Source organism: Streptomyces mabaensis (genome assembly GCF_053763515.1).
In genome coordinates this window covers 112821-166982 of the sequence record NZ_JBSOPZ010000010.1, presented here as the reverse complement: position 1 = coordinate 166982, position 54162 = coordinate 112821, and the positions used below count along the sequence as shown (strand labels likewise).

Annotated in this window: 58 protein-coding genes, 3 pseudogenes and 1 riboswitch (2 of these 62 running past the window's edge); of the genes and pseudogenes, 37 read left to right on the top strand and 24 right to left on the bottom strand. The window is 71.4% G+C overall.

Features of this window, described 5'->3' with window-relative positions; translation table 11 throughout:
- From ACWV17_RS11605 to ACWV17_RS11595, 3 genes are all read left to right on the top strand, one after another.
- On the top strand, positions 1 to 585 hold the 3' portion of the coding sequence (locus ACWV17_RS11605) for a 6-phosphofructokinase (protein WP_455351732.1). The gene continues 441 nt to the left of window position 1, outside the view; the window shows 585 of its 1026 coding nt (coding positions 442-1026); its start codon lies off the left edge, out of view; it ends in the stop codon at positions 583 to 585.
- A 111-nt stretch (positions 586 to 696) separates the two neighbouring features.
- Positions 697 to 1653, top strand: coding sequence for a cytochrome c oxidase assembly protein (locus ACWV17_RS11600; RefSeq protein WP_455351733.1), 957 nt, complete (start codon positions 697 to 699; stop codon positions 1651 to 1653).
- 86 nt (positions 1654 to 1739) lie between these two features.
- On the top strand, positions 1740 to 1898 hold the full coding sequence (locus tag ACWV17_RS11595; RefSeq protein ID WP_455351734.1) for a hypothetical protein: 159 nt from the start codon (positions 1740 to 1742) through the stop codon (positions 1896 to 1898).
- A 26-nt stretch (positions 1899 to 1924) separates the two neighbouring features.
- On the opposite strand, the gene ACWV17_RS11590 is transcribed toward ACWV17_RS11595, so the two are convergent.
- Positions 1925 to 2281 carry a hypothetical protein gene (locus ACWV17_RS11590; protein ID WP_455351735.1) on the bottom strand — a complete coding sequence of 119 codons (357 nt, stop codon included), beginning with the start codon at positions 2279 to 2281 and terminating at the stop codon, positions 1925 to 1927.
- 167 nt (positions 2282 to 2448) lie between these two features.
- On the opposite strand from ACWV17_RS11590, the gene ACWV17_RS11585 reads away from it, so the two are divergent.
- Together ACWV17_RS11585 and ppk2 are read left to right on the top strand one after the other, a co-directional pair.
- Complete coding sequence (locus ACWV17_RS11585; protein WP_455351736.1) at positions 2449 to 2757, top strand: DUF4235 domain-containing protein; 309 nt, start codon at positions 2449 to 2451, stop codon at positions 2755 to 2757.
- 34 nt (positions 2758 to 2791) lie between these two features.
- The gene (gene ppk2 / locus ACWV17_RS11580; RefSeq protein ID WP_455351737.1) at positions 2792 to 3772 is read left to right on the top strand and encodes a polyphosphate kinase 2; all 981 of its coding nucleotides are present in this window, start codon (positions 2792 to 2794) and stop codon (positions 3770 to 3772) included.
- A gap of 22 nt (positions 3773 to 3794) precedes the next feature.
- Here the strand turns inward: ppk2 and ACWV17_RS11575 are convergent, their stop codons facing one another.
- Positions 3795 to 4250, bottom strand: coding sequence for an ATP-binding protein (locus tag ACWV17_RS11575; protein WP_455351738.1), 456 nt, complete (start codon positions 4248 to 4250; stop codon positions 3795 to 3797).
- A gap of 383 nt (positions 4251 to 4633) precedes the next feature.
- Between ACWV17_RS11575 and ACWV17_RS11570 the strand changes: the two genes are divergently transcribed.
- Entirely contained in the window at positions 4634 to 6709 is a 2076-nt protein-coding gene (locus ACWV17_RS11570; protein ID WP_455359576.1) for an FUSC family protein, read from the top strand.
- Positions 6710 to 6749: 40 nt separating this feature from the next.
- On the opposite strand, the gene ACWV17_RS11565 is transcribed toward ACWV17_RS11570, so the two are convergent.
- On the bottom strand, positions 6750 to 7274 hold the full coding sequence (locus ACWV17_RS11565; protein WP_455359575.1) for a hypothetical protein: 525 nt from the start codon (positions 7272 to 7274) through the stop codon (positions 6750 to 6752).
- 172 nt (positions 7275 to 7446) lie between these two features.
- On the opposite strand from ACWV17_RS11565, the gene ACWV17_RS11560 reads away from it, so the two are divergent.
- The 3 genes from ACWV17_RS11560 to ACWV17_RS11550 all read left to right on the top strand — a co-directional run bounded on the left by ACWV17_RS11560 (position 7447) and on the right by ACWV17_RS11550 (position 9820).
- Positions 7447 to 8151 carry a lysophospholipid acyltransferase family protein gene (locus ACWV17_RS11560; protein WP_455359574.1) on the top strand — a complete coding sequence of 235 codons (705 nt, stop codon included), beginning with the start codon at positions 7447 to 7449 and terminating at the stop codon, positions 8149 to 8151.
- A 65-nt stretch (positions 8152 to 8216) separates the two neighbouring features.
- Positions 8217 to 9293, top strand: coding sequence for an NAD-dependent epimerase/dehydratase family protein (locus ACWV17_RS11555; protein WP_455359573.1), 1077 nt, complete (start codon positions 8217 to 8219; stop codon positions 9291 to 9293).
- Between the two features lie 44 nt (positions 9294 to 9337).
- A complete protein-coding gene (locus ACWV17_RS11550) occupies positions 9338 to 9820 on the top strand; it encodes a YbaK/EbsC family protein (RefSeq protein ID WP_455359572.1) in 483 nt (160 codons plus the stop codon).
- Positions 9821 to 9880: 60 nt separating this feature from the next.
- On the opposite strand, the gene ACWV17_RS11545 is transcribed toward ACWV17_RS11550, so the two are convergent.
- The 7 genes from ACWV17_RS11545 to ACWV17_RS11515 form a co-directional block, all read right to left on the bottom strand.
- Positions 9881 to 10723, bottom strand: a complete 843-nt coding sequence (locus ACWV17_RS11545; protein WP_455359571.1) for an urease accessory protein UreD — start codon at positions 10721 to 10723, stop codon at positions 9881 to 9883.
- On the bottom strand, positions 10720 to 11412 hold the full coding sequence (gene ureG, locus ACWV17_RS11540; RefSeq protein ID WP_455359570.1) for an urease accessory protein UreG: 693 nt from the start codon (positions 11410 to 11412) through the stop codon (positions 10720 to 10722). Before ureG ends, ACWV17_RS11545 begins: the two co-directional genes overlap by 4 nt.
- Positions 11413 to 11444: 32 nt before the next feature.
- Positions 11445 to 12143, bottom strand: a complete 699-nt coding sequence (locus ACWV17_RS11535; RefSeq protein ID WP_455359569.1) for an urease accessory protein UreF — start codon at positions 12141 to 12143, stop codon at positions 11445 to 11447.
- A 15-nt stretch (positions 12144 to 12158) separates the two neighbouring features.
- Positions 12159 to 13886, bottom strand: a complete 1728-nt coding sequence (locus tag ACWV17_RS11530) for an urease subunit alpha (RefSeq protein WP_455359568.1) — start codon at positions 13884 to 13886, stop codon at positions 12159 to 12161.
- Positions 13879 to 14190: an urease subunit beta gene (locus tag ACWV17_RS11525; RefSeq protein ID WP_455351748.1), complete on the bottom strand. Its 312-nt coding sequence runs from the start codon at positions 14188 to 14190 to the stop codon at positions 13879 to 13881. The genes ACWV17_RS11530 and ACWV17_RS11525 overlap by 8 nt, the downstream gene beginning before the upstream one ends.
- Before the next feature lie 14 nt (positions 14191 to 14204).
- A complete protein-coding gene (locus tag ACWV17_RS11520) occupies positions 14205 to 14507 on the bottom strand; it encodes an urease subunit gamma (protein ID WP_455359567.1) in 303 nt (100 codons plus the stop codon).
- 116 nt (positions 14508 to 14623) lie between these two features.
- Complete coding sequence (locus ACWV17_RS11515; RefSeq protein ID WP_455359566.1) at positions 14624 to 14926, bottom strand: type II toxin-antitoxin system Phd/YefM family antitoxin; 303 nt, start codon at positions 14924 to 14926, stop codon at positions 14624 to 14626.
- A 70-nt stretch (positions 14927 to 14996) separates the two neighbouring features.
- Between ACWV17_RS11515 and ACWV17_RS11510 the strand changes: the two genes are divergently transcribed.
- The 4 genes from ACWV17_RS11510 (at position 14997) to ACWV17_RS11495 (ending at position 17390) form a co-directional block, all read left to right on the top strand.
- Positions 14997 to 15632 (top strand): ATP-dependent Clp protease proteolytic subunit, encoded by a 636-nt coding sequence (locus tag ACWV17_RS11510; protein WP_455359565.1) that lies wholly within the window; start codon positions 14997 to 14999, stop codon positions 15630 to 15632.
- A 7-nt stretch (positions 15633 to 15639) separates the two neighbouring features.
- Positions 15640 to 15945 carry a hypothetical protein gene (locus tag ACWV17_RS11505; protein ID WP_455351752.1) on the top strand — a complete coding sequence of 102 codons (306 nt, stop codon included), beginning with the start codon at positions 15640 to 15642 and terminating at the stop codon, positions 15943 to 15945.
- Between the two features lie 326 nt (positions 15946 to 16271).
- Positions 16272 to 16443: riboswitch (cyclic di-AMP (ydaO/yuaA leader) on the top strand.
- 3 nt (positions 16444 to 16446) lie between these two features.
- Positions 16447 to 16923, top strand: coding sequence for a C40 family peptidase (locus ACWV17_RS11500; protein ID WP_455351753.1), 477 nt, complete (start codon positions 16447 to 16449; stop codon positions 16921 to 16923).
- Positions 16924 to 17000: 77 nt separating this feature from the next.
- A complete protein-coding gene (locus ACWV17_RS11495; protein WP_455359564.1) occupies positions 17001 to 17390 on the top strand; it encodes a VOC family protein in 390 nt (129 codons plus the stop codon).
- Between the two features lie 50 nt (positions 17391 to 17440).
- Here the strand turns inward: ACWV17_RS11495 and ACWV17_RS11490 are convergent, their stop codons facing one another.
- Both ACWV17_RS11490 and ACWV17_RS11485 read right to left on the bottom strand, forming a co-directional pair.
- Positions 17441 to 17935 carry an ATP-binding protein gene (locus ACWV17_RS11490; RefSeq protein WP_455351755.1) on the bottom strand — a complete coding sequence of 165 codons (495 nt, stop codon included), beginning with the start codon at positions 17933 to 17935 and terminating at the stop codon, positions 17441 to 17443.
- A gap of 167 nt (positions 17936 to 18102) precedes the next feature.
- Positions 18103 to 19260, bottom strand: a complete 1158-nt coding sequence (locus tag ACWV17_RS11485; RefSeq protein WP_455359563.1) for an 8-amino-7-oxononanoate synthase — start codon at positions 19258 to 19260, stop codon at positions 18103 to 18105.
- Between the two features lie 147 nt (positions 19261 to 19407).
- Between ACWV17_RS11485 and bioB the strand changes: the two genes are divergently transcribed.
- From bioB to ACWV17_RS11460, 5 genes are all read left to right on the top strand, one after another.
- Positions 19408 to 20625 (top strand): biotin synthase BioB, encoded by a 1218-nt coding sequence (bioB, locus tag ACWV17_RS11480; RefSeq protein WP_455359562.1) that lies wholly within the window; start codon positions 19408 to 19410, stop codon positions 20623 to 20625.
- Positions 20618 to 21922: an adenosylmethionine--8-amino-7-oxononanoate transaminase gene (locus tag ACWV17_RS11475; protein ID WP_455359561.1), complete on the top strand. Its 1305-nt coding sequence runs from the start codon at positions 20618 to 20620 to the stop codon at positions 21920 to 21922. Before bioB ends, ACWV17_RS11475 begins: the two co-directional genes overlap by 8 nt.
- Positions 21923 to 21993: 71 nt before the next feature.
- A complete protein-coding gene (gene bioD, locus ACWV17_RS11470; protein ID WP_455359560.1) occupies positions 21994 to 22725 on the top strand; it encodes a dethiobiotin synthase in 732 nt (243 codons plus the stop codon).
- A gap of 21 nt (positions 22726 to 22746) precedes the next feature.
- Positions 22747 to 23091, top strand: coding sequence for a VOC family protein (locus ACWV17_RS11465; protein WP_455359559.1), 345 nt, complete (start codon positions 22747 to 22749; stop codon positions 23089 to 23091).
- 60 nt (positions 23092 to 23151) lie between these two features.
- A complete protein-coding gene (locus ACWV17_RS11460) occupies positions 23152 to 23829 on the top strand; it encodes a class I SAM-dependent methyltransferase (RefSeq protein ID WP_455351761.1) in 678 nt (225 codons plus the stop codon).
- Between the two features lie 22 nt (positions 23830 to 23851).
- Here ACWV17_RS11460 and ACWV17_RS11455 read toward each other — a convergent pair whose 3' ends face one another.
- A complete protein-coding gene (locus ACWV17_RS11455; RefSeq protein ID WP_455351762.1) occupies positions 23852 to 24223 on the bottom strand; it encodes a fic family toxin-antitoxin system, toxin component in 372 nt (123 codons plus the stop codon).
- Positions 24220 to 24447, bottom strand: a complete 228-nt coding sequence (locus ACWV17_RS11450; protein WP_455351763.1) for an antitoxin — start codon at positions 24445 to 24447, stop codon at positions 24220 to 24222. The genes ACWV17_RS11455 and ACWV17_RS11450 overlap by 4 nt, the downstream gene beginning before the upstream one ends.
- 179 nt (positions 24448 to 24626) lie before the next feature.
- On the opposite strand from ACWV17_RS11450, the gene ACWV17_RS11445 reads away from it, so the two are divergent.
- The 11 genes from ACWV17_RS11445 (at position 24627) to ACWV17_RS11395 (ending at position 38581) form a co-directional block, all read left to right on the top strand.
- The gene (locus ACWV17_RS11445) at positions 24627 to 25436 is read left to right on the top strand and encodes an ABC transporter ATP-binding protein (RefSeq protein WP_455359558.1); all 810 of its coding nucleotides are present in this window, start codon (positions 24627 to 24629) and stop codon (positions 25434 to 25436) included.
- Positions 25430 to 27994 (top strand): ABC transporter permease, encoded by a 2565-nt coding sequence (locus tag ACWV17_RS11440; protein ID WP_455359557.1) that lies wholly within the window; start codon positions 25430 to 25432, stop codon positions 27992 to 27994. Before ACWV17_RS11445 ends, ACWV17_RS11440 begins: the two co-directional genes overlap by 7 nt.
- Positions 27991 to 28905, top strand: coding sequence for an alpha-galactosidase (locus tag ACWV17_RS11435; RefSeq protein WP_455359556.1), 915 nt, complete (start codon positions 27991 to 27993; stop codon positions 28903 to 28905). Before ACWV17_RS11440 ends, ACWV17_RS11435 begins: the two co-directional genes overlap by 4 nt.
- A 129-nt stretch (positions 28906 to 29034) precedes the next feature.
- A complete protein-coding gene (locus ACWV17_RS11430) occupies positions 29035 to 30018 on the top strand; it encodes a LuxR family transcriptional regulator (protein ID WP_455351768.1) in 984 nt (327 codons plus the stop codon).
- A gap of 124 nt (positions 30019 to 30142) precedes the next feature.
- Positions 30143 to 31390, top strand: coding sequence for an NAD(P)/FAD-dependent oxidoreductase (locus ACWV17_RS11425; protein ID WP_455359555.1), 1248 nt, complete (start codon positions 30143 to 30145; stop codon positions 31388 to 31390).
- Complete coding sequence (locus ACWV17_RS11420) at positions 31387 to 31710, top strand: (2Fe-2S)-binding protein (protein ID WP_455359554.1); 324 nt, start codon at positions 31387 to 31389, stop codon at positions 31708 to 31710. Before ACWV17_RS11425 ends, ACWV17_RS11420 begins: the two co-directional genes overlap by 4 nt.
- Positions 31707 to 33200 carry an FAD-dependent oxidoreductase gene (locus ACWV17_RS11415; RefSeq protein WP_455359553.1) on the top strand — a complete coding sequence of 498 codons (1494 nt, stop codon included), beginning with the start codon at positions 31707 to 31709 and terminating at the stop codon, positions 33198 to 33200. The genes ACWV17_RS11420 and ACWV17_RS11415 overlap by 4 nt, the downstream gene beginning before the upstream one ends.
- A gap of 91 nt (positions 33201 to 33291) precedes the next feature.
- Positions 33292 to 34224, top strand: coding sequence for a dihydrodipicolinate synthase family protein (locus tag ACWV17_RS11410; protein WP_455359552.1), 933 nt, complete (start codon positions 33292 to 33294; stop codon positions 34222 to 34224).
- Positions 34224 to 35225, top strand: a complete 1002-nt coding sequence (locus ACWV17_RS11405) for a proline racemase family protein (protein WP_455359551.1) — start codon at positions 34224 to 34226, stop codon at positions 35223 to 35225. Before ACWV17_RS11410 ends, ACWV17_RS11405 begins: the two co-directional genes overlap by 1 nt.
- A gap of 173 nt (positions 35226 to 35398) precedes the next feature.
- Positions 35399 to 36808 (top strand): aldehyde dehydrogenase (NADP(+)), encoded by a 1410-nt coding sequence (locus ACWV17_RS11400; protein ID WP_455359550.1) that lies wholly within the window; start codon positions 35399 to 35401, stop codon positions 36806 to 36808.
- 390 nt (positions 36809 to 37198) lie between these two features.
- Positions 37199 to 38581, top strand: coding sequence for a hypothetical protein (locus tag ACWV17_RS11395; RefSeq protein WP_455359549.1), 1383 nt, complete (start codon positions 37199 to 37201; stop codon positions 38579 to 38581).
- Here ACWV17_RS11395 and ACWV17_RS11390 read toward each other — a convergent pair.
- The 5 genes and pseudogenes from ACWV17_RS11390 to ACWV17_RS11370 form a co-directional block, all read right to left on the bottom strand.
- Positions 38493 to 39905, bottom strand: coding sequence for an aminopeptidase P family protein (locus ACWV17_RS11390; protein WP_455359548.1), 1413 nt, complete (start codon positions 39903 to 39905; stop codon positions 38493 to 38495). The two genes, ACWV17_RS11395 and ACWV17_RS11390, sit on opposite strands and share 89 nt — an antisense overlap.
- A gap of 124 nt (positions 39906 to 40029) precedes the next feature.
- A complete protein-coding gene (gene phnE, locus ACWV17_RS11385) occupies positions 40030 to 40698 on the bottom strand; it encodes a phosphonate ABC transporter, permease protein PhnE (protein WP_455359547.1) in 669 nt (222 codons plus the stop codon).
- Between the two features lie 55 nt (positions 40699 to 40753).
- Positions 40754 to 41230 (bottom strand): annotated as a pseudogene (locus ACWV17_RS11380) (ATP-binding cassette domain-containing protein); the annotation flags it as partial.
- A pseudogene (locus ACWV17_RS11375) lies at positions 41230 to 42176 on the bottom strand (phosphate/phosphite/phosphonate ABC transporter substrate-binding protein). The pseudogenes ACWV17_RS11375 and ACWV17_RS11380, both read right to left, overlap by 1 nt.
- Positions 42177 to 42217: 41 nt before the next feature.
- Positions 42218 to 42880 carry an alkaline phosphatase D family protein gene (locus ACWV17_RS11370; RefSeq protein ID WP_455359546.1) on the bottom strand — a complete coding sequence of 221 codons (663 nt, stop codon included), beginning with the start codon at positions 42878 to 42880 and terminating at the stop codon, positions 42218 to 42220.
- Between the two features lie 95 nt (positions 42881 to 42975).
- Here ACWV17_RS11370 and ACWV17_RS11365 point away from each other — a divergent pair, with 95 nt between their 5' ends.
- Positions 42976 to 43704 carry a GntR family transcriptional regulator gene (locus tag ACWV17_RS11365; RefSeq protein ID WP_455351778.1) on the top strand — a complete coding sequence of 243 codons (729 nt, stop codon included), beginning with the start codon at positions 42976 to 42978 and terminating at the stop codon, positions 43702 to 43704.
- A 4-nt stretch (positions 43705 to 43708) separates the two neighbouring features.
- Here the strand turns inward: ACWV17_RS11365 and ACWV17_RS11360 are convergent, their stop codons facing one another.
- On the bottom strand, positions 43709 to 44026 hold the full coding sequence (locus ACWV17_RS11360; RefSeq protein WP_455359604.1) for a hypothetical protein: 318 nt from the start codon (positions 44024 to 44026) through the stop codon (positions 43709 to 43711).
- 169 nt (positions 44027 to 44195) lie between these two features.
- Positions 44196 to 44789, bottom strand: a pseudogene (locus ACWV17_RS11355) (alcohol dehydrogenase catalytic domain-containing protein); the annotation flags it as partial.
- Here ACWV17_RS11355 and ACWV17_RS11350 point away from each other — a divergent pair.
- The 6 genes from ACWV17_RS11350 to mug all read left to right on the top strand — a co-directional run bounded on the left by ACWV17_RS11350 (position 44788) and on the right by mug (position 50696).
- Positions 44788 to 45213 (top strand): GNAT family N-acetyltransferase, encoded by a 426-nt coding sequence (locus ACWV17_RS11350; RefSeq protein ID WP_455351780.1) that lies wholly within the window; start codon positions 44788 to 44790, stop codon positions 45211 to 45213. The pseudogene ACWV17_RS11355 and the gene ACWV17_RS11350 sit on opposite strands and share 2 nt — an antisense overlap.
- 151 nt (positions 45214 to 45364) lie before the next feature.
- Positions 45365 to 46702, top strand: a complete 1338-nt coding sequence (locus ACWV17_RS11345; protein WP_455359545.1) for a hemolysin family protein — start codon at positions 45365 to 45367, stop codon at positions 46700 to 46702.
- A complete protein-coding gene (locus ACWV17_RS11340) occupies positions 46699 to 47718 on the top strand; it encodes a hemolysin family protein (RefSeq protein WP_455359544.1) in 1020 nt (339 codons plus the stop codon). Before ACWV17_RS11345 ends, ACWV17_RS11340 begins: the two co-directional genes overlap by 4 nt.
- 106 nt (positions 47719 to 47824) lie before the next feature.
- Positions 47825 to 48604: an SGNH/GDSL hydrolase family protein gene (locus tag ACWV17_RS11335; protein WP_455359543.1), complete on the top strand. Its 780-nt coding sequence runs from the start codon at positions 47825 to 47827 to the stop codon at positions 48602 to 48604.
- A gap of 98 nt (positions 48605 to 48702) precedes the next feature.
- Entirely contained in the window at positions 48703 to 50145 is a 1443-nt protein-coding gene (gene purB / locus ACWV17_RS11330) for an adenylosuccinate lyase (protein ID WP_455351784.1), read from the top strand.
- Complete coding sequence (gene mug / locus ACWV17_RS11325; protein WP_455359601.1) at positions 50142 to 50696, top strand: G/U mismatch-specific DNA glycosylase; 555 nt, start codon at positions 50142 to 50144, stop codon at positions 50694 to 50696. Before purB ends, mug begins: the two co-directional genes overlap by 4 nt.
- Before the next feature lie 12 nt (positions 50697 to 50708).
- Here the strand turns inward: mug and ACWV17_RS11320 are convergent, their stop codons facing one another.
- From ACWV17_RS11320 to ACWV17_RS11310, 3 genes are read right to left on the bottom strand one after another with little or no spacing between them, the layout of a single operon-like run.
- A complete protein-coding gene (locus ACWV17_RS11320) occupies positions 50709 to 51146 on the bottom strand; it encodes a hypothetical protein (RefSeq protein ID WP_455359542.1) in 438 nt (145 codons plus the stop codon).
- A 40-nt stretch (positions 51147 to 51186) separates the two neighbouring features.
- Positions 51187 to 51924 (bottom strand): ABC transporter permease, encoded by a 738-nt coding sequence (locus ACWV17_RS11315; RefSeq protein WP_455351786.1) that lies wholly within the window; start codon positions 51922 to 51924, stop codon positions 51187 to 51189.
- A 5-nt stretch (positions 51925 to 51929) separates the two neighbouring features.
- Positions 51930 to 52862, bottom strand: coding sequence for an ABC transporter ATP-binding protein (locus tag ACWV17_RS11310; RefSeq protein ID WP_455359541.1), 933 nt, complete (start codon positions 52860 to 52862; stop codon positions 51930 to 51932).
- Positions 52863 to 52970: 108 nt separating this feature from the next.
- On the opposite strand from ACWV17_RS11310, the gene ACWV17_RS11305 reads away from it, so the two are divergent.
- On the top strand, positions 52971 to 54162 hold the 5' portion of the coding sequence (locus ACWV17_RS11305; protein ID WP_455359540.1) for a sensor histidine kinase. 23 nt of this gene lie beyond the right edge of the window; only the first 1192 of its 1215 coding nucleotides appear in the window; the start codon lies at positions 52971 to 52973; the stop codon falls past the right edge of the window.

The following is a 54162-nucleotide window of genomic DNA, read 5'->3' as shown; positions in this document are numbered from 1 at the left end:
GAGGCCCTCGACCGGCTCAAGACCACCGCCGAATCGCACCAGCGGGTACTCATCGTCGAGGTCATGGGCCGGCACACCGGCTGGATCGCCCTGCACTCCGGCATGGCCGCCGGCGCGCACGCCATCGTCGTACCGGAACGCCCCTTCGACATCGACGAGCTGACCGAGGTCGTCGGGCGGCGCTTCTCCGCGGGCAAGCGGTTCGCCATCGTGGTGGTCGCGGAGGGCGCGAAGCCCCGCGAGGGTTCCATGGCCTGGGACGAGGGCGGCAAGGACATCTACGGACACGAGCGCTTCGCCGGAGTCGCCCGCCAGCTGTCCGTCGAGCTGGAGGAGCGCCTCGGCAAGGAGGCCCGGCCGGTGATCCTCGGGCACGTACAGCGCGGCGGCACGCCCACCGCGTACGACCGCGTCCTCGCCACCCGCTTCGGCTGGCACGCGGTCGAGGCCGCCCACCGGGGCGAGTTCGGCATGCTGACGGCCCTGCGCGGCACGGACATCGTGATGGTGCCCCTGGCGCAGGCCGTGGAGACGCTGAAGACGGTGCCGGACGACCGGTACGAAGAGGCGGAGTGCGTGCTCTGAGCCGTCTCGTACGCACCTGACCGCCCCCGGCCGCAGCAGTGGCCGGGGGCGGTTCTACGCTGGGGCGGACAACCGACGCGAATCAGGGGCATCCCCCTCGGGAGAGAACAGATGGATCACAGCGGGCACGGCGACGGCATGACCATGGACCTGCCGCCGTTCACGCTGGGGCGCGGGCTGGAGTTCTCCCCCGACCCCTTCTTTCTGGCCGGCAGCCTGATCGCCCTGGTGCTCTACGGCTGGGCCGTGCTGCGGCTGCGCCGGCGCGGCGACAGCTGGCCGGTCGCGCGGCCCGTCCTGTTCACCCTCGGTGTGCTGAGCGTGGCGTTCGTGACCTGCACCAAGCTGAACGACTACGGCATGGTCATGTTCAGCGTGCACATGGTCCAGCACATGGTGATCAGCATGCTCTCCCCGATCCTGCTGCTGCTCGGCGCGCCGGTGACCCTGACCCTGCGGGCGCTGCCGTCCGCGGGGCGCGGCCGCAAGGGGCCGAGGGAACTGCTGGTGGCGCTGCTGCACAGCCGGTACCTGCGCGTCCTCACCCACCCGGCGTTCACCATCCCGCTGTTCATCGCGAGCCTGTACGCGCTCTACTTCACGCCCCTCTTCGACTTCCTGATGGGCAGCAAGGTCGGGCACGTGTCGATGATGGTGCACTTCCTCATGGTGGGCCTGGTCTTCTTCTGGCCGATCATGGGCGTGGACCCGGGGCCGCACCGGCCCGGCTATGTGATGCGGATGCTGGAGCTCTTCGCCGGTATGCCTTTCCACGCCTTCTTCGGCATCGCGCTGATGATGGCGAGCGAGCCCATGATCGGCACGTACGCGAACCCGCCGGCGTCGCTGGGCATCGACGCGCTGACCGACCAGAACGCGGCGGGCGGCATCGCCTGGGCGTTCAGCGAGATCCCGTCGGTCCTGGTCCTGCTCGCCCTGGTCTTCCAGTGGTACAAGTCCGAGCAGCGGACGGCCAGGCGCGCCGACCGGGCCGCCGACCGCGACGGCGACAAGGAGCTGGAGGCGTACAACGCCTATCTCGCCTCGCTCCAGGCACGCGGGCGGTAGCGGCGGGCCCCTCCCCGGGGCGACGATGGGGGCCTGACCGCCGTCCGGGCGCACGTCGCCGCGGACTGCCGGGAGAAGGGAACCCCATGCCCGGATCTACGAAGGCGATGGCAGCACTGACGGTCGGCGGCCTGGTGGTCGTGACCGCCTACACCGTGGCGCTCGGCAGCAACGGCTGGCTGTGGTTCGGCTGGATCGTGCTCGGTCTGCTGACCGCCGGCATGGCGGTGTCGCGCAGTACCTGAGCCGGCCCGAGCCGGGTCGTCCCGGCTCACGGCCTCTGGTCGCTGTGGCCGCACACCCAGGCCAGCGCGTCGTGCACGCCCCGGGTGTAGTCCCGGGGCACCGTCCGCTGGGTCGTGTCCTCCAGCTGCACGGTGGCGGCGTCGACCTCCGCGGTGAGCTGGGGTATGTCCGGCGGGCCCTCGACGCGGGCGCCGGTGATCGGGGCGTCGTCCGCACGGCCCAGCGCCCACAGATACCCGGTCAGGGCGCCGCGCGAGAGCTGGGTCTGCTGGTTCGGCCCGGCGGCCGAGGCGTCAAGGGCGCGCTGCGCGTCCTCGACCTCCGCGCGGAGCCGGGTCCCCACGGTCAGGTCTTTGTAGGGTTCCTTCTGCTGAGTGCTCATACCGATACGTCTGTCCACCTTTCCGGCGGTGATGTGCACCGGACACCGTGCGTGTGCGGCGGCTGTGAGAGGGAAAACGCCAGCATGCAGGCGCCGATGCCCGTGAGCACACCCGTTGTACGCAACTTGTACGCAACGTAGAGGCCCGTGACCGGGAAGGGGTCCAGATGAAGACCAGTACCAAGAGGAAAAAGCTGCCCCTCGCCTACAAGCCCATGGGATTCGTCCTCGGCTGGGCGGGTGGTGCGCTGGCCGGCCTCGCCTTCCAGCAGGCGTGGAAGGTGATCCGGCACGAGGACAACGCGCCGGACGCACTGGACGAGGACCGCGGCTGGGGCGAGGTGCTGCTGGCCGCGGCGGTGCAGGGCGCGATCTTCGCCGTCGTACGCAGCGCGGTGGACCGGTCCGGCGCCGCGGGCATCCGGCGCGCGACCGGCGTATGGCCCTCGCCCAGCCGTAGCGGCGGCCGGGACTGAGGGGCGGGAACAAGGGGGATACGAGGAGCCGCGGATGGACGCCGACAGCGACCGGGACGCCCTGCTGGACGGGATGACGGTGGACGACCGGCGCCCCGAGCAGCCGATCCTGCTCGGGGGTACCGGTCAGCCACTGCAGACCTGGCGGGAGAACTATCCGTACGACCTCAAGATGCGCAGGCGCGAGTACGAACAGCACAAGCGGGTGCTCCAGATCGAAATGCTCAAGCTGCAGCGGTGGGTGAAGGACACCGGCCTGCGGATGGTCGTCCTGTGCGAGGGCCGCGACGCGGCCGGCAAGGGCGGCACCATCCAGCGGTTCACGGAACGGCTCAATCCGCGTGGCGCCCGGGTCGTGGCGCTCGAGAAGCCCACCGAGCGGGAGGCGGGGCAATGGTACTTCCAGCGCTATGTGGCCCACCTGCCGGCGGCCGGCGAGATCGTCTTCTTCGACCGCTCCTGGTACAACCGCGCCGGAGTGGAACGGGTGATGGGGTTCTGCACCCCCGCGCAGTACAAGCACTTCCTGCACCAGGCCCCGCTCTTCGAGCGGATGCTCACCGACGACGGCATCCTGCTGGTGAAGTTCTGGTTCTCCGTCTCCCGTACCGAGCAGCGCACCCGCTTCGCCATCCGGCATGTGGATCCGGTGCGCCAGTGGAAGCTGTCGCCGACCGACCTGGCCTCGCTCGATCTGTGGGACGCGTACACCGAAGCCAAGATCGACATGTTCCGGGCCACGGACACCTCACACGCCCCGTGGACCGTGGTGAAGAGCAACGACAAGAAGCGCGGCCGCATCGAGGCCATGCGCAGTCTGCTGTGGCGCGTCGACTACCCGAGCAAGGACGAGAAGGCTGTCGGGATACCCGACCCGCTCATCGTCGGCGCTGCGGACACGCTGCTGGAGCCGGGTGAGGAGAGCAGCGACCTCTCCCCCACCCCGCTCGCCCAGGGCCGGCAGGGGCCCGGCGACCACCCGGCCCGGGCGGCCGGCGCGGACAAGGCGGACTGAAGGGGACGTGGCCGGCTGAGGGTCAGCTGCTCAGATCGAACTCGGCCCGGACGCGTTTGCCCACCGGCACGCGTTCGGCGCTGAGCCGGTCGCACAGGGCCGCCACGATCTCCATGCCGTGGCCGCCCAGCCGCTGCGGGTCGTGCCCGTACAGCAGCGGCAGGGCCGGACTGCTGTCGTACACCGTGACGGTGATGAGGCTCGCGGTGCCCTCGAACTCCAGCACGTACGGACCGGCGCTGTAGCGGTCGGCGTTGGTGACCAGTTCGCTCACCGTCAGCAGCACGTCCCCGCGCTTGCGCTCACCGAACTCGGCGAACCACTCGGCCGCCAGCTCTGCGAGGAACTGGTCGGCGAGTGCGCGGGCCCTGGCGATGCAGCCGGGCTCACCACCGAACACCTCGGCGCGGTGCAGGGGTTCCACGCGCACGTCAACGGCCTGCCGGGAGGCCGGTCGGGTGGTGGTGGGCTCGCTCATGATCTCCAGCCGGGGCGCCTGGGGGGTGGTCGGAGAGGATCTCCGGTCGCTCGCATACCCCGAGTCCCGCATCCTAAGCCCGTCATTTCGCGCCTGGTTTCCCGCCCTCCTGCGCGAGGGCGCGGCGGGATATCGCCGGCCGTCGGGACGAGGTGCGACCGGTCGCGGCCGGTGCGACGCTGGAGGCGGCGGGTGCCGGATGGGCAGGCGAACGCATGGGACCGGAAACGGGCAGCGACGGACACGCGGCCTCACCTGCCGCGGCGCCCGCTCCGGTCTCGCGCGACCCAGCCGGGGCGCAGCCGTCGCGTCCACGGCTCCGGGGGTTCGCGGCCGCGCTGCGGGGCCAAGAGGGGCCGGAAGCGGTCGTGGTGCGGCGGGCCGTGCGGGTCACCGTAGCCGCGGGCATCGGCTTCTACGTATGCCTTTACGGGCTGGACGCCCCCGTGGCCGCGGTCTACGCCCTGTTCGCGTCCGTCGCCATGGGGGTGCTCTCCCGCATACCGGGTACCGGACGCCGACGAGCCGGGATTGTGCTGCGGCTCCTGCCCGCCGCCTGGTTCCTGGTGATCATGGGGACCGTACTGGCGGTCCGGACCTGGGCCGCTGTCGCCGGGATGCTGGTGGTCGGCTTCGTCCTGGCGTACGGGGCGGTGGCCGGGCCTCGGCCGGCGGGTGCCGCTCCCGGCCTGCAGCTGCTCTACATCCTCCCGTGCTTTCCGCCGTACGCCCCGGGAACCCTCGACGAACGGCTGGCCGGCGTCACCCTGGGGCTGCTGCTGCTGGTCGCCGCCGAGGCGTTCGTCATGCCGGACAAGCCGGGTCCGGACTATCGGGAACTGCTGGCCCGCGCGTCCGAGGTGGCCGCGCGGTGCGCGCGGGAGCTGGCCGGCTCCCCCGCGCCACTCCCGGCAGACCTGCGCGCGCAGGCGCATGCGGCGAGCGAGGCTCTGCGCCCGTCGCACGCGCCGGAAGCCGACCGGCCGGCCGGACCCGGCATCAGGGACCGGGCGCTGGCGCACGCGGGCGCCGCTGCCCGCCAGCTCCTGCTCTGCCTGCAGGAACTCCCGGCGGGCCCGGCCCGCGGCAGCGCCCCGGAGGTGGGCGGACCGGACGTGCTGCGGCAGCTGGGCGTGAGCGCGGACCGCTCGGCCGCGGCCCTGCGGGGCGGCGCGGCGCCCGAGATCTCGCCACTGGAGCGGGAGGCCGAGGAGTTCCGCCGCACGCGCGCGTCCCTCGACCGCCCGGGGCCGGGTGGCACGACGGTGCCGCTGATGCTCCGGCAGGCCGCCGAGACGGAGGCCGCCGAGATGGGCCTGACCCTGCTGCGGGCGGTCCGGGTCGCACTCGGCGACCGGACCGTGCCCCGCGAGCTGCGCGACGGGCCGTTCTGGTACGTGCCGCTGAGCGAGCCGCGGCTGTGGTGGCGCCGGTTCACCGGCCACCTCGGCCCGCGTTCGGTCTACTTCCAGAACGCGGTCCGGCTCAGCATCGGCCTGGCGGCGGCCCGGGCCGTCGCGGGCGTGACCGACCTGCCGCACGGCTTCTGGGTCATGCTCGCCGCGCTCACCCTGACCCGTACCACCGCGGCACTCACCGGGTCGACCGTCCGCCGGGCGCTCACCGGTACGCTGCTGGGCGCGCTCGCCGCGGCCGGCATCCTCGTCCTCGCCGGGCGGCACACCGACGCGTATGCGGCCGTCCTTCCCGTGATCATGCTGGTGGCCTTCTGCCTCGGCCCCGTTCTGGGCGTCGGCTGGGCACAGGGGTTGTTTACGCTCGTGGTCTCGATGGCGTTCGCGCAGCTCGCACCGGCCACCTGGCAACTGGCGGAGGTCCGCTTCCTGGACGTGCTCACCGGCAGCCTGATCGGCCTCGCGTGCGGAGTGGTGGCCTGGCCGCGCGGCGCCCACCACGAGTTGCGCCGGAGTACCGGGGCACTGCTGCGCGAGGTCGCCTCGATGGTCACCGACACCACCTCGGCGCTCGCAGACGGACAGCGGGGCCTGGCGCCTGGCGACCATCGGGCGCTGCTGCACGCCCTCGTCCTGGCGGAGTCGTCCTTCGTGCAGGCCCAGAGCGAGCCGCCCGACCCGCGTGCGGCCGGGGTGGACTGGCAGGCCGCCCTCATCGCCGGACACCACGCCCTGCACGGATCGGGGCGGCTGCTGCGTGAGCCGGCCGCGCCCGGCGAGCTGGGCCCGCGCTCGCGCGCATGGCTCACCCTCCGGGCCGAGGCCGTTGCCGAGCGGTGCCTCCTGCTCGGCCGGCAGCTCGAACGGTCCGGACCGGACGGCGTGGACGGCTCCTGCACGGCGCCGCTCCCGCTGGCGCCGTGGCCCGCCGAGGGTCCCGTCGGCACGCCGCCGGCGCTGCTGCCGCTGGTGTTCGACACGGCCGGCTGGCTGCGCTCCGTCGCGGTCGACCTCCGCCGTGTCGTCCCGCCGTCCGGTTCCTGAGGCGACCTGTACCGCCCGCGGGGGGCCGGGCACGGCCGGGTCAGTCGGCGTCTGGGCCCTGGGCCCTGACCTTGTGGACATTTTCCAGGGAGTCGCGCAGGTCCTGCAGCCAGTCGTCCGCATGCTTCTGCACCAGCCGGACGCACCAGGCCAGGGCCTCGCTGCGGCTGCGTGCGACCCCTCCCGCGATCAGCGTGTCCAGCACCTGGCGCTCCGCTTGCCGCAGGCGGGTCATCACCGGCGCGGAGACGGTGGTGTACATGGCACGCAGGCCGCCGCACTCCACCCCCCACGACACCTTCCGCCCGAACCTTCGCTCGGCGTCACGCGCCACCCGCATGCGGTCCTCGCGGGTCCGCTCGCGGAATTCGGCGGCGCGTCCTTCCAGCGCCGCGTCCCGCTCCGTCGCGGACGCTTCGGCGCTCACCTCGGGCTCCGGGATCCGGCCGACGACCATGATCTCCTCACGGTCGACGGTCACGTCCAGGAGTTCGAGGAACAATCCCTCCGGCAGCCGCCCGGCGAACCAGCCGCGCAGCGCCTCCTTCTCCTGTTGCGTAATCATGTAATTCAACTTACGCCCACTCCTGGCTCTTGGCCAGAGCCCCGCGACGTACCGGGCGCGGGCCGGCCCTGACTCCCGATCAGGCGTGGTTCCGGGCGATCAGACCCGCACATAAACTGACCCCCTTCGTAGGATCCGTGACCTGGCAGAACGCAGCCCGTTGGGAGACACCGTGTTCTACTACGTGCTCAAATACGTCCTGCTGGGGCCGCTGCTGCGGCTGGTGTTCCGGCCGCGCATCGAGGGACTTGGGCACATTCCGGCCGACGGCGCCGCGATCGTGGCCGGCAACCATCTCTCCTTCTCCGACCATTTCCTGATGCCGGCGATCATCAAGCGGCGGATCACCTTCCTCGCCAAGGCCGAGTACTTCACCGGTCCGGGCGTCAGGGGCCGGCTCACCGCCGCCTTCTTCCGCAGCGCCGGACAGATCCCGGTGGACCGGTCCGGCAAGGAGGCCGGCCAGGCCGCGATCCGGGAGGGACTCGGGGTTCTGGGCAAGGGCGAACTGCTCGGCATCTACCCGGAGGGCACGCGGTCGCACGACGGACGCCTGTACAAGGGCAAGGTCGGCGTCGCCGCGATGGCGCTCAGGGCACAGGTCCCGGTGGTGCCGTGCGCCATGGTCGGCACGTTCGAGATCCAGCCGCCGGGGCAGGTCGTGCCGCGCGTCAAGCGCGTGACGATCCGCTTCGGGGAGCCGATGGACTTCTCCCGGTACGCCGGGATGGACAACGAGAAGGCCGTCCTGCGGGCCGTCACCGACGAGATCATGTACGCGATCCTGGAACTCTCCGGGCAGGAGTACGTCGACCGGTACGCCGCCGAGGTGAAGGCCGAGCAGCAGGCCAGGAAGTTCCCCCGGCTGTTGCGCTGACGGCGAATCAGCGCAGGGCGAACGTCACCGGGCGGCACGGGCGCGGCGGCGTAACGTCCCGAGGTATGAGCAGCGGAACCGCGTTCGTACTGGGCGCCACAGGACAGGTCGGGCGCGCCGCGGTGCGCGCGCTGACGGCGGACGGCTGGGACGTACGGGCGGCCTCGCGGCGCGGCGGGCGGGACGCGTCATGGCCCGCGGAGGTACGCACCGTACGGCTGGACCGGGACGAGAACGGCGCACTGGCCGCGGCGCTCGACGAGGCAGGCGGCGGCGTCGACGTGCTGGTGGACATGATCGCGTTCGGACAGGACCACGCGAGGCAGTTGGCCGGCCTCGCCGACCGGATCGGTTCGGCCGTCGTCCTCTCCAGCGGCGCGGTGTACGAGGACGATCACGGCCGCGGCTTCGACACCCAGTCGGAGCCGGACGGCTCGCCCAGGTACCCGGTGCCGATTCCGGAGACACAGCGCACGGTGGCGCCGGGAGAGGCGACCTACAGCACACGAAAGGTGCGGCTGGAGCGGGAGTTGCTGGCAGCCGGCGAGCGGCTGCCGGTGACCATGCTGCGCGCGGGAGCGATCCACGGACCGTACTGCCGCACGCCGCGCGAGCTGTTCTTCGTCAAGCGGGTGCTCGACGGGCGGCGCACCCGGGTGCTGGCGTACGGCGGAAGCAGCCGCTTCCACCCCGTCCACACCTCCAACGTCGCGGAGTTGATCCGGCTGGCCGCGAGGAAGCCGGGGTCCCGGGTACTCAACTCCGGCGATCCCGAGGCGCCGACGGTGGCGGAGATCGGTGCGGCGATCGACGAGGTGATGGGCTGGGAGTGCGAGACCGTGCTGGTGCCCGGCGCGCCACCGGTCGGCACGGTCGGGTCCTCGCCCTGGACTCTGGAGCATCCGGTCGTCTACGACATGTCTGCGGCGGAACGGGAGTTGGGGTACAAGCCGGTCACCGGATACGCCGCATCACTGCCGGCCACCATCGAATGGCTCAGCGCGCAGCTGCGTGGCCGGGACTGGCGTGAGGCGTTCCCGAAGATGGCGAGGGCTTACGACCCGCACGGGGACCTCTTCGGATACGCGGAGGAGGACGCGTGGCTCGCCGGGCGAAACCCGGGCCCAGCAGCCCGGCCGTAAGCTGGCGGATACGACCTTCGATGCAGCCTTCTGGGAGACACCGGGTGACCGAGTACGAGACGTACACCAAGCTGATCGGCCTGCTGGACGAGCGGGGGGCGGCGTACCGGATCATCGAGCACGAGCCGCAGGGGGCCACCGAGGCGGTCAGCGCGCTGCGCGGCAACACCCTGGCGCAAGCGGCCAAATGCATCGTCGTCATGGTCAAGACCGGTAAGAAGACGAAGCGTTACGCGCTGGCCGTGGTGCCCGGTGACCGGCGGCTGGACCTGGGCGCGGTGAAGGCGCTGCTCGGCGGTACGTATGCGGGATTCGCGACCCCGGAGGTGGCGGAGCGGCTGGCCGGGAGCGTGAGCGGAACCATTCTGCCGTTCTCCTTCGATCCCGAGCTCGAACTGGTGGTGGATCCGGCACTTCTGGAGCACGAGGAGATCTTCTTCAACGCGGCGCGCCTGGACCGCTCGCTGGCGCTGCGGACGGCCGACTACACCGCGATCGCGGTACCCCGGACGGCCGCCATTTCGTAACGTCGGCGCCCGTCCAAGCAAAGAGGAAGGGCTCCCGACAACAGATCGTACGCGTGTTCTTTATCTACGGCTGAAAATCGCCACGGAGTCCAGGAGTTGACGCAGTTCACCGGCATCCGCCGCGACGGCGGTCACGAGAATGGCGGGACCCGCGAGCGGCATCAGGACGGCCCGCTCCCCCAGCACCCTCGGCTCGGGCGTCTGTCTGGTGAAGGCCGGGTCGACGACCAGGAGTTGGCCCGCGGCCCGTCCGCCGCCCAGTACGGCCGGGCCGTCCCAGCCGCCCGGTGCGCCGGGACCGTAGGACACTTCCTGGTCGAGCAGCGGACGGCCGGCGCGGTGCACGGTGAGGCGGCCGGTGAGGCGGCCGGGCAGCTCACCGGTACGTCCGAGCACCTGCTCCTCGCGCAGGACCAGCCGTGCGGTGGGGGCGAGTTCGGCACGCGTCGTCATGCGCAGATCGCTGCCGTGCACGGAGATCAGCGGCTCGGGCAGCCAGCGGAGTTCAGCGTCGTCGCCCACGGTGAGGCGGACGTCGTACGTGGCCGGGTCGCCACCGCGGCCGGGCAGGGCGATGGTCGCCGCCGCCGAGGCGAGGTGAAGTCGTGCGCCGGGTTCCGCGACGGCCTCGATGGCCAGCCGGTCGCCGCCCAGGGGCGCGCTCATCGCACCGACGACGGTGACCTTGGCTCCCGGGCCGGCGGAGCGGACCCGGCGCAGCGCGAGCGGGCCGTCACTGTCGAGGACGAGCAGGGCGGTGGAGCCGCGGCCGTCGGCGCGCGCGGTGATCCGGGCGCAGGCGGTGAGTCCGGTCGCCGGGGCCAGGGCCTTCGCGATGGCCGCCGGCGCCGCGGTCGTGTTCGCGGTCGTTATCGTAATCGCGGTCGTGATCGCGGTGCTCATGCGTGGGCGCGGGTCCAGGCCGCGAGCTGCCCGCGGACCCAGGAGCCGACCGGCTCGACCCCGTCCTCGGCGACCAGCGATGTGAAGGCGACGGGGAGTTCACCGCGCTGGGCGGCGGCGTCCCGGGCCATCCGGCCGAGGTCGGATCCGACGTACGGAGCGAGGTCGGTCTTGTTGACGACCAGGAGATCCGAGGTGGTCACGCCCGGACCGCCCTTGCGCGGGATGTCGTCGCCGCCGGCGACGTCGATGACGAAGATCTGGGCGTCGACCAGGCCCCTGGAGAAGGTGGCGGTGAGGTTGTCGCCGCCGGACTCGACCAGGATCAGGTCGAGCGGCCCGACCGTCTCCTCCAGCTCCTCGACCGCTTCGAGGTTGGCGGAGATGTCGTCCCGGATGGCGGTGTGGGGGCAGGCTCCGGTCTCGACGGCGCTGATGCGTTCGGGCGGCAGGACGGCGCTGCGCAGCAGGAACTCGGCGTCCTCGCGGGTGTAGATGTCGTTGGTGACGACGGCGATGGAGACCTCCTCGCGCAGCAGTCGGCACAGGGCGGCGACGGTGGCGGTCTTGCCGGAACCGACCGGACCGCCGAGGCCGATGCGCAGGGCGCGCCGGCGGCCGCCCGGGCGGAGGGGCTCGGCGCTGTGGGTGTGCCGCTCGGGATAGCTGACGGCGTGGTCGAGATGCATGGCGGGCTCCGGGGGTGTTCCGTACGGGCGAGTCAGGAGGCGAAGAGGCGGACGGGCCGGGCCGCGTGGTGTTCGGCGCCGATCTCCAGCAGGGGTGCGGAGGCGGCGGGCAGGGCGTCCGTACCTTCGACGTGTGCCCGCCGCGCGGCCGCAACGGCGCGTGCGGCGACGGTGTCGAGTTCGGGTGCGAGCCGGGCGAGTACCCCGGTGGCGTCGAACGGGTCGAGGCTGAGCAGGCGTACGGTCGCGGTGGCCGGGCCGCTGACCGTTTCGTACGTGACGATGTGCGCGGCGTCCTCGGGGCCGAGCCCGGCGGCGCGGGCGGCCAGGCCCAGTACGACGGGCTGATGGGCGCCCCGCGGCAGCGCCGCGGCGAGGTCGTCGAGCGCGGGCGCGGACCAGACGGTCCGCGCGGCGCGCATCATCTGCCGGCCGAGGCGGCGGCCGGCGGTACGCAGTGCGGGTGAGGGGGTACGGGCGTCGGCGGCCGCGTCCAGGACGAGCGGGTCGAGGCCGAGGGCCGCCGCGGCGGCCAGCGCGGCGGAGACGAGACCGGTGGTGTGGAGCCGGCCGCGGCAGAAGTCCTCCAGGGTTGCGGCGTCGCGGATCCGGCCGGCCTGCACGGCGGCTTCGGCGCCACCGGAGTGGGCGTGGCCGCCCGCCGGGAACCGGCCGTCGGCCAGCACCAGCAGGGTGGCCCGGCCGGTCGTGGACGCGCCTGCGCCGTTCATCACCGCACCCCGTGATCAGAAGAGGAAGTAACGCTGGGCCATGGGGAGTTCGACAGCGGGCGCCGGCTCGACCGCTTCGCCGTCGATCGTCACCGTGAAGGTGTCGGAGTCGACCTCCACCCGCGGGCGGGCGTCGTTGTTGCGCATATCGGCCTTGGTGACACCGCGGGTGTTCTTGATCGCCACGAACCGCTTGCCGAGCCCCAGGCGTTCCGGCAGCCCGTCGTCGAGAGCCGCCTGGGCGACGAAGTTGAAGGAGTTGGCCGCCGGTGCACGGCCGTTGGCGCCGAACATCGGGCGGGGCAGTACCGGCTGCGGGGTCGGGATGGAGGCGTTGGCGTCGCCCATCTGCGCGTAGGCGATCTGCCCGCCCTTGATGACGAGCTGCGGTCTGACACCGAAGAAGGCCGGGTCCCAGAGGACCAGGTCGGCGAGCTTCCCGGTCTCGACGGAGCCGATCTCGTGGTCCAGGCCCTGCGCGACGGCCGGGTTGATCGTGTATTTGGCGACATAGCGACGGGCCCGGTGGTTGTCGGCGCGGCCGTCGCCCGGCAGGGCGCCACGTCGTTTCTTCATGACGTGCGCCGTCTGCCAGGTGCGCAGGACGACCTCACCGATCCGGCCCATGGCCTGGGAGTCGGAGGAGATGATCGAGACGGCACCGAGGTCGTGCAGGATGTCCTCGGCGGCGATGGTGCTGGGCCTGATCCGGGACTCGGCGAACGCGAGGTCCTCGGGGACGGCCGGGTTGAGGTGGTGGCAGACCATCAGCATGTCGAGGTGTTCCTCGATGGTGTTGACGGTGTGCGGGCGGGTCGGATTGGTCGAGCTCGGCAGCACATGGGGCTCCGAGACGACGGTGATGATGTCCGGCGCGTGCCCGCCTCCGGCGCCCTCGGTGTGGTACGCGTGGATGGTCCGGCCGGCGACGGCGGCGAGGGTGTCGGCGACGAACCCGGCCTCGTTGAGGGTGTCGGTGTGGATGGCCAGCTGGGCGCCGGTCTCCTCGCAGACGCTCAGGCAGGCGTCGATGACGGCCGGGGTCGCCCCCCAGTCCTCGTGGATCTTGAACCCCAGTGCTCCGCCGCGCAGTTGGGAGTGCATGGCGTCGCGGGACATGGTGTTGCCCTTGCCGAGCAGTCCGATGTTCACGGGGTGGGCCTCCAGCGCCGCGAACATCCGCGCGAGATGCCAGGGTCCGGGGGTGATGGTGGTGGCCTTGGTGCCTTCGGCGGGTCCGGTGCCGCCGCCGACGAGCGTGGTGATTCCGGAGGCGAGGGCTTCATCGAGCAGGGTCGGCGAGATGAAGTGGACATGGGCGTCGATGGCGCCCGCGGTGAGGATCTTCCCGTTGCCCGCGATGATCTCGGTCTCGGGACCGATCACCAGGTCCGGGTGTACGCCGTCCATGGTGTCGGGGTTTCCGGCCTTCCCGAGGCCGGTGATCCGGCCGTCGCGGATGCCCACGTCGGCCTTGACGACGCCCCAGTGGTCGAGGACGACGACGCCGGTGATGACGGTGTCGGGCGCGCCCTCGGCGCGGGTCGTCCGAGCCTGTCCCATCGACTCGCGGATGACCTTGCCCCCGCCGAAGACCGCCTCGTCGCCGGCCCGTCCGGGACCGCCGGCCCGGTCCTGCTCGATCTCGATGAGCAGGTCGGTGTCCGCGAGCCGGATTCGGTCACCGGTGGTGGGGCCGTACAGATCGGCGTACACGGCACGGTCCAGGTGCAGCTCACGCATCGAGCGCCCCTCCCGTCTCGCCGCGCAGGCCGTGCACCGTACGCAGGCCCGCCAGGGGAACGAGCTCCACGGTGACCGGGATGCCCGGCTCGAAGCGGGTCGCGGTGCCGGCGGCGATGTTCAGCCGCAGGCCGTGCGCCGCTGTGCGCTCGAACCGCAGACCGGGGTTCACCTCGGCGAAGTGGTAGTGCGAGCCGACCTGGACGGGCCGGTCGGCGGCGTTCAGCACGGTGAGACGAGTGACGGGCCGGCCCTCGTTGAGGGTCACGGGCCCGTCGGCGTAGAGGACTTCGCCCGGGATCATCGGCGCACTCCCCCTCAGACGATCGGATCGTGGACGGTGACCAGCTTGGTTCCGTCCGGGAAGGTCGCCTCGACCTGGACGTCGTGGATCATCTCGGGGATACCGTCCATGACATCGTCACGCGTGAGGACCTTGCGCCCCGACGACATGAGTTCCGCGACGGTACGTCCGTCGCGGGCGCCCTCCATGATGTGCGAGCTGATGAGCGCGATCGCCTCGGGATGGTTCAGCCGGAGCCCGCGCGCCCTGCGCCTCTCGGCCACGTCGGCGGCCACATGGATGAGCAGCCTCTCCTGCTCGTGCGGCGTCAGTTGCACGGGTCCCACCTCACTGTCGGTTCCGGCGAGTGTCGACAGCTCGCAGCCAGGCGTTGCAGGTTAGGACGCCAGTTTTTCCAACGCGTTAACTGATGTTTCGGTCACCCATGCGCCCGTCAGCTCTCGTGTCCCGCCGGGCGGTCACCCGCGCCCGGGTCACGATGCTCCGCCGCGATGCCGAAGCGGTGCCGTTCGCCCGGAGCGGACGTCAGCGAGCGGACCGAGGAGACCGAGCTGATCACCTGCTCCTCCGCCGGCTCCGCGGCGGATTCGAGTCGTTGCAGGTCAGCGGCGGAGACCAGCGCCACCAGGGGCTTCCCGTGACGTGTCACCACGACTCGCTCGCCCCCGTAGACGACGCGGTTGATCAGTTCGGCGAGCTCTGCGCGGGCTTGCGTCACCGGAATCTCGTAGGCCATGCTCCCATCATAACGTCATGTACATCCTGTACATTTTTGACAGAGCGCGCCGCAGTACGAGAGGAACGCCATGAGCCGGTCCATCGCCCGCCACGTCCTGCCCGAGTTCACCGAGCGCACCACCACCGGGACCCGCACCCTCGACCCGTACTCCAAGCTGCTGGGCGAGCGCATCGTCTTCATGGGAACCCCGATCGACGAGACCGCGGCCACCGATGTCGTCGCGCAGTTCATGTATCTGGAGCACGCCGGGCCCGACCAGGACATCTCGCTCTACATCAACTCTCCCGGCGGCTCCTGGGCGGCGATGTCCGCCATCTACGACACGATGCAGTTCGTCGCCTGCGACGTGGAGACGATCTGTCTGGGCCAGGCCGCCTCCTCCGCCGCCGCACTCCTGGCAGCCGGCACACCGGGCAAGCGACTGGCCCTGCCGGGCGCCCGGGTGCTGATCGACCAGCCCGCCATGCCGGAGCCGGTGCGGGGGCAGCCCTCGGACCTCGAGATCCAGGCGCGGGAGCTGCTGCGGGAGCGCGAGATGCTCACCCGGATGCTCGTACGGCACACCGGGCAGAGCGCGGAACGGATCTCGGCGGACATCGAGCGCGACACGGTCTTCGACGCCGAAGGCGCCCGGGAGTACGGACTCGTGGACCGGATCGTGCACAGCCGCAAGGGCACCCCGACGGTCCTCGGCTCGAGGTGAGACCCGGATGCTGCCGGAACTCCCGCCGCTGCCCGCCCTGACGCGCGCCGAGGGCGAGTTGGTGGACCGCTACCTGGAAGTCGTCGACCTGCTGGGCCGGATCAATCCGGCCCGGGGCGGCGACACGTACAGCTGCCTGCGAGCGGCGCAGGCCCTCGTGAGCAGGGCGGCGGCCCTGCGCGACGCCCTGACGGTCATGCACCGGCGGGGCGAGAGCGAGGTGTACGAGCAGACGCTGACCCGCGCGCTGCGCGTCCTCGACGGGGAGCGCCGCACCGCGCGCGTCACCATGCCGCCGCTGTCGGAGACTTGAGAGAACGACACGCCGAACCACACGCACGGAGTACGGGAATCGATACTCCTTTCGGCTTATCGACGAGGAGCCAGACGGACCATCCGACTTGCACAACGCGCCTGTACGCAGAGCGGAATGGATCGTTCCGCCGCTGGTCCAGGCCTCCTCGCACTCCGCGGCGGGAGGCCGGAAGTACCTCCGTCCACCCGAACGGGTCAGCGGTGAGGAACCCCACATACGTCCGTTTCCGCTCGGATTTTCGGGCGGTTATGAGTCAAGATCCCTGGGACGACAAGCCCCCGCCACCGCGGCGGGGCGGTCCGGGCGGACGCCGAGTCCTGCCGCCGTCCCGGATGCCTGGTCGACAAGAGTGGATCGGCAGGAGTGGAGGACCCAAGTACTACGGGGTGGCCGGAACATGGTCATTCCTTGGGGTGAAGCCGTCTTCGACGGCCGGGCAACTTCGCCAGCCCGAACCCGACAGGTCATCCTTCACAGGCGGCTGACGAAGGGTTGCGCATGTCTGCGCAGAACACTGTCCCGTCTCTGCTGTCCCGGGCCGGCGCCGCATCGGCGCTCACCCTCGCCGCCGTCGGCGGCACCATGCTGGCGCCGGGCGCCGTGCCGGAAGCCCAGGCCGCCGCGTCGTACGCGACGAAGGCCCTGAACGTGGCAGCCTCCAAGAAGGGGGCGCCGTACAAGTACGGAGCGGTGGGACCGAAGCGCTTCGACTGCTCGGGGCTGACGCTCTACTCGTACAAGAAGGCCGGGAAGGCACTGCCCCGCACCGCGGCACAGCAGTACAACAAGACCCGCCACATCTCGGCGTCCCAGCGCAAGCAGGGCGACCTGGTCTTCTTCCACTCCGGCAGGAACGTCTACCACGTCGGGATCTACGCCGGTAAGGGCAAGATCTGGCACTCCCCCAAGACCGGTGCGGTCGTGCGGCTGGAGAAGATCTGGTCGAAGAGCGTCTGGTACGGCCGGGTGCGCTGACGGCTGCGGACTCCCCACGGAGGGCGGTACGTTGTCCGTCCGGCGGTACTGACCGCACACATGTCCGAGGGAGACCCGTGTCATTTCTCAATCCGGTACGGCACATCACGTTCGACGCGCACGATCCGTACACGCTGGCCGAGTTCTGGTCCGCGCTGACCGGATACGCGATCGACGGCGACAAGCCGGGTGACGACGAAGTGCTGATCGTCGCGGGCCGGGACGGGATCCCCGGGCTGCTCTTCATCCGGGTACCGGAGGGCAAGACCGTCAAGAACCGCGTCCACCTCGACATCCAGCCGCCTTCCGGCACGCGGGACCAAGAGGTGGAGCGGCTTGCCGGACTCGGTGCGTCGGTCGTGAGTGACCGGCGTACCGAGGACGGGCTCGGCTGGGTCGTGATGGCGGACCCCGAGGGCAACGAGTTCTGTGTGGAACGCGGCGCGGCGGAGCGCGGGCCGGCCTGATCTCCCGGCCGGTGGCGCAGGGCCGGACACCCCTGTGGGATCCGGGCGGCTCAGGGCGCTTCGGTCACGGGTTCGGGCACTGCTTCGGGGACCACGGGGGCCGGCACCGACTCCGGCTGCCGGGCCGCGGCGGTCCACGGCAGCGCGATCCAGACGGTCTTGCCGCCGTCCTCGGTGGGGGCGACGGACAGCCGGCCACCGCACTCGGCTGCCAGCCAGCGGATGATGACCATGCCGCGCCCGTTGTCCTGCTGAACGGCCGCCGGAAGCCGCTTCGGCCAGCGGGGGTGGCTGTCGGTGACGCCGATGTGCAGCTCTTCGTCGCGCTCCAGCCGGAGATCCACGGTGAAGGTGGGCGACTGGCCGAAGGTGTGCTGCACGGCGTTGGTCGCCAGCTCGGAGACGATCAGCCGTACCGTTTCGGCGGTCCCGTGTCCGGCGGGAAGGCCCCACGCGGAGAGAACGTCGGCGACGTATCTCCGGGCGGCGGAGACCGAGACGGGATCGCTCGGCAGAGTGACGGATGTTTCCTGGTGGTCTGCCATGGCGACGCTGTCCCTTTCCCACCGGGGCCGGACTGAGGCTTCGTGACGGATGAACTCGAAGACGGTCCCGGATACGTGCTTCGCGCCAGCGTGCCACTCATGCCGTCGCCGCGGGTGGCGATCCACCAGGATGTGCGGTCAACTGTCGCTCGAAGCGGTGAACTCTGCTACGGAAGAGCGTATTTGGGCGGCGGCGCGGTGGCCAGAATGGTGCCGACCGCCTGCGCGATCTCCTGATCCGTCAGATCCGCGCGCGCGGTCAGCCGCAGCCGGGAAATGCCGTCGGGTACGGACGGCGGCCGGAAGCAGCCCACGAACAGGCCCGCCGCGCGACAGTCGGCGGCCCACTGCAGCGCCGCCCCCGCCGACGGAGCCCGTACGGACACCACGGCGGCGTCGGGCCTCGCCGCGGTCAGCCCGGCGGCGGTCAGCCGGTCGTACAGGGTGGTGGCCACCGTGCGGGCATGGGCGGCCAGTTGGGGTTCGTTGCGCAGCAGCCGCAGGCTTCCCAGCGCGGCGCCGGCCGCCGCGGGCGCGAGTCCGGTGTCGAAGATGAAGGTGCGCGCGGTGTTCACCAGATGGTCGATGACCTTGGCGGGACCGAGCACCGCCCCGCCCTGGCTGCCCAGCGACTTGGACAGGGTCAGCGTCGCCACCACGCCGTCCGCGCCGGCCAGGCCCACGGCGTGCAGGGCGCCCCGGCCGCCCTCGCCGAGGACGCCGAGGCCGTGCGCGTCGTCGACCAGCAGTGCGGCGCCATTGTCACGGCAGGCGGCGGCGTGCTCGGTCAGCGGCGCGGCGTCACCGTCGACGGAGAAGACCGAGTCGGTGACGGTGAGGGCCCGTCCGGGGTGCGCCTCGAGTGTCTTGCGCACGGCGTCGGGATCGGAGTGCGGGACTACGGCCGTCTGCGCGCGTGAGAGCCGGCAGCCGTCGACGATGGACGCGTGGTTCCCGGCGTCCGAGACGATGAGCGAGCCGCGCCCGGTCAGCGCGGTGACCGCGGCGAGGTTCGCCGCGTAGCCGGAGGACAGGACGAGCGCGGCCTCGAAGCCGCAGAACTCCGCAAGCTCCCGCTCCAGCGTGGCGTGCAGTTCGGTGGAGCCGGTCACCAGCCGCGATCCGGTCGCTCCGGCCCCCCAGCCGCGGGCCGCGTCGGCCGCCGCCGCGGTGATCTCCGGGCGGTGCGCGAGCCCCAGGTAGTCGTTGCTCGCCAGGTCGAGAAGCGCGGATTCGGCGGGGCGGGGACGCAGCGTGCGTACGAGACCGGCCCGTTCGCGCTCGTGCGCCGCTTCGTCGATCCAGTCGAACACGTCCTGGGCCATGGATGAGTCCTCGCGGTTTGTGGGCTGTCGACAGACCCTAACGGGCCCGGTCTGCTGTCAGGGTGTGGCAATACACACACCTCGAAGGGGCTCCGTTGTGCGATCTCTCCTTGGCCGGGGGCGGTGCCGTAGGCCAGGATCGGGGGCATGGATCTGCTGACCACGCTGGTGGACAAGGGGCTGCGGCGCGAACTGCCGACCCGCGAAGAGGCGCTCGCCGTACTGGCGACTTCGGACGACGAACTGCTCGACGTGGTGGCCGCGGCCGGCAAGGTGCGCCGCCAGTGGTTCGGGCGGCGGGTGAAGCTCAACTATCTGGTCAACCTGAAGTCGGGCCTGTGCCCCGAGGACTGTTCGTACTGCTCCCAGCGGCTCGGCTCGAAGGCCGAGATCCTCAAGTACACCTGGCTGAAGCCCGACGAGGCCTCCAAGGCCGCCGCCGCGGGTGTGGCCGGCGGCGCCAAGCGCGTCTGCCTGGTCGCCAGCGGCCGCGGGCCGACGGACCGTGACGTGGACCGGGTGTCGCAGGCCATCGAGGCGATCAAGGAGCAGAACGAGGGCGTCGAGGTGTGCGCCTGCCTCGGGCTGCTCTCGGACGGCCAGGCGGAGCGGCTGCGGGCCGCCGGCGCCGACGCGTACAACCACAACCTGAACACGTCCGAGGGGACGTACGGGGAGATCACGACCACCCACACGTACGCGGACCGGGTGGAGACCGTCCAGCAGGCCCAGGCGGCCGGGCTGTCGGCCTGCTCGGGGCTGATCGCCGGGATGGGCGAGAGCGACGAGGACCTGGTCGACGTCGTCTTCGCGCTGCGCGACCTCGACCCGGACTCGGTCCCGGTCAACTTCCTGATCCCGTTCGAGGGCACCCCGCTGGCCAAGGAGTGGAACCTCACTCCGCAGCGGGCGCTGCGCATCCTCGCCATGGTCCGGTTCGTCTGCCCGGACGTGGAGGTACGGCTCGCGGGCGGTCGCGAGGTGCATCTGCGCACGCTCCAGCCGCTCGCCCTGCACCTGGCCAACTCGATCTTCCTCGGCGACTACCTCACCAGTGAGGGCCAGGCGGGTCAGGCCGACCTGGAGATGATCGCGGACGCCGGTTTCGAGGTCGAGGGCACCGGCACGACCACACTGCCCGAGCACCGGGCCGACGCGCTCGCCGCCGCCGAAGGCTGCGGATCGCACGGAGGCGGCGGCTGCGGGCCGTGCGGCTCCTCGGCGGAGTCCGAGGTTCCGGCGGCGGAGGTGCCGGCCGCTCAGGTGCCCACGGCTCAGGCGCCGGGCGAGGTGCCGGGCGCTCGTACGGACCTCGTCGCGGTCCGTCGCCGCGGCGCCGGGACGGACCTCGCGCCCAATGCCTGATCCGCTGTCCCCCGGCGAGCTGCTGGACCTGGACCGGCAGCATGTCTGGCATCCGTACGGCCCGATGCCCGGCCGGCAGGAGCCGCTCCTCGTCGGTTCGGCGTCGGGCGTACGGCTGCGGCTGGAGCAGCCCGCGCACGGCCAGGACGAACTGGTCGACGGCATGTCGTCGTGGTGGTCGGCGATCCACGGCTACAACCACCCGGTGCTCAACGACGCGGCCCGCGGCCAGCTGGACCGGATGAGCCATGTGATGTTCGGCGGCCTCACGCACGAGCCCGCCGTCCGGCTCGCCGCCAAGCTGGTGGAGATCACCCCGGCCGGGCTGGAGCACGTCTTCCTGGCCGACTCCGGATCGGTCTCGGTCGAGGTCGCGGTGAAGATGTGCCTGCAGCACTGGCGCTCGGTGGGCCGGCCGGGCAAGCAGCGGCTGCTCACCTGGCGCGGCGGCTATCACGGTGACACCTGGCAGCCGATGTCGGTGTGCGATCCCGAGGGCGGCATGCACGAGCTGTGGTCCGGAGCGCTGCCCCGTCAGGTGTTCGCGGACGCGCCGCCGGCCGGCTTCGACGCCGCGCCGGACCCGGCGTACGTACAGCACCTGACGGACCTCGTCGCCCGGCACGCGGACGAGCTGGCCGCGGTGATCGTGGAACCGGTTGTGCAGGGCGCGGGCGGGATGCGCTTCCACTCCCCCGGCTATCTGCGGGTGTTGCGCGAGCTGTGCGACGCGCACGACGTGCTGCTGGTGCTGGACGAGATCGCGACCGGGTTCGGGCGTACGGGCGCGCTGTTCGCGGCGGACCATGCCGGGATCTCGCCGGATGTGATGTGCGTGGGCAAGTCGCTGACCGGCGGCTACCTCACGCTGGCGGCGACGCTGTGTTCCTCACGGGTGGCCGACGGGATCTCGCGGGGCGAGGTGCCGGTGCTGGCCCACGGGCCGACGTTCATGGGCAATCCACTGGCCTCGGCGGTGGCGCTGGCCTCGATCGACCTGTTGCTGGGTCAGGACTGGCGCCAGGAGGTCAAGCGGATCGAGACGGGCCTGCGGAACGGCCTCGCGCCGGCGGCATCCCTTCCGGGCGTGCGGGACGTACGCGTACTCGGCGCGATCGGTGTCGTCCAGCTGGATCACGGCGTGGACATGGCCGCGGCGACGCGGGCCGCCGTGCGCGAGGGCGTGTGGCTGCGGCCGTTCCGGGACCTGATCTACACGATGCCGCCGTACGTCACCGGTGACGAGGACGTGGCCCGCATCGGCCGCGCCGTGTGCGCGGCCGCCGCAGCGGGTTAGGGCCCGCTGCGCGGCGGGCCCGAGAAACAAGACGCCCGAGAGGCAAGACGCAGGAAGGACGGTGGACGGCGATGGCCGTGGTCGTGGTCAGCGGAACCGGGACGGAGATCGGCAAGACCGTCGTCACCGCCGCGGTGGCGGCGACGGCGCTGGCGGCCGGCCGGTCCGTCGCGGTACTGAAACCCGCGCAGACGGGACTGGCGCCCGGCGAGCGGGGCGACGCGGCGGAGGCGGCCCGGCTGGCGGGTGAGCTCACCGCCGTCGAACTCGCCCGCTTCCCGGAGCCGTTGGCACCCGATACGGCCGCGCGGCGGGCCGGGCTCGCGCCGGTGCACCCGCAGGAGGTGGCCGAGGCGGCGGAGAAGCTCGCCGCCGAACACGACCTGGTACTGGTCGAGGGCGCGGGCGGGCTGCTCGTACGGTTCGACGAGGCGGGGTCCACGCTCGCCGACGTGGCCCGGCTGCTGCGCGCGCCGGTCCTGGTGGTGGCCCCGGCCGGGCTCGGCACGCTCAACTCCGTGGCCCTGACCTCGGAGGCCCTGCGGGCACGGGAGTTGGAACCGCTGGGGATCGTGATCGGCAGCTGGCCGGCCGTGCCGGATCTCGCCGCGCGGTGCAATCTCGCCGACCTGCCGTCGATGGCCGGCGCGCCGCTGATCGGGGCCGTACCCGAGGGCGCGGGTGCGCTGGCTCCCGCGGAGTTCCGGGCGCGGGCCGCGAGTTGGGTGAGCCCGGGGCTCGGCGGTGTCTGGGACGCGGACGCGTTCACCGCGCAGGCCGGACCCGGCGCCTGGTCCGCGTGACCCGGATCTAGGCTGGCCCTCATGCGAGCACGAGTGGACGAGATCGTCTTCGACTGCGCCGATCCGGCGGCCCTGGTGCGCTTCTGGGCCGCCCTGCTCGGCGGCGAGCCGGTGGACCGCAGCGAGGAGTGGTCGTACATCGACCCGCCGGGGTTCACCCGGGTCGCCTTTCAGCGGGTCCCCGAGGGCAAGGCCGCCAAGAACCGGCTCCATCTCGACCTGGACGCGGGCGACGTCGACGCGGCGGCCGACGAGGCGGTCCGGCTGGGCGCGGTCAGGGTCGGCGGCATGGTGACGGACGATCACGGTCACTTCCAGGTGCTGCGCGACCCGGAGGGCAACGAGTTCTGTTTCGTACAAGGATGACGCGCCTGGTCCGGGGGGACAATTGACGGTATCCGTCCGTTCACCGGAGGAGGACCCGTCATGCCGCTGCGCAGCACCAAGGTGCCCCGGGACGTCGTGCATCATCCGCTGTTCGCCCGCTTCTACGCCCGGTTCAGTGTGGCCGCGGATCTCAGAGCGGGGGTGGCCGCCCACCGCGAGGAGCTGCTCACGGGACTTTCCGGCCGGGTGATCGAGATCGGCGCGGGTAACGGCCTGAACTTCGCCCACTACCCGGTCACCGTCTCCGAGGTCGTCGCGGTCGAGCCGGAGCGCACCCTGCGCCGGCTGGCCGTGAGCGCGGCGATGCGGGCGGAGGTTCCGGTGGATGTGGTGCCGGGCGCCGCGGAGGCGCTGCCGGTCAAGAGCGAGGCGTTCGACGCGGCCGTGGTGTCGCTGGTGCTGTGCACCGTACGGGACCTGCCGCGGGCGCTCAGCGAGATCCGGCGCGTCCTGCGTCCCGGCGGCGAGCTGCGGTTCTTCGAGCACGGGGTGGCCCGGGGGCGGGCGATGGCCACGACCCAGCAGGCACTGGACCGTACGGTGTGGCCGCTGCTCTTCGGCGGCTGCCACACGGCGCGGGACCCGCTGGCCGCGATCGAGGCGGCGGGCTTCGAGCTCGACGGCTACCGCAGGCTGAAGGTCCCCGAAACGGGGATCACGCTTCCGACGTCGTCCTGCGTGCTGGGCACGGCCCGGCGGCCCCCGGTCGTGGACTGATCCGGGCCTGCGGGGTGGTCGGTCACCGGGTCCACCGCCGCAGTTCGTCGGCGATCGCCCGCACGTCCGCCCGGCCGTCCTTGACCAGGCGGGCCAGATCGCGGACCTGGGCGGGCGAGGTGGTCACCTTCAGACCGCCGGCGACGAGATAGGCGTACGCGACGGCGAAGGCGAACATGGCGTTGGACCGCTCCAGGGCCGGGACGTGCAGCAGCAGTTGCAGCAGCGAGGCGGCACGCGCCTGCGGATCGCCGTAGACAGGGACGCCGAATATCTCCGCGTCATGCCGGCTGACGGCGGCGACCAGGGCGCCCCAGTCGGTGACCTGCGGATCGCCGGGTGTCCTGTGCTCGGCGATCATGAGCAGCCAGGCGAGATCGATCTTGAGGCTCAACGGCGCCCTTCGCGCTCCGCGCCGAACTCCTCGGCGAACACCGACTCGTAACTCTTCATGAAGTCCGCGGCCGCCTCGACAAAGGTGCGGCCGGCCTCGCCCGCGTCCTGGCGGACGAGTTCCTCGATGTAACGGTTGACGCTCATGCCGCGTTGCTGGGCGCGGCTGCGCGCCGCTTCGGCGGTGGTTTCGTCCACCCGTACGTTCAGCTGAGTCTTCGCCACACTCCTAAGCTAGCGCGAGAGCGCTATCACCGACAAGAGTCCCGGGCTGGCCACCACTCCGATGCCCCTTACATGTTTCGCCCGGAACCCCACCTGGGAGGGATACCGAAGTCCCGTCCGCCCCTCTACCCTCGGTGGGCATAACGGGAGTTGGGGCGGCCACAAACGGGGAGGCGGCCATGTCCACACCTGCTGCGGCGCACGCCGAGGACCACGCGGGCCGGGTGCCGGTGGCCGCGCGGGCCCGGGCGCTGACCAAGGCGTACGGGACCGGCGAGACGACCGTACTCGCCCTGGACGCCGTCGATGTGGACATCTCGCGCGGCCGGTTCACCGCCGTGATGGGGCCCTCCGGGTCCGGCAAGTCCACCCTGATGCACTGCCTGGCGGGCCTCGACACGGTCTCCGCCGGGCAGGTGTGGCTGGGCGACACCGAGATCACCGGGCTGAAGGAGCGCGAGCTGACCCGGCTGCGGCGGGACCGGATCGGCTTCATGTTCCAGTCGTTCAACCTGCTGCCCACGCTCACGGCCGCGGAGAACATCACGCTCCCCATGGACATCGCGGGGCGCAGACCCGACGCGCCGTGGCTGGAGCGGGTCATCGACACCCTCGGGCTGCGCGACCGGCTCGGGCACCGGCCGGCCCAGCTGTCGGGCGGTCAGCAGCAGCGGGTGGCCTGCGCCCGCGCGCTCGCGTCCCGGCCCGAGCTGATCTTCGCGGACGAGCCCACCGGAAACCTCGACTCCCGTGCCGGCGCCGAGGTACTGGCCTTCCTGCGGGAGGCCGTCGACCGGCTCGACCAGACGGTGGTGATGGTGACGCACGATCCCGGCGCCGCCGGGCACTCCGATCTGGTGCTGTTCCTGGCGGACGGCCGGATCGTCGACAGGATGCCGCAGCCCACCGCGGAGGCGGTGCTCGAACGGATGAAGCGGTTCGACGGACTGCGTTCCGACCCGCGGGGAGAGGCTGAGGCCGGGTGCTGAAGGCGACGCTGCGGAGCTTCTTCGCCCACAAGGGGCGGCTGCTGCTGTCCGCGCTGGCCGTGATCCTGTCGGTCGCCTTCGTCGCAGGCAGCCTGATCTTCTCCGACACGGTCACCCGGACGTTCGACCGGCTGTTCGCCTCCACCTCGGCGGATGTGACCGTGGGCCCGAAGGAGGGCGTCAGCGGAAACCTGCCCTCGGGCGCGGTCGAGACCGTGCCCGCGAGCCTCGCCGAGCGCATCGGCGCGGTCGAGGGGGTGGCCGCCACCCACGTCGACGCCGCGGTGGAGAACATCACGGTCGTCGACCGGAACAACGATCCCGTCGGGCCGACGACGGGCGCGCCGACCATCGCCACCAACTGGTACGTCACCGAGCGCAGCCCGGTGAAGCTGACCAGCGGGCGGGAGCCGCGCGGCGCGGGCGAGGCGCTGCTCGACCGGGACACCGCCGACAACGAGAAGGTCCGGATCGGCGACACGCTCACCGTCCTGGCCCGGCCGGGCTCCTTCAGGGTGGAGATCGTCGGCATCGCCACCTTCACGACCACCAATCCCGGCGCCGCCCTGGTCTTCCTCGACACCCCGACCGCGCAGACCAAGCTGCTGGGCAGGGCGGGCGTGGCGACCGCGATCTCCGTGGACGCGGCTCCCGGCGTCAGCGATGCCGTACTCAAGGAGCGCGTCGCGGCCGCGGTCGGTGACGCGTACGAGCTGCGGACGGCCGACGAGCAGGCCGAGTCGGCCGCGGCCCAGCTCGGCGGCTTCCTCGACGTCATCAAGTGGGTGATGCTCGGATTCGCCGGGGTGGCGGTCCTGGTGGGCGTGTTCCTGATCGTCAACACCTTCTCGATGCTCATCGCGCAGCGCACCCGCGAGCTGGGTCTGATGCGCGCGCTCGGCGCCGACCGCCGCCAGGTGCGCAGGTCCGTGCTGACCGAGGCGCTGCTGCTCGGCCTGGTCGGCTCGACGCTGGGGCTGGCCACGGGGATCGGGCTGGCGGCCGGCCTGATCGCTCTGATGGGGCTGCTCGGGATGAACCTGAGCGCCGCCGAGATGGTCGTCGGCTGGGGCACTCCGGTGTCGGCGTACGTGGTCGGGCTCGGCGTCACCTTCCTTGCCGCGTATCTGCCGGCTCGCCGCGCGGGCCGGGTCTCGCCGATGGCCGCGCTCGCGGACGTCGAAGTCGCGGGCGTAGGCAAGCCGCTGAAGGTGCGGGCGGTGGTGGGCGCGCTGGTCGGCGCGGCCGGTGCGGCGGCGCTCGCCGGGTGCGCGGCGAGCGACGACACCTCGTCGGCGGCCTCGCTCCTGGGGCTCGGCGTGGTCCTCACCCTGATCGCGACGGTCGTCGCCGGACCGCTGCTGGTGCGGCCGGTGATCAGGGTGCTGGGCGGGGCGTTCCCCCGCGTGTTCGGCTCGGTGGGGCGGCTGAGCCAGCGCAACGCGCTGCGCAATCCGCGCCGCACCGGGGCGACGGCGGCCGCGCTCATGGTGGGACTCGCGCTGGTGGGCGGCCTCTCCGTGGCCAGTGCCTCGATGGCGCAGTCCTTCGACGACCAGATCGACAAGACCCTGGGCGCCGATTTCGTCGTACAGAACAGCAACTTCCTGCCCTTCCCGCAGGAGATCACGCGGAAGGTCCAGGACGTCGACGGGGCCGGCCTGGTGGTGCGGCAGCGGTTCGCCCCCGTCGAACTGCGACTGCCGGACGGCAGGCGCGTCGAGACGACCGCCGCGGGCTACGACCGGGAGCTCGACGAGGTCGCCCGGGTCACCTACGCGGAAGGGGACACGCCCGCCGCGCTCGCCGCGGGCGGCGTCGCCATGGACCGGGAGTTCGCCGCGGAGCACGGCCTCGGGCTCGGGGCCACTGTGCCGGTGACCTTTCCGGGCGAGCGCGCCGCCCGTCTGACGGTCGCCGCCCTGACCGACCAGGACGCGCCGAGCGGCCCCGGCATGGAGGGCGGACTGTTCCTGGGCCTGGAAACGGTGGAGAAGTATCTGCCGGGGGGCCAGGACGCGGCGCTGTACGTGAACGCCGCACCCGGCGCGGACGAACAGCGGCTGCGCGAGAAGCTGGAGGCCGCCCTCGATCCGTATCCCCAGGTACAGGTCCGCGACCGGGCCGATTACAAGGAACTGATCCGCGATCAGATCGCCGTGATGCTGAGGCTGGTCTACGGACTGCTGGCGCTGGCGATCATCATCGCGGTGCTGGGCGTGGTGAACACGCTCGCCCTGTCCGTCGTGGAGCGGACCCGGGAGATCGGGCTGCTGCGGGCCATCGGGCTCTCCCGGGGCCAGATGCAGCGGATGATCCATCTGGAGTCGGTGGTGATCGCCGTGTTCGGTGCGCTGCTGGGGCTCGGCCTCGGGCTGGTGTGGGGCCTCGCCGTCCAGCAGGTGCTGGCGCTGGAAGGCATGAAGGCTCTGGCCGTGCCGTGGCCGACGATCGTCGCGGTGGTGGCGGGCTCGGTCGTGGTCGGCCTCGCCGCGGCGGTGCTGCCGGCGCTGCGGGCGGCGAGGATGAACGTGCTGGCGGCCATCGCACATGAGTGAGCCGCCTGTGCCCGGACCCTTGGAGCGTCCAGCACCAGCGTCGGAGCGTCGGACTGCCGTGCGCGGGGGCACAGCGCCACGAGTTCGGCGTGCGAACCCACCTGCGGGAGAACCGGCGCGGGCGCACCGGCCTGGACTCCGCGTACGTGCTGCATGCCACCGAGCGGGGCAGCGACTTCGCTCGCGGCGAGACCTGGGCCGTTCACGGGGCGTGGAGCGGCAACCACCGTCATGTCGCCGAACACGACAGCACCGGCATCCGGCTGCTGGGCGGCGGCGAGCTCTTCCTCCCGGGGGAGATGCGCCTCGCCGGCGGTGCCGAGTACCCTCAACACCTGGGAGCAGGCGTCCGCACACGGGGAGGCGCACCCGGAGAACACGCGCAGACCGTCGCCGTCTACCGCATGCTCCAGGAGATCAAGGCAGCCCACCCGGACCTGGAGATCGAGAGCTGCGCCGCCGGCGGCGGGCGGATCGACCTCGGCATCCTCGAGGTGACCGACCGGGTGTGGGCGTCGGACGTCAGCGACCCGTTGGAACGCCAGCGGCTCATGCGCTGGACCGGCCAGCTGCTGCCCACCGAGTTGCTGGGCTCCCACATCGCCTCGCCCCATTCGCACACGACGAGTCGCCGACACGACCTGTCCTTCCGTGGGGCGACGGCGCGCTTCGCACATCTCGGGGTCGAGTGGGACGGTGTGGCGGGGGCCGGACCCGGCCGACGGCATCTGGACCCACGGGGTCGTCGCCAAGGGCCGGTCAGAGGGCCTTTACGAGATCGCTTCCCTCACCTGGTGTGCGACGGGCGCTCCGCCCCATGCCCGCCTTGCGGTCCCGATTCGCGGCTCCGGTACCGGGTGCGGCCACTCGTCGTCGGTGCGCTGCCGGCCGGCTTCTCCCCTCCCACGTGATGGGACGAGGACGGCTTCGAAGCGCCCGGATCCGCCCTGACGCGCGTCGGACTGCAGGTGCCGGTCATGCACCCCGAGCACTCGGTCGTCATCCACATGCGGGAAGGAGGAGTCGCTATCTTGCTGGACATGGTGAATGCGAAGGTCAGCGCTGCTCTGCGCCGCCTCGGAGTCGGTCATGACGCGACGCTCATATATCTGGCTCTGCTCGAGCTGGCGCCCGTCCCGCTGAGCGCTGCCGCCGCCGCGGCGGGACTCGACGAGAAGGAACTGGCTTCCTCCTACGCCGAGTTGGTAGCCGCCGGCCTCGTCAGCTTCGCGGCCGACGACCAGGACGTCGTGGCCCCCGTCCCGCCGGCCTCCGGACTGCAGGCCCTCGGTAGTCACCGGGTGGCCGAGATCGACGAGTCCCGCATCACCGTCGCCCGCGCCTTCGACTCCTTCCGGCGGCAACGACTCGCCTCCTACAGCAACGACCTGGTCGAAGTCGTGACGGGAGAGGATATCGGCCCACGGGTCCGGCAGGCCTGGGTCAGCGCCCAGGAGCAGATCCGCCAGTTCGACACCCCGCCCTACTTCCCTCTCACCGGCGGGCTCGACGACGCGCTGACCACCCTCGAGCGCGGCATCACTCAACGCGTCCTGTACTCACGCGCTTCGCTGGAGCACCCCGGCCATCTCGTCGAGATCATCGAACCGTGCATCGCCGCCGGTGAGCAGGCACGTGTGCTGCCGTCACTCCCGGTCAAGCTGATCATCATCGACGACGCGTACGCGCTGGTGTCGTTGTCGATCAGGGAGAGCGAGGTGCACAACACCATGCTGATCGTCCAGCCGAGCGGGCTGTACTCGGCCCTCGTGGCGCTGTTCGAGCAGTCATGGCAGAACGCACTGCCCTTCCAGGGCCGCGATCCGCGGCCCCAGCGTCTGCTCCCCGCCGACCGCAGACTTCTGACGCTGCTCTCGGGCGGCGTCTCGGACGACTACATCGCCCAGCAACTCGGCATCAGCCGCCGCACACTCTTCCGCCGCGTGGAGGTGCTGATGACGAGGCTGGGCGCAACGACCCGGTTCCAGATGGCGCTGCAGGCACAGCGCCGCGGATGGCTGTGACCTATCGTTCGGTGAAGCGAACGATCTGGTCACACCCCCCCACCCCTCCTCTCCTCGTCATTGACACTGGCTGGCGGAGAGCCCTAGCCTCAAGTCGTTCGATAAACCGAACGGAAGAGGGGCGATGAACGGAACACACGCGGTCGTGATCGGCGCGGGAATCGTCGGTGCCGCGTGCGCCCGTGAACTGGCCCTCTCTGGATTCCACGTCACGGTCCTCGACCGCGGCGCCCCGGCCGGTGCGACGACCTCGCACGGGGAGGGGAACATCCTGGTGTCCGACAAGGGCCCCGGGCCGGAACTCCTGCTCGCACAGCTCTCCCGCAGGCTCTGGCCGGAAACCCTGGCCGCCGTAGCCGAACGCTCCGACCGCGGCGCCCGTGCGGTTGCCGCGGTCGAGTGGGAACCCAAGGGCGGCATCGTGGTGGCCACCACGGAAGCAGGTGCCGTCGCTCTCACCGGGTTCGCCCGCGACCAGCGCGCGGCCGGGGTACGGGCCGAGGCCCTCGACGCCGCGGCTCTCGCCGACGCCGAACCGCACCTCACCCGCGACCACACCGCGGCACTGCACTATCCCGACGACGCGCAGGTCCAGCCCGCCGGCGCCGCCGTCGCCCTGCTGACCGACGCGCTCGTGGCCGGAGCGTGCCTGCGGACCGGGTGCGATGTGCTCTCCGGCGTCGTCACAGCCGGCCGGCTCACCGCCGTGCACACGAGAACCGGTGTCGTGAAGGCCGACATCTTCGTCAACGCCTCCGGTCCATGGTCCGGTGAGCTCGCCGCCCGGCTCGGTGCCCCGATCTCCGTCAGACCACGCCGCGGGGACATCCTCGTCACCACTCCCCTGCCGCCGACGGTCTTCCACAAGGTGTACGACGCCGACTACGTCGGCGCTGTGGGCAGCAGCGCGGAGGACCTCCAGACCTCGGCTGTCGTCGAGTCCACGCGCGCCGGAAGCATCCTGCTCGGCTCGTCGCGCCGCCGGGTCGGCTTCGACGACCGGCTCCGGCCCCACGTCCTTTCCGCGATCGCCGCCAAGGCGCTGCGGCTCTTCCCCTCCCTGGCCGACGTCGCCGTCATGCGGTCCTACGGCGGGTTCCGTCCCTATGTGGACGACCACGTGCCGGTCATCGGACCCGACCCACGGCTGGCCGGCCTGTGGCATGCCACCGGCCACGAGGGTGCCGGCATCGGACTGGCCCTCGGGACCGCAGTCCTCGTACGCGACCTGATGCTCGGCGAGCCGACCGAGATCGACGCCGACTCCTTCCGGGTCGACCGCCCGGCCGTGCTGGGCGCGGCGGACGACAGGAACAGCGGTGACGAGAAGGCGGAAAAGAACGAGCGGACCGAGCAGGAGGACACAGCATGAGCCCCCGACGAGTGCCGGCCGGATCCGACGCGGTCGAGCGGCGTGACCGCCCGCTGCGGATCACGGTGGACGGCGAACCCCTGGACGGCGCACACGGTCAGACCGTCGCCGGCGTACTGCTCGCCTCCGGCCGGCAGTCCTGGCGGCAAGGCCCTTCCGGCGCGCCCCGCGGCGTGTTCTGCGGGATCGGTGTCTGCTTCGACTGCCTCGTCACGGTCAACACCGAGCGCGACGTCCGCGCCTGCCGCAGGCGGGTCCGCGACGGCGACGTCGTGACCACCCAGTCCCATGCCACCGCACAGGCAGCGGAGGAATCATGAAGCGCCGTCATGTCGCCGTCGTCGGTGCCGGACCGGCGGGTCTCGCCGCGGCGCACACCGCACTGGGAGCAGGCGCCGAGGTGACGCTCATCGATGCGGAGGAGCAGCCGGGCGGCCAGTACCACCGCACCCTCTCCGACGCCTGCGGTGCCGAACACCCCGAGCGGCTGCAGCACGACTGGCCCGCCTTCGAACGGCGGCGCCGGCAGGTGCTGGGCCACCCGCGCTGCACCTGGTGGTCTCAGACTGTGGTGTGGGCGCTGGAGCAGCCGGCACCGGGCGAGCCTGGGGCTCCGCGGGTGCACGTCCTGCACGGCCCGGCCGACGGAACCGCACGGCAGCGCCGGGAGATCGTTCCCGACACCCTCGTCCTCGCCACCGGTGCCCATGACCGTGTGCTGCCGTTCCCGGGCTGGGACCTGCCCGGCGTGTACACCGCCGGCGCCGCCCAGGCGCTGGCCAAGGGGGAACGGGTCGTCGTCGGCGACCGCGTGGTCGTGGCCGGCAGCGGTCCGTTCCTGCTCCCCGTGGCCGCGTCCCTGCTGGAGGCAGGCTCGCGGGTGCTGGAGATCCTGGAGGCCAACGGCCCCGCCACCATGGCGCGTGGCTGGTCACGGCGCCCCTGGGAGCTCGCCGGGAAGACGGGCGAACTCGCCGCGTACGCCGGGGCTCTGGCCCGCCACCGGGTGCCGTTCCGCGTCGGTCGTGCCGTGGTCGAGGCCCGTGGCGACGGCCGGGTGGAAGAGGTCGTCAGCGCGCGCCTGCGCCCGGACTGGTCGGTGGTGCCCGGCAGCGAACGGACCACCTCGGTGGACGCCCTGTGCGTCGCCCACGGTTTCAGCCCTCAGCTGGAGCTCGCAACGGCCGCCGGGTGCGACCTGCACCGCGCCTACGGAGGCGAGTTCGTCGAGGTCGACGACGACCAGCGCACCAGCCGTCCGGCCGTGTACGCCGCCGGCGAGATCACCGGTGTCGCCGGTGCCCCGGCCGCGCGTGCGGAGGGCGCGCTCGCCGGGTGGTTCGCGGCGGGGGGCGAGCCGACAGCATCCGGTCTGGCCCCTCTGCGCCGGCGACGGCACCGAGGCCGCGCATTCGCCGAACGACTGGCCGCGGCCCACCCCATCGGCGCCGCGTGGCCCGGCTGGCTGCGCCCGGAAACGGTGATCTGCCGTTGCGAGGAGACGGACTACGCCTCCCTGTGCCGGGCGGCTGCCGAAGCGGCGGGCTCCGGCAGCCGGGCCGCCAAGCTGGCGACGCGCGCCGGGCTCGGCCCGTGCCAGGGCCGGATGTGCGGCCCGACGGTCGCCGAGCTCACGGCCCGGCTGCGCGGCGCCCCCACACCGGGCCCCGTCGACGGATCGCCCGGCGAGGGCTCCGTCGACGGGCTGCCTCCCATGAGCCCGCACCGCCGGCCGATCGCCCAGCCCATCCGGCTGGGTGAGCTGGCCGCGCCCTGCGAGCCCGCCGACTCCCCCGATCCGACCACCTGAGTTCAGCCGTACCGCCGTCAGGCGCGCCCGAACTCCCCTCGTTTCCCACGTCGTCCGTCGTCCGCGCGTCCCGTCACCCAGGAGACCGATCATGAGCAGCACAACTCCCCACAAGAGCCGCCTCACCGGCGTCGTCGTCGCCACCGCACTCCCTTACTACGAGAGCGCGTCCGCCCCGGCAGGCCTGGCCGTCGACCTCGACCGCTACGCAGAGCACTGCAAGTGGCTGGTGGACAGCGGCTGCGACGGCGTCGGCCCGAACGGGTCCCTGGGCGAGTACTCGTCCCTGACCGACGAGGAGCGCCGCACGGTGGCGCGTACCGCGATCGAGGCAGTCGGCGGTTCCGGCACTGTTGTCGTCGGGGTCCACGGCGCCGGTTCGCACCAGGCACGCCACTGGGCGGAGGTCGCGGCGGAAGACGGCGCGGACGGTGTGCTGTGCCTGCCTCCGACGATGTACCGGGCCAACCGCTCCGAGGTCGTCGCGCACTTCGAGGCCGTGGCCTCGGTCGGGCTGCCCGTGATGGTCTACAACAACCCCATCGACACCAAGGTCGACCTGACGCCCGAACTGCTGGCCGAAATCGCGCAGATCGACAATGTGGTGGCGGTCAAGGAGTTCTCCGGCGATGTACGCCGCGTGCTGGAGATCCGGGAGCACGCACCCGGCGTCGAGGTGATCTCCGGCGCCGACGACGTGGTGCTGGAGAGCCTGCTGATGGGGGCGACCGGCTGGTTCGCCGGGTTCCCGAACGTCTTCCCCACGGAGTCGGCGCGGCTGTTCGAGCTCGCCACCGCCGGCAAGCTGGAGGAGGCCCGCGCGCTGTACGAGCCGCTGGTCGCCGCCTTCCGCTGGGACAGCCGTACGGAGTTCGTCCAGGCGATCAAGCTCGGCATGGAGCAGGTGGGCCGGTACGGCGGCCCGTGCCGCCCGCCGCGCGGCCCGCTTTCGCCGGCCCAGCGCGAGCAGGTCGAGGCCGACATGGCGCGTGCGATCGCCTCGCTCGAGAGGCGGTCCGCCTGATGCGGTCCGTGCGCACGATCAGCGCCGTCGACTCCCACACCGAGGGCATGCCCACCCGGGTGGTGACCGGCGGTGTCGGTCCCATCCCCGGTGACACGATGGCCGAACGCCGCCGCTACGCGGTCGAGCACCTGGACCCGCTGCGCCGGTTCCTCGTCGACGAACCGCGCGGCCACGCCGCGATGAGCGGCGCGATCCTCCAGCCGCCGACCAGGCCGGACGCCGACTGGGGAGTCCTGTACGTCGAGGTCAGCGGCTTCCTGCCGATGTGCGGGCACGGCACCATCGGCGTGGCGACCGTCCTCGTGGAGACCGGGATGGTCATGGTGACCGAGCCGGAGACCGTGGTCCGCCTCGACACCCCCGCCGGACTGATCGAGGCCCGGGTCACCGTCATCGACGGCGTCGCCGAACGGGTCACCCTGCGCAACGTCGACTCGTTCGTCACCGAACTGGACGCGACCGTGGAGGTCCCCGGCCTCGGGGCCGTGACCTACGACATGGCGTACGGCGGCAACTTCTACGCCATGGTCGACCTGGACCGGCTCGGCCTGCCCTTCGACCGGGCGCACAAGGACGAGATCCTCGCGGCAGGCCTGTCGATCATGAAGGCGGTGAACGAGCAGCGGCGGCCGGTGCACCCCGTCGATCCGCTCATCGGCGGCTGCAAGCATGTGCAGTTCCTGGCGCCGGGCTCCGACGGCAAGCACTCACGCAACGCGATGGCCATTCACCCGGGCTGGTTCGACCGCTCACCGTGCGGCACGGGAACCTCGGCCCGGATGGCTCAGCTGCACGCGCGCGGCGAGCTGCCCCTGGACACCGGCTTCGTCAACGAGTCGTTCATCGGTACCACGTTCACCGGGCGGCTCGTGGCCGCCACGGAAGTGGGCGGACTGCCCGCGGTCGTTCCGGAGATCTCCGGCCGGGCGTGGATCACCGGGACGGCGAACTACCTGCTCGACCCCACCGATCCGTTCCCGCACGGTTTCGTTCTGTAGCGCCCCGTGCCGGAGGCCGGCCTCCCGCGGGGCCGGCCTCCCCTGCTCACCCCCGCTGTCGTCAGGAGACATTCGTCGTGTCCGGACCCGTTGAACAGAAGCAAGCCAAGCATCGCAAGGACCGAGCCCCCGAACGGTACGCGCCGAGCGTCGCGCTGACACCGGAACGTGCCATGTCAGCCGCCGCCACGGCCGCCCATGACTGGTCCCGCACCGAGCCGGCCGTCCGGGCGCGGGCACTGTCGGCTGTCGTGGACGCCCTCGAAGCCGCACGTGTGGAACTCGTCGCGATCGCCGCCGCCGAGACCCGCCTCGGTGAGGCCCGGCTGAACGGCGAACTGACCCGCACCACCTTCCAGCTGGCGTTCTTCGCGGACCAGTTGCGCTCCGGCGAGTTCCTCGACGTCCGCATCGACTTCCCGGACGGCGCCTGGCCGACCGGCCCGCGCCCCGACCTGCGCCGCTACCGGACCGCGCTGGGGCCGGTGCTGGTGTTCGCCGCAAGCAACTTCCCCTTCGCCTTCAGCATCGCGGGCGGCGACACGGCCTCGGCGTTGGCCGCCGGATGCCCCGTGGTGGTGAAGGCGCATCCCGGGCACCCGCGCCTCTCGCACCGTACGGCCCGGATCGTCAGCAGGGCACTGACCGAAGCCGGGGCCCCCGACGGGGCCTTCGCACTGGTGGAGGGCGAGGCGGAAGGCGTCGAGGCGCTGCGCCACCCCGCCCTGCGCGCCGCCGCGTTCACCGGATCCGAGCGGGGCGGCCTGGCTCTGGCGCGTATCGCGGCCGAACGCCCTGAGCCCATTCCGTTCTACGGCGAACTGGGCAGCGTGAACCCCGTGGTGGTCACCCCGGCGGCAGCGGATGCCCGCGGTCCGGATATCGCGCGAGGGTACGCCGCTTCCCTGACCCTCGGCGCCGGTCAGTTCTGCACCAACCCGGGCCTGCTCTTCGTACCGGCCGGCCACAGCATCGTCTACGAGCTCGCCCGGCACGTACGCGAAGTTCCCGCCGCGCCGATGCTGAACGGGCAGATCACCCAGGGATTCCTCCAGGAGGCCGGGAGACTGGCCGAGCTCGCCGACGTCCGCAAACTGGTCTGGCCGGACGACGACACAGCCCTGGCACCGCGTCTGCTCGCGCTCGACGGATCCGCTTTCGCAGTCGGCCTGCCGGAAGCCGCCCAGGAGTGCTTCGGCCCGCTCGGCCTGGTCGTCCTGTACGAGCGGCTCGAAGACGTACGGGAGATGGTGTCGGCACTGCCGGGACAACTCACGACAGCTCTCTACGCCGAACCGGGTGAGGTGGGCGAACTCGCGGATCTCGCGGTCGCGCTCACCGGCCGCAGCGGCCGGTTCCTGTGGAACGAATGGCCCACCGGCGTGTCCGTCACGCACGCGATGCAGCACGGCGGACCGTTCCCCGCCACCACCACTCCCACGATCACGTCGGTCGGCTCCGCGGCGATCGAGCGCTTCCTTCGGCCGGTGGCCTACCAGTCCTGCCCTGCGGACCTGCTGCCGCCACCACTGCGCGACGACAACCCGTGGAACGTTCCGCAGCGGATCAACGGCGGCTCGTGACACCTGCGGCGCCCCCACCGGGTCTTCGGACCTGGTGGGGACGCCGTGGACGGTTCGCCTGCGCGAAGGCGCTCTTCACGGCTGCGCTGCGACCGCCCCCCGATGCGTTGAGCACGCGAACCTGACGGGTCGAGGGGACGCGCGTTCCTCAATGCGCCACTGGCGGATATCGGCACCGTGCGGCCGTCGACAGGGATAGAACCACTGCTCAATCCCTGTCCACCCGTTCGGAAAGGAAGGCGCCCATGCGTCTTCGTCGTATCGCGCTGAGCACGGCCCTGGCCGGCGATCGCCATCGAGGTCCGCACCACCGCGGCCCAGGACGACATCACACTTGACGTCCAACTCCCCGCAGGCCTGGAGTGGGTTGAGGAACCTACCGGACTGACCGTGACCACAACGGAGTCCGACGTCCCCGTCGAACAGGGCAAGGTCCACACGGCCGAAGGCAGCCACACACTGTCGGCGGACAAGCCGCTGACCCTGACGGGCCAGATCAAGGCCGTTGCCGCGGGCCCGGCGGAGATCCGCGCGACGGCCACCGCCGCCGGCATCGACATCGCGTCCGGAAGCCAGTTCCTGACCGTGGACGCCGAGGAGTCGACGAGCGGCATCGCCGTGCCGGCGGTCGGCGCCGTGGCGGCGACGGACGAACCCGCCACCCGCTCGAACCTCCAGTGGGCGCACAAGCCCGTGGGGACCCAGGCCGCCGACAGCACCGCCGGCAAGAAGCAGGCCTGTGCCACCGGCTCCTGGAACGACATCAAGCACACCGGCTACACCCGCGTGTCGGCGAACGCCGGCGTGAAGGTGTTCGACGCCGACACCGACGGCCCTGACGAGCTGCTGGCCTCCGGTGTGACCGACGAGGCCGGCCGTTTCACGCTGTGCTTCGACAACCGCGACGCGGGTGACCGGACCCAGGACGTCTATGTGCAATTCAGCACCGAGAACGAGCAGTGGAAGATCCAGTCCAAGAAGTCCAGGCAGGCGTACCACTTCGCCACGGCCACGAAGACGAACGTCAAGACCGGCACCATCGCTGACTTCGGCTCCCTCCAGCCGGCGGCGCCCGAGCTGATGCGCGGCATCCAGGCCTACGACTCCCTGAACAGCGCCTGGAACTTCGTGCCCGGCACGTGCTGGGACGCCCGTGACACCGACTGCCGCCAGGGCGTCATCAACTGGGAGCCCGACTCAACCAGTTGCTGCTGGTACGAACTCGACAAGAACGAGGCGTTCCTCGCGGCCGCCACGCCCGACACCGCGATCGCCACGCTGCACGAGTTCGGCCACGCGCTGATGGACGACATCTACGAGGATGCCTTCCCCTCCTCCCCGAACTGCGCGCCGCACTACATCACGCGCAAGAACAGCGCGGGCTGCGCCTGGACCGAGGGCTGGCCCACCTTCTTCGCCGGCACCGTCCTGGGTGACCCGGTCTTCCGCTGGCCCGAGCAGTACGCGTCGGTGCGCGCCGTGCAGAAGGCGGTCGAGTACGCGACGAAGCAGGGCGTCGTGCCCGCCGCCGTCATGTCGAGCATCCCCAACGGCGGTTACGACGCCTGGGGCGGCACCTCGATGGCCACGCACTCGACGCGGTGCGCTGATCCGGCGCCACGCCTGAGGAGGGCGCCCGGCGGAAGCCGCGCGCCCTCCTCCACGCGATGCGAGCGGGAACGGCTCAGCCGGCGAGATCCCGCATCCAGGACTCGACGTCGTCAGCCGAGCGCGGCAGCCCGGCCGACAGGTTCTCGTTCCCGTCCGGTGTGACGAGGATGTCGTCCTCGATCCGGACCCCAATGCCCCGGTACTCTTCCGGCACCGAAAGGTCATCGGCCTGGAAGTACAGGCCGGGCTCGACCGTGAGCACCATGCCGGGCTCCAGCACCGCGTCCACATAGCCGTCGTTGCGGGCCGCGGCGCAGTCGTGCACGTCCAGACCCAGCATGTGCCCGGTGCCCGCGATGGAGAAGCGGCGCTGCAGGTCGAGTTCGTACGCGCGGTCGGCGGGCCCCTCGATGAAGCCCCACTCGACGAGCCGTTCCGCCAGGTGCCGCTGGGCCGCCTCGTGGAAGTCGCGGTAGTGCGCGCCGGGCTTCACCGCGGCGATCCCGGCCTCCTGTGCCTCGTACACCGCGTCGTACACCGTGCGCTGGACCGGCGTGAAGGTACCGCTGACGGGAAGAGTGCGGGTGACGTCGGCGGTGTAGAGGGTGTGCGTCTCCACACCGGCGTCGAGTAGCAGGAGTTCACCGGGGCGCACAGGCCCGTCGTTGCGTGTCCAGTGCATGATCGTGGCGTGGTCGCCGGCAGCGCAGATCGATCCGTAGCCGACGTCGTTTCCCTCCAGCCGGGCACGGCGGAAGAACGTGGTCTCGATCCATCGCTCGGAGGTCGCGACGGCCTGGGACAGTTCGTTCACGCAGTCGGTGAAACCGCGCACGGTGGCGTCTACGGCGAGCCGCAGCTGGCCGATCTCCCACTCGTCCTTGACCAGCCGCAGGTCGCTCAGGGCCTCCTCCAGCTCGGCGTCGCGCTCCTCGTCGCTCTCCACGGCGGCTTCGAGGTCCATGTCGTGGCCGCGCACGATGCGGGTGGGCACGGCAGGGGCGGCGGCCAGTTCCCCGGTGGCGGCGCGTACGTCGCGGCAGGGCAGGCCGAGCAGTTGCTCCGCCTCGGCGAGACTGTGCCGCCGTCCCATCCAGAACTCCGCGGTGTCTCCCGTCCAGAACTCGTCGCTGTCGCGGTCGTCGCGGGGCAGTTGGTAGCAGTACGCGTCGTGGCCGCCTCCGGCGCGCGGCTCCAGCACGAGCGCGGAGCCCCTGGCCTGGTCACCGGTCAGGTGGACGTAACCACTGAACGGGCGGAAGGGATAGTGCGCGTCGTTCGAACGGACCTTGAGGTTCCCCGACGGAACGACGAGCCGCTCCCCCGGGAAACGGGCGGACAGGGCGGCACGCCGACGAGCGGCGTGGGGTGCCTGCTCGATCGGTTGCAGATCGCGCTGCTCGGTGTCCGCCCAGCCGGTCCTCATGAGAGCGGACAGTTCGGCGGAGGGTTCTCCGTAGAGGCCGTTCTTCCGGCGCTTACTCACGTCGTGTCCTTCTGTAGTCCCTCGGGCAAGGCAGGGCGCACCTTAAGCCCCGGTGCCGGGTCGGCGTGGCGGCGAAGTGACATGTCATAAAACGGCCAAGCCGCTGGCCGGCCCCGGCCGGCGGTCACGACAAGCGGCGGCGTACGAGGGCCGAGAGGCGGTCCACGGCCACGATGAGCACCAGGACCACGAGGATGTGGGTCAGCATCTCGTCGAACTGAAACAGCTTGATGGACTGGTTGATGAGGAACCCGATGCCGCCCGCGCCCACCAGGCCGAGGACCAGGGAGGACCGGACGTTGACGTCGAGCCGGTACAGGAGCAGTCCGGTCAGCTGCGGTGTCACGGTCGGCAGCAGGGCGTGCGCGGCAATCTGCATCCGGCCCGCCCCCGCCGATCGCAGCACCTGCACGGGTCCCGGGTCGGCGTCCTCCAGTGCCTCCGCCCACAGCTTGCCCATCACGCCGACGTTGTGGAGGAGCAGGGCCAGGACGCCCGGGAAGGGGCCGAGGCCCACGGCAGTGACGAAGATCAGCGCGAACACCACGTCGGGTACGGCACGCAGGAACGACAGCAGGGAGCGCGCCGCCTGGTAGACGGCCGCCGACGGTGCGGTGCCGCGTGCCGCGAGCAGGGCGAGAACGAGCGAGAACGGCACGGACAGGGTGGTGCCGAGCAGCCCGAACCAGAGGGTGACCAAGGCCCCGTTCAGACTGGGTTCCAGCACGTCCCAGCTCAGATCGGGCGGGACCGCCTCGCCGAGGAAGTCGGCCATGCCGGGCGAGCCCGGCAAGCAGCGCGAGCACCTGCTCGGACGCTGCCGGGTCGAGAGCGGACACTGGTTCGTCGGCCAACAGCACCCGGGGACGCTGGCACAGGGCCCGGGCCACGGCGACACGCTGCTGCTGGCCGCCCGACAGGCTCCCGGCACGGTCGTGCGCCCGGTCGGCCATGCCCACGCGGTCGAGGCATGCCATGGCCTCCTCGCGCAGGTCCTTGGGAAAGAGTGCGGGGACCAGCGAGTGGCGCAGCCGCAGTCGACCGAGCGCACCGGCACAGACGTTCTCCAGGACGGTGGGCCGGCGGACGAGGTGGATGTGCTGGAAGACCATGGCGATGTCGAGCGGGTCGCAGCTCTTCTTGTCGATGGTCACCTCGCCGGCAGCCATCGGCTCCAGTCCGGCGGCGACGCGCAGGAGGGTCGACTTCCCGGAGCCGTTGGCCCCGAGGACGGCGAGCAGTTCGCCTCGGGCGACGGTGACGTCCACGCCGTGCAGCACCTGCCGTTCGGCATACCGCACAGTGATGCCGGACAGGGCGAGCATCAGACGTCCTTCTCGGTCAGGTTGAGCGTCTCGGCGAGGTCGAACAGCGGCTTGTACGTGGCCTTGTCGACCGCGACGAGCGGCGCCGGCGGGTCGGCGTCGAGCAGGGCGCCGATCTCGCCGACCTTCTCGGCCGGGAGCCCCAGCAGCGCGTCACGCACGGCCGTCTTGAACGCCTCGTCGTGGTCGCCGCGGACGGTGATCGGGTCGTTGGGGATGGGGTCGGACGTCCAGACCTTGCGGAACTTCGACTGGTCGAAGGTGCCGGAATCGGTGGCGCTGCCGAGCTGCTGGGAGTTGATCTCGGCGGCGTCGACGGTGCCGTTCACCAGGGCGAGCAGCGCCTCGGGGTGGCCGCCGGTGCCAGGGAGTGGCCGCGCAGTTGCTCGACCGAGGTGATCTTGGAGTTCTTCGGCACCCAGATGCCGGCGGTGTAGCTGGACAGCTTGCCGTTCGCGTCGCCGAAGGAGGCGAGGGCCTCGGCCTTGGCGCGCTGGCTGGCGAAAACATAGCCGAGAGGACCGAAAATGCCGATGTCGAGCTTGCCGTTCTCCATGGCGAGCACTTCGGCGGAGTAGTCCTCGGTGACGGTCAGCTCGACCGGGCAGTCCAGGCTTTCACCGAGGGCGTCGGCGAGGACCTTGGCGGCCGGCGTGAGCTTGGCCGGGTCCTCGAACGGCTCGACGCCGAAGCGGATCTTGCCGCCGGGACAGGTGGCGGACTGCGGCTCGTCGGAGCCACCGCCGCAGGCGGTCAGGGTGAGGGCAGCGACAAGGGTACCGACGAGGGCGAGACGGCGGACGGCACTGTGGACTCCGGTGAATGAAGTGAGCAGAAAGGCCCAGTACGGGAGCGCGGCGGGGGGGACGGGCGAGTTCCTCTCGCCGGGCCGGCAACAGCACGTTTTCAGCCGCCGCCGACCCGGGTCAAGGCCTTGTATGTACAAGTTGCCCGCTGTTCATCTCGCGGTCGGCCAGAGGTCTTTCGTCAGGCGCCGTGGCCCATGTCCGCGGCCGTACGGCTCACTTCGAACAGCCTGCGGCCGGCCCGGTTGATCCAACTCGCGGTGAGGGTGGGACTGCTCACCGTGGTGTCGGCCACCAGCTTCAGGAACACATGCGGCTCGACGGCGCTGTGCACGAGATGGGGGCTGGGCACATTGAGGCCGGGGATCGTGCTGCCGTGCAGCGGGCTGACGATGAACTGCCACAGGTCGTAGCCGACGCGCGGGCCGTAGTTCAGCGCGCGGGAGACGTGGATGTCGCCGCCTATCAGGAAACAGCCGGGGATGCGTTCGGCGTCGATGAAGTCGAAGATCGCCTCCCTCTCGTGCGCGTACGTGCCCCAGTCGTCCGACTCGCTGTTCTGTTTGTCGTCCCAGATCATTCCGCTCGCGAGCGCCTTGAAGGGGGCGGTGCTGCTGCTGAGCCGCTCACGGAGCCAGTCCCACTGCACCGTGCCCAGGCAGGTCGGCTTGGACGGGTCGGCCCAGCTGGGTTCCGTACGGCTGAACCAGCGCGGGTCGAGCAGGAAGACCTCGATCGGGCCGCGGCGGAAGGAGGTGTAGATGCCCTGCCCGTCGCCGCGGGTGGTGAGCAGTCGACCGTCCGGGCTGTGACCGAACGTAGCGTTGGCCCGGTGGTCGGGCACGCTCAGTTCAATAGCTTATATCGACAAGTTGCCGACTGTTCACCCAGATACGGGACTCGGCCGTGTCGTTGCCAGTGCCATGTAGGGTCCGACGCATGGCCACTCCTCTGCACAGGTCCATCGCAGCCGAACTGCGCCGTCGCATCCGCAGCAGTGCCATCCGCGTCGGCGAATCGCTGCCGTCCGAGGCCCAGTTGTGCGAGGAGTTCTCCGCATCGCGCGGACCCGTCCGGCAGGCGCTCGCCACACTGCGGGACGAAGGCCTGATCGGCGGCGGGCAGGGCAAGCGGGCCGCAGTGCTGGACGCCGTCCCCGCCCAGCCGTTCGAGTCGTTCCTGTCCTTCACGCGGCGTGCCGAGATGACTGGATACGTGCCGGGCCAGGAGCTCCAGGAGATCGCCCTGCGCCGGCCCGGACCCGAGATCGCCGCGGCTCTCGAGATCGGCCCGGGCGACCTCGCGGTCCAACTCCTGCGCCTGCGGCTGCTCGACGGCCGCCCGGCGATGCTGGAGCGCATGACCTACGTCGAGCCGGTCGGGCGTCCGCTGATCGACGCCGACCTGAACGCCGGGTCGATCTACGCCCTGCTCACCGAGCAAGGAGTAGACCTGCACTCGGCCCGGCACACCTTCGACGCGGTCCCCGCCGACGCGACGGATGCGCAGCTGCTCGATGTACCCGAGGGCTTCCCGCTGCTGCGGGAGCGACGGCTGACCACCGACTCCCAAGGCGTACCGATCGAGTGGTCCGACGACCGTTACCGCTCCGACATCGCCACGGTGACCGTGACGAACACCCGTAGTTCCCGCACCGCCATGCTGTGAAGCCTCACCGCATCTGCGGCACGGCGGCCACCTGCGGCACGACGGCCACCCGCGGCGCGACCGCGACGCGCGCCGCCGCCACCGCCTCGTCGACGCGGTCCAGCGGGTACCGCCCCTCGACGAGTTCCGCGAACGGGTAGGCGTGGTGGTGGGCGGCCAGGAAGTCCACCGCTGCCTGGAGATCCGCGGCGGCATAGTTGTGCACGCCCACCACCGTGCGCAGGCCGCGCACCAGCCATTCGGGGTCCAGCGCGACCGGGTCTCCGGGCGACACGGACCCGGCGAGCACGCCCTGCCGCCGACGGCCAGCGACGCGAGGCACGCTTGCACCCCCTCCGGCCGGCCCGACAGTTCCAGTGCCACATCGGTGTCACCGTGCACCCCGCCGGCGTTGCGGACCTCCACCGCCCCGAACTGTCGGGCAGCCTCTCCGGGACGGCGACGACGGCCGTGCCGGGCAACAGCAGGCAGTGGGTGGCGAATCCGCCCGTCAGCGGCGCACTCTCGTCCAGGGGCTCGTGCCCGTACTTGCGCAGCCGCAGGCACTTCTGCGTCATGCCACGCCGACACCGTTCGCAGTCACCGCACGAGGCGGTGACGGACCACACCACGCGCATACCGGGAACGACCGGTGTGCCGTCCTGACAGCGCGGCTCGCCGGCGCCCACGGCGACGACGGTCCCCACCTGCTCGTGCCCCAGCACCGAGGGCATCGGCGACGGCCGCCGTCCGCCGACGGTGTGCAGATCACTGCCGCAGACGGTCGCGAGGTCGATCCCGACCAGGATCTGGCCGGGGCCGGGTGAGAGCGGTGTGGCGGCGGACACGAGGGAGAACGGCCGGCCGGGGCCGTCCCAGCGGGCGTATCGGACGTCGACAGTGTCTTCGAGCGAGGGTGTTTGTGTCACGGCAGTCAAGCTGCCATGCCCCACCCGAACCGGCAAATACTTGTATAGATAAGTCTTGGCATCGCGTGGCAACCATTCGGTGAACGGCGAGGGACCGGGCAGCGGGGTTGGACCCCGGCAGCAGCAGCACGGAAACCTTTCGCCGAACAGGCCGGCGCTCTGCTTGGCTCGCCCCATGAGCGATCTCCACATCCGCTGCGCCACCCTCTCTGACATCGACTCCGTGTTGCAGTTCTGGCGCGAGGCCGCGGAAGGAACGAGCATCAGCGACGACTACGACGGAGTGGCCCGACTCGTCACAAGAGACCCCGAGGCCCTGCTCCTCGCGGAGGGCGACGACCTCCTCAGGGGGACCGTGATAGCGGGCTTCGACGGCTGGCGGTGCCATCTGTACCGGCTGGCGGTCCACCCGGACCACCGCAGGCAGGGAGTCGGCGCGGCGCTGCTCGCTGCGGCCGAGGAGCGCTTCGTACGCCTCGGCGGGCGGCGCGGCGACGCGATGGTGCTCGACCGCAACGGGCTCGCGCAGCATGCCTGGCGTGCGGCGGGGTACGCGCCCGAGGCTCAGTGGAGTCGCTGGGTCAAGCCGCTCGGCGCCTGACGGCACCACCCCTTTGCTTGTCCTTTACCATAAGTGCACCGCCGTCCACTTCGATCGAAAGGTGTGAGCGTCCGCCCATGGGCGAGCCTCCCAGTAGCCGACATCGCGCAGTCACCCTCCCCCTGGCCGATCATGGGACGGAGGTGAACCGATGACCGAAGTGCTACTGCTTCTCCTGGCCCTCCTGCTCGCGCTGGCATGCGGCGCCTTCGTCGCCGCCGAGTTCTCTCTCACCACGGTCGAGCGCAGCGATCTCGAGCGCGCCGCCGAGCGGGGCGAGCGGGGCGCCGCCAGCGCCCTGAAGGCCGTGCGGAGTCTGACGTTCCAGATCTCCGGCGCGCAGCTCGGCATCACCGTCACCAACCTGGTCATCGGCATGCTCGCCGAACCGTCGATCGCCAAGCTCATGCGCGGCCCGTTCCAGTCGATCGGGCTGTCCGCCTCGACCGCCTCCTCGGTGGCGCTGGTGCTCGGCACCGCGCTGTCGACGATCGTCCTGATGGTCGTCGGTGAGCTCGTACCGAAGAACTGGGCGATCTCCTCGCCCCTGGCGCTCGCCAAGCGGGTCGCCACCGCGCAGCGCGTCTTCAGCGCGGTCTTCCGGCCGCTGATCAGCCATCTGAACAGTACGGCGAACCGCACGGTGCGCCGGCTGGGCATGGAGCCGGCCGAGGAACTGGCCTCCGCCCGCACCCCGCAGGAACTGGTCGCGCTGGCGCGGCACTCCGCGAAGCAGGGCGCGCTGGAGAAGGACACGGCGGAACTCTTCGTCCGCACACTGAACCTGGCCGACCTGACGGCGGAGAACGTGATGACCCCACGGGTGCAGGTCACGGCGCTGGATGTGCAGACCACGGCGGAGGACGTCGCCAACGCGACCCTCGCCACGGGTCTGTCCCGTTTCCCCGTCTACCGGGGCAGCCTCGACACGGTCGTCGGCATCGTGCACATCAAGGACGTGCTGGCCGTGCCCGCCGAGCGCAGGCGCCGTTTCCCCGTCGCGGACCTGCTGCGCGAGCCGCTTCTCGTACCGGAGTCGCTGACGGTGGACCGTCTGCTCGACCGGCTGTCGGAGCGGCGGACCATGGCTGTGGTCATCGACGAGTACGGCGGCACGGCCGGCGTCGCGACCCTGGAGGACATCGTCGAGGAGGTCGTCGGCGAGGTGCGCGACGAGCACGACCCGCACGAGACGCCGGACCTGGCTCCCGCCGGAACCGACGCCGAGGGCCGCAAGCTGTACTCGGCGGACGGCGCCGCGCGCACCGACCAGTTGCAGAGCATCGGCCTGCGCATCCCCGACGGTCCGTACGAGACCCTGGCCGGCCTGGTCGCCACCGACCTCGGCCGCATCCCGGCCGTCGGCGACAGTGTGGCCATGAACGGCTGGCGGCTGGACGTGGTGGACGCCTCCGGGCGACGTGCGGCGCGGGTGCTGCTGCGCGCCCCGGCCCCCGGCGACGAGCAGCAGGCGGAGGGCGTGCGATGACCGCGATCCAGCTTCTGATCGGCCTGGCGACCCTGGTCGTCAACGCCTTCTTCGTCGGCGCGGAGTTCGCGCTGATCTCGGTCCGCCGCAGCCAGATCGAGTCGCACGCGCAGGACGACGACCGCCGGGCGCGCAGCGTCCTGTGGGGGCTCGAACACGTGTCGGCGCTGATGGCGGCGGCTCAGCTGGGCATCACGCTGTGCACCCTGGTGCTGGGTGTGGTGGCCGAACCCGCCATCGCCCACCTGCTGGAGCCCCTGTTCCATGCCGCGGGTGTGCCGGACGGGCTGACCCACCCGATCTCCTTCGTCATCGCACTCGCCGCGGCGACGTATCTGCACATGCTGTTCGGCGAGATGGTGCCGAAGAACATCGCGCTCGCGGAGCCTGTGCGGACCGCGCTGCTGCTCGGTCCCCCGCTGGTCGCGCTGACCCGCGCGCTGCGGCCGGTGATCTTCACCGTCAACGCGTTCGCCAACGCGCTGCTGAAACTGCTGCGGGTGGAGGTCAAGGACGAGGTGTCCGCGACGTTCTCGGACGACGAACTCGCCCGGATGGTCAGGGACTCCAGCGACGCGGGGCTGCTGGACGACCGTGCCAGCGAGAGGCTGCACGACGCCCTGGAGCTGGGCCGCCGCCCGGTCGACGACGTGGTGCTGCCCGTCGAACGCCTGGTGAGCGCCCAGTGGGGGATCTCGCCCGAGGGGCTGGAACGCCTGTCGGCGGAATCCGGCTACTCCCGCTTCCCCGTCGTGGACGACGAGCGGCGGATCCTCGGCTATCTGCACGTCAAGGACGCACTGGAGGCCGGACCGCGCGCGGAGCCGTTCCCGGTCGCCGCGCTGCGCCCGATCGCGCAGGTCGGGCAGGGCACGCCGATGGACGACGTACTGACCGCGATGCGCCGCAGCCGGACGCACCTGGCGGCGGTGGTCGGCGCGGACGGCACCCTGGCCGGGCTGGTGACCATGGAGGACGTGCTGCGGGAGCTGTTCGGGAGCGCGCCCGCGGTCTGACCGGTCCAGCCGTTCTGCCGTCGGCGGGACGGCCGGGCGCCCTGCGCAACAGGGCGCCCGGCCGTTCGCGGCGCGCATGCTACTGCGCGGTAGGATCTCTGCCGCCATGGAACTGAATGCCACCTACACCAGTTTTGTCGCCGTCGGCGACTCCTTCACCGAGGGCATGTCCGACGGTCTGCCCGACGGCTCCTACCGAGGCTGGGCCGATCTGCTCGCCGGCCGGCTAGCGGCGCGTGCTCCGGATTTCCGGTACGCGAATCTCGCCGTACGCGGCAAGCTCATCGGCCAGATCATCGAGGAGCAGGTGGACAGGGCGGCGGCGATGCGCGCCGATCTGGTGACGCTCGTCGGCGGGCTCAACGACACACTGCGTCCGAAGTGCGACATGGGACGGGTGCGCGGGCTTCTGGAGGAGGCCGCGGGCAGGCTCGCGCCATCGTGCGGGCAGCTGGTACTGATGCGCTCCCCCGGCCGCAGCGGCCCGGTGATGGAACGGTTCCGGCCCCGGATGGAGCAGCTCTTCTCGTTCATCGACGAGCTCGGGGCGCGGCACGGAGCACTCGTCGTCGACCTGTACGGCGTACCCGCGCTCGGCGACCCGCGGTTGTGGCACGTCGACCGGCTGCATCTGTCGGCCGAGGGACACCGCAGGGTGGCCGAGGCGGTGTGGCAGACCCTGGGCCTGGAGGCGGAGGACGACTGGCGGTCCGTACTTCCTCCGGTGGTGCCGCCCGGCTGGGTGCGGCGGCGTGGTGGTGACCTGCGGTTCGCGCGGGAGCATCTGGTGCCGTGGATCGGGCGGCGGCTGACCGGACGTTCCTCGGGAGACGGCCGCCCGGCCAAGCGGCCCGAACTTCTGCCGTACGACACGCCGCTCTCGTAGCGAGGTCCGGTACCCGGTCCGGCAGCACGGGTCTCGTAGTAAGCCACAAACCGGGCCGGGGCGCTGGCCTGCGTAAACCGCCAGTAGAATCCGTACACGTGACTGCTGCTCCTGCGAAGCCTCGCATCCCCAATGTCCTTGCCGGCCGCTACGCCTCCGCGGAGCTCGCCGTCCTGTGGTCCCCCGAGTACAAGGTGACGCTGGAGCGGCGGCTGTGGCTCGCCGTGCTGCGCGCCCAGAAGGACCTCGGTATCGAGGTGCCGGACGCCGCCCTCGCCGACTACGAGCGGGTACTCGACCAGGTCGACCTGGGTTCGATCGCCGAGCGGGAGAAGGTCACCCGCCACGATGTGAAGGCCCGGATCGAGGAGTTCAACGCCCTCGCGGGGCATGAGCACGTCCACAAGGGCATGACCTCCCGCGACCTCACCGAGAACGTCGAGCAGCTCCAGATCCGGCTGTCGCTGGAGCTGGTCCGGGATCGCACGGTCGCCGCCCTGTCCCGGCTGGGCAAGCTGGCCGGCGAGTACGCGGAGCTGGTGATGGCCGGGCGGTCGCACAACGTGGCCGCGCAGGCGACCACGCTCGGCAAGCGCTTCGCGACGGCGGCCGACGAAATGCTGGTGGCCTACGGACGGCTGGAGGACCTGCTGGGCCGCTACCCGCTGCGCGGGATCAAGGGACCGGTCGGCACGGCGCAGGACATGCTGGATCTGCTGGGCGGGGACGCGGCGAAGCTGGCGGAGCTGGAGCAGCGCATCGCCGGGCATCTCGGTTTCGGCCATGCCTTCACCTCCGTCGGTCAGGTCTACCCGCGCTCGCTCGACTACGACGTGGTCACCGCGCTGGTCCAACTGGCCGGCGCCCCGTCGTCGATCGCGAAGACCATCCGGCTGATGGCCGGGCACGAACTGGTCACCGAGGGCTTCAAGCCCGGCCAGGTCGGCTCCTCGGCGATGCCGCACAAGATGAACACCCGCTCCTGCGAGCGCGTCAACGGCCTGATGGTGATCCTGCGCGGCTACGCCTCGATGACCGGTGAGCTGGCGGGCGACCAGTGGAACGAGGGCGACGTCTCGTGCTCGGTGGTCCGCCGGGTCGCGCTGCCGGACGCGTTCTTCGCGTTCGACGGGCTGCTGGAGACCTTCCTGACGGTGCTGGACGAATTCGGCGCGTTCCCGGCGGTCGTCGCGCGGGAGCTGGACCGCTACCTGCCGTTCCTGGCCACCACCAAGGTGCTGATGGGTGCGGTGCGGGCCGGGGTCGGCCGCGAGGTCGCGCACGAGGTCATCAAGGAGCACGCGGTCGCCTCGGCGCTGGCGATGCGTGAGCAGGGTGCCGAGCGCAACGAACTGCTGGACAAGCTGTCGGCCGACGGGCGGATCCCGCTCGACCGCGCGCAGCTGGACGAGCTGATGGCCGACAAGCTGTCGTTCACGGGAGCGGCGGGCGACCAGGTGGCGGCGGTGGTCTCGCGGATCGAGGAGATCGCCAAGCAGCACCCGGAGGCCGCCGGCTACACCCCTGGGTCGATCCTCTGACCCCCGACGATCTCCTTGCCGCCCGCGACCGCGTCGTCCCCGATGTGGTCGCGGGCGGTCTGCGTGTGCTCTTCTGCGGGATCAATCCCGGTCTGATGTCGGCCGCGACCGCTCACCATTTCGCCCGGCCCGGCAACCGCTTCTGGCCGGTCCTGCATCTGTCCGGCTTCACACCGCGGCAGTTGAGGCCGGATGAGCAGCAGGAACTGCTCACCTACCGGCTCGGCATCACCAATGTGGTGGCGCGGGCGACCGCACGGGCCGACGAAGTCACCGCCGAGGAGTTCCGCGAGGGCGGACGGATTCTGACGGCGAAGGTGGAGCTGCTGCGCCCGGCCTGGCTCGCGGTGGTGGGGGTCACCGCGTACCGCACGGCATTCGGCGACCGGAAGGCTCCGATCGGGCCGCAGGACCGGACGATCGGGGGGACGCGGATCTGGGCGCTGCCCAATCCGAGCGGCCTCAACGCGCACTGGACCGCCGCGACGATGGCCGAGGAGTACGGCAGGCTGCGCGCGGCCGCGGAAGACGCTCGGCCGCCCGGCATCTGATCCCCCGCACCTCTACGGCGGGTCGACCGCGGTGATGGCTGCGATCAGCTGGAACGGGAGCTCCCGGTCCCACTGGGCCACCCCCAGTGCCAGCCAGCGCTCCTCGACCCGCCACAGGTGGACATGGGCCACCGTGCCGCTCAGCTGGTCCCAGGGCTCCGGTATCTGCTCGCCCTCCGTACCCCGGACCAGCAGACTCCAGAGGCTGAACACCTGGGGCTCGCCCCACCGCACGGACAGCACCTGGGCAAGAGCGGCGCACTCCGCCGCGTACTGGTCCTCGGCCGCGGCGCGTCCTGTTCCGTCGTCCTCCCAGAACTCCTCGCTCGTGCTCAGTTCCGCGAGGTGGTAACCGGGCCCGCTGGAACCGACGTCGGATCTGCCGCGCGTCGAGGGGAATTCCCGAGTCCGCAGCAGGTCGATCGTGGCCAGGTGAGGTGCCGTGGTCATGCAGTCAGTAAACCCCCGGGCACTGACAATTGGCTGCCCGTCAGGCGTCCCTGCGCTTCATCGTGAACCACCCGGCCAGTACCGCGGCTCCCGCCCACAGCGCCGTGACCCCCAGCCCGGCCCACGGCCCGAGCGACCCCTGCGGATCCTGGTGCACCACCAGCTGCCCCGCACGGTCGGGCAGGTAGACGGCGACGCCCTGCGCCACATCGCCGATGACGAACGAGACGATCAGCACGAACGGCACGAGGAGGCTGAGTACCGCGACCCCACTGCGCAGCACTGCGGTCAGGCCGGCTGCGAACAGAGCCATCAGCGCGAGGTATATGCCGGAGCCGACCGCGGCCCGCAACGCACCAGGGTCCGCGAGGCCGATGGCGTACTCCCCCATGAACGCCTGGACGGCCAGGAAGGTGGTGAAGCCGGTGACCAGCCCCAGGACGAGTGCCGATCCGCCCACGACGGTCATCTTGGAGCTGTAGAGCAGCCCCCGGCGCGGCACCGCCGTCAGCGAGACGCGTATCGCGTCGTGGTGGTACTCGGAGGAGAAGACGGTCACACCGAAGCTGATGGCCGCGATCTGCCCGAAGTTGAGGCCGTAGAAAGCGCCGAAGATCGGGTCGAAGTCCGCGTTGTCCGCCTCGGCTTGGCCGAACGCGGCGCCGGCCAGTGCCGAGATGCCCGCCGTGGCCAGAAGTATCGCGAGCAGGGAACCGAACTGGGAGCGTATCGAGGTCATCTTGATCCACTCTGAGTGGAGAACCGCGGTGGTCGCCATGGGGGTCAGGCCTCCTTGGGGGCGGAAGGCGTCGTGGACGCGAATTCGGTCTCGGTGGCGGTGAGGTCCAGATATGCCTGCTCCAGCGACCCCTGCTCGTTGGACAGTTCGAGAATCGGGATGCTCTCGCGGGCGGCGAGTGCGCCGATGTCCTCGGCCCGGGCGCCGTCGACGGTCCAGCGCCCGTCGTCGCCCTCCCCGGGTATGAATCCCGCCCGGGCCAGGGCGGTGTGCAACCGCTCCGGCTCCGTGGTGCGCACGCGCACCCGAGGCCGGCTCCGCGAGTCGATGAACTCACGCATCGGCAGGTCGGCGAGCAGCCGCCCCCGGCCGAGAACGACGAGGTGGTCGGCCGTGTCGGCGGTCACGGCCATCAGGTGGCTGGAGACCAGGACGGTGCGCCCTTCCCGCGCCAGGCGCCGCATCAGCTCCCGGATCCAGATGATCCCTTCCGGGTCCAGCCCGTTGGTCGGCTCGTCGAGCATCAGTACGGCCGGGTCGCCGAGCAGTGCCGCGGCGATGCCGAGTCTCTGGCGCATACCGAGCGAGAAGGTCCTGATGCGCCGCTTGGCGGCCCTGGCGATCCCCGCCTCCTCAAGCACGTCCTCGACCCGGCTCGCGGCTATGCGGTTGCTGACGGCGAGAGCGCGCAGATGGTCGCGGGCGGTACGGGCGCCGTGCGCCGCCTGGGCGTCCAGGAGCGCTCCGACGTGACGCAGCGGCTCGTCGAGTGTGGTGAACGGCCGCCCTCCGATCGTCGCGGTGCCGGAGCTGGGCCGGTCCAGACCGAGGACGAGGCGCATGGTGGTGGACTTGCCGGCGCCGTTGGGCCCGAGGAATCCGGTGACCCGGCCGGGCTCCACACGGAACGTGAGCCGGTCCACGGCGCGCGTGGCGCCGTACTCCTTGGTGAGTTCGAGGACGTCGATGCTGTTCATGCATTCAGCGTGGCTGCCGCGCCGGGGTGCTCTCCTCCCCCGCGGGTGGAGAGCATCTCCCCCGTGCGGGGGAACCGCACCGATCGGGGGCGCTGGCACGATGGCGGCATGCCCCGTCTATTGCGCCCGCTGACCAGCTCGGTCACGTACACACGCTGGCTGCATCTGTGCATTCCCATCGCCCTCATGTCCATATGGCTGTTCATCGACATGGGGCGGCCGTATGTGCCGGCGCTCCTGCTCATCCCCGTGGGGCTCGTTCCCGCGATGCGCCTGGCCGAGGGCGTGCAGGCCCAGTTGCTGCTGACGCCGCACGAGCGGGGCAGACCGGACGCGGCCATCTCCGCCGCACCGGCAGCCACGTGGGCCGAGCGGTGGCGCACCTTGCTGTGGCTCGAGTTCCGGCTGGTTCTCTCGGTGGTGGCCATGCTCCTGACGGTGTGGCTTCCCGTGATGACGTGGGACCTGATCACTACGGCCGTGGCAGGCGGACCCGACAGCAACCCGCTGTTGCGGGGTGCGCAGGCTCACTGGGGGTTCGCGCTCCTTGCCCCGCTGCCGATCGTGGTGATGCTCGCGTGCATCGTCGGCCTCGGCGATCTGGTGACCGTGGTCGCCCGGCATCTGCTCGGTCCGAGCCGGGCCGAGCGGCTGACCGCACTGGAGGAGCGCACCGAGCAGCTGCTCGAACGCACCCGAATCGCGCGCGAGCTGCACGACTCGATCGGGCACGCCCTCACCGTCGCCGTGGTCCAGGCGGGTGCCGCCCGGGCCGCCGGTGACCCGGAGTTTACCGACCGGGCGCTGGGGGCCATCGAGGAGACCGGCCGTGCGGCGCTGGAGGACCTGGAGCGGGTACTGCTCGTCCTGCGGGAATCGGCACAGCCCGCCTCGCAGCGCCCGACTCTCGTGGAGGCGGACCGGCTGCTGGAGTCCGCCCGCGCCTCCGGGGCCACGGTGGACGCCGAGGTGTCGGGGCCACTGGAGCGGGTACCGGGACCGGTCTCCCGGGAGGGGTATCGCATCCTCCAGGAAGCGCTCACGAATGTGCTGCGGCACTGCGGGCCCGTACCCGTCCGGGTACGCATAGAAGTGGCCGTGGGGCGCTTGGACCTCGAAGTGACCAATGCCCTGGCCGGCGTGACGCTGCAGATGCGTGGCGGGTCCGGTCTGCGCGGCATACGGGAGCGTGCGGCGCTGCTGGGCGGGGAGGCGCAGACGGGGCCGTACCAGGGCGGGTGGCGCGTGCGCGCCCGGCTGCCCCTGGAGAACGAGATACCGGCCGCCCGGCGAGCCCGGC

What these genes read in the sequence shown, in the direction of transcription:
- ACWV17_RS11600 (WP_455351733.1), top strand. Translation starts at nt 697, where the DNA reads ATGGATCACAGCGGGCACGGCGACGGCATGACCATGGACCTGCCGCCG.
- ACWV17_RS11595 (WP_455351734.1), top strand. Translation starts at nt 1,740, where the DNA reads ATGCCCGGATCTACGAAGGCGATGGCAGCACTGACGGTCGGCGGCCTG.
- ACWV17_RS11590 (WP_455351735.1), bottom strand. Translation starts at nt 2,281, where the DNA reads ATGAGCACTCAGCAGAAGGAACCCTACAAAGACCTGACCGTGGGGACC.
- ACWV17_RS11585 (WP_455351736.1), top strand. Translation starts at nt 2,449, where the DNA reads ATGAAGACCAGTACCAAGAGGAAAAAGCTGCCCCTCGCCTACAAGCCC.
- ppk2 (WP_455351737.1), top strand. Translation starts at nt 2,792, where the DNA reads ATGGACGCCGACAGCGACCGGGACGCCCTGCTGGACGGGATGACGGTG.
- ACWV17_RS11575 (WP_455351738.1), bottom strand. Translation starts at nt 4,250, where the DNA reads ATGAGCGAGCCCACCACCACCCGACCGGCCTCCCGGCAGGCCGTTGAC.
- ACWV17_RS11565 (WP_455359575.1), bottom strand. Translation starts at nt 7,274, where the DNA reads ATGATTACGCAACAGGAGAAGGAGGCGCTGCGCGGCTGGTTCGCCGGG.
- ACWV17_RS11555 (WP_455359573.1), top strand. Translation starts at nt 8,217, where the DNA reads ATGAGCAGCGGAACCGCGTTCGTACTGGGCGCCACAGGACAGGTCGGG.
- ACWV17_RS11545 (WP_455359571.1), bottom strand. Translation starts at nt 10,723, where the DNA reads ATGAGCACCGCGATCACGACCGCGATTACGATAACGACCGCGAACACG.
- ureG (WP_455359570.1), bottom strand. Translation starts at nt 11,412, where the DNA reads ATGCATCTCGACCACGCCGTCAGCTATCCCGAGCGGCACACCCACAGC.
- ACWV17_RS11535 (WP_455359569.1), bottom strand. Translation starts at nt 12,143, where the DNA reads ATGAACGGCGCAGGCGCGTCCACGACCGGCCGGGCCACCCTGCTGGTG.
- ACWV17_RS11530 (WP_455359568.1), bottom strand. Translation starts at nt 13,886, where the DNA reads ATGCGTGAGCTGCACCTGGACCGTGCCGTGTACGCCGATCTGTACGGC.
- ACWV17_RS11525 (WP_455351748.1), bottom strand. Translation starts at nt 14,190, where the DNA reads ATGATCCCGGGCGAAGTCCTCTACGCCGACGGGCCCGTGACCCTCAAC.
- ACWV17_RS11515 (WP_455359566.1), bottom strand. Translation starts at nt 14,926, where the DNA reads ATGGCCTACGAGATTCCGGTGACGCAAGCCCGCGCAGAGCTCGCCGAA.
- ACWV17_RS11510 (WP_455359565.1), top strand. Translation starts at nt 14,997, where the DNA reads ATGAGCCGGTCCATCGCCCGCCACGTCCTGCCCGAGTTCACCGAGCGC.
- ACWV17_RS11505 (WP_455351752.1), top strand. Translation starts at nt 15,640, where the DNA reads ATGCTGCCGGAACTCCCGCCGCTGCCCGCCCTGACGCGCGCCGAGGGC.
- ACWV17_RS11500 (WP_455351753.1), top strand. Translation starts at nt 16,447, where the DNA reads ATGTCTGCGCAGAACACTGTCCCGTCTCTGCTGTCCCGGGCCGGCGCC.
- ACWV17_RS11490 (WP_455351755.1), bottom strand. Translation starts at nt 17,935, where the DNA reads ATGGCAGACCACCAGGAAACATCCGTCACTCTGCCGAGCGATCCCGTC.
- ACWV17_RS11485 (WP_455359563.1), bottom strand. Translation starts at nt 19,260, where the DNA reads ATGGCCCAGGACGTGTTCGACTGGATCGACGAAGCGGCGCACGAGCGC.
- bioB (WP_455359562.1), top strand. Translation starts at nt 19,408, where the DNA reads ATGGATCTGCTGACCACGCTGGTGGACAAGGGGCTGCGGCGCGAACTG.
- ACWV17_RS11475 (WP_455359561.1), top strand. Translation starts at nt 20,618, where the DNA reads ATGCCTGATCCGCTGTCCCCCGGCGAGCTGCTGGACCTGGACCGGCAG.
- bioD (WP_455359560.1), top strand. Translation starts at nt 21,994, where the DNA reads ATGGCCGTGGTCGTGGTCAGCGGAACCGGGACGGAGATCGGCAAGACC.
- ACWV17_RS11465 (WP_455359559.1), top strand. Translation starts at nt 22,747, where the DNA reads ATGCGAGCACGAGTGGACGAGATCGTCTTCGACTGCGCCGATCCGGCG.
- ACWV17_RS11460 (WP_455351761.1), top strand. Translation starts at nt 23,152, where the DNA reads ATGCCGCTGCGCAGCACCAAGGTGCCCCGGGACGTCGTGCATCATCCG.
- ACWV17_RS11445 (WP_455359558.1), top strand. Translation starts at nt 24,627, where the DNA reads ATGTCCACACCTGCTGCGGCGCACGCCGAGGACCACGCGGGCCGGGTG.
- ACWV17_RS11430 (WP_455351768.1), top strand. Translation starts at nt 29,035, where the DNA reads ATGGTGAATGCGAAGGTCAGCGCTGCTCTGCGCCGCCTCGGAGTCGGT.
- ACWV17_RS11425 (WP_455359555.1), top strand. Translation starts at nt 30,143, where the DNA reads ATGAACGGAACACACGCGGTCGTGATCGGCGCGGGAATCGTCGGTGCC.
- ACWV17_RS11420 (WP_455359554.1), top strand. Translation starts at nt 31,387, where the DNA reads ATGAGCCCCCGACGAGTGCCGGCCGGATCCGACGCGGTCGAGCGGCGT.
- ACWV17_RS11415 (WP_455359553.1), top strand. Translation starts at nt 31,707, where the DNA reads ATGAAGCGCCGTCATGTCGCCGTCGTCGGTGCCGGACCGGCGGGTCTC.
- ACWV17_RS11410 (WP_455359552.1), top strand. Translation starts at nt 33,292, where the DNA reads ATGAGCAGCACAACTCCCCACAAGAGCCGCCTCACCGGCGTCGTCGTC.
- ACWV17_RS11405 (WP_455359551.1), top strand. Translation starts at nt 34,224, where the DNA reads ATGCGGTCCGTGCGCACGATCAGCGCCGTCGACTCCCACACCGAGGGC.
- ACWV17_RS11400 (WP_455359550.1), top strand. Translation starts at nt 35,399, where the DNA reads ATGTCAGCCGCCGCCACGGCCGCCCATGACTGGTCCCGCACCGAGCCG.
- ACWV17_RS11365 (WP_455351778.1), top strand. Translation starts at nt 42,976, where the DNA reads ATGGCCACTCCTCTGCACAGGTCCATCGCAGCCGAACTGCGCCGTCGC.
- ACWV17_RS11350 (WP_455351780.1), top strand. Translation starts at nt 44,788, where the DNA reads ATGAGCGATCTCCACATCCGCTGCGCCACCCTCTCTGACATCGACTCC.
- ACWV17_RS11345 (WP_455359545.1), top strand. Translation starts at nt 45,365, where the DNA reads ATGACCGAAGTGCTACTGCTTCTCCTGGCCCTCCTGCTCGCGCTGGCA.
- ACWV17_RS11340 (WP_455359544.1), top strand. Translation starts at nt 46,699, where the DNA reads ATGACCGCGATCCAGCTTCTGATCGGCCTGGCGACCCTGGTCGTCAAC.
- ACWV17_RS11335 (WP_455359543.1), top strand. Translation starts at nt 47,825, where the DNA reads ATGGAACTGAATGCCACCTACACCAGTTTTGTCGCCGTCGGCGACTCC.
- ACWV17_RS11320 (WP_455359542.1), bottom strand. Translation starts at nt 51,146, where the DNA reads ATGACCACGGCACCTCACCTGGCCACGATCGACCTGCTGCGGACTCGG.
- ACWV17_RS11315 (WP_455351786.1), bottom strand. Translation starts at nt 51,924, where the DNA reads ATGGCGACCACCGCGGTTCTCCACTCAGAGTGGATCAAGATGACCTCG.
- ACWV17_RS11310 (WP_455359541.1), bottom strand. Translation starts at nt 52,862, where the DNA reads ATGAACAGCATCGACGTCCTCGAACTCACCAAGGAGTACGGCGCCACG.